This window comes from Pseudomonas sp. BMS12 (assembly GCF_001592875.1).
Taxonomy (GTDB): domain Bacteria; phylum Pseudomonadota; class Gammaproteobacteria; order Pseudomonadales; family Pseudomonadaceae; genus Aquipseudomonas.
This window is the reverse complement of sequence record NZ_LSOF01000019.1, coordinates 1-57,671: the sequence shown is the minus strand read 5'-3', so window position 1 is coordinate 57,671 and position 57,671 is coordinate 1. Positions and strand designations below refer to the sequence as shown.

General features: G+C 63.3%; 49 protein-coding genes (1 of these 49 running past the window's edge). 16 read left to right on the top strand and 33 right to left on the bottom strand.

Annotated elements, in window-relative coordinates:
- The 4 genes in view from mutL to AYB31_RS18120 are tightly spaced (at most 16 nt apart) and all read right to left on the bottom strand, a layout consistent with a single transcriptional unit that may run on beyond the window.
- Positions 1 to 1,037 carry the 5' portion of a DNA mismatch repair endonuclease MutL gene (gene mutL / locus AYB31_RS18135; protein WP_068830290.1) on the bottom strand. 850 nt of this gene lie to the left of the window's left edge, so the window shows 1,037 of its 1,887 coding nt (coding positions 1-1,037); its start codon is at positions 1,035 to 1,037; the stop codon falls past the left edge of the window.
- On the bottom strand, positions 1,034 to 2,470 hold the full coding sequence (locus tag AYB31_RS18130) for an N-acetylmuramoyl-L-alanine amidase (protein WP_201787430.1): 1,437 nt from the start codon (positions 2,468 to 2,470) through the stop codon (positions 1,034 to 1,036). The genes mutL and AYB31_RS18130 overlap by 4 nt, the downstream gene beginning before the upstream one ends.
- A 16-nt stretch (positions 2,471 to 2,486) precedes the next feature.
- The gene (gene tsaE, locus AYB31_RS18125) at positions 2,487 to 2,942 is read right to left on the bottom strand and encodes a tRNA (adenosine(37)-N6)-threonylcarbamoyltransferase complex ATPase subunit type 1 TsaE (RefSeq protein ID WP_068830286.1); all 456 of its coding nucleotides are present in this window, start codon (positions 2,940 to 2,942) and stop codon (positions 2,487 to 2,489) included.
- Complete coding sequence (locus tag AYB31_RS18120; RefSeq protein WP_068830284.1) at positions 2,930 to 4,429, bottom strand: bifunctional ADP-dependent NAD(P)H-hydrate dehydratase/NAD(P)H-hydrate epimerase; 1,500 nt, start codon at positions 4,427 to 4,429, stop codon at positions 2,930 to 2,932. Before AYB31_RS18120 ends, tsaE begins: the two co-directional genes overlap by 13 nt.
- A gap of 63 nt (positions 4,430 to 4,492) precedes the next feature.
- Between AYB31_RS18120 and queG the strand changes: the two genes are divergently transcribed.
- On the top strand, positions 4,493 to 5,566 hold the full coding sequence (gene queG / locus AYB31_RS18115) for a tRNA epoxyqueuosine(34) reductase QueG (protein WP_068830283.1): 1,074 nt from the start codon (positions 4,493 to 4,495) through the stop codon (positions 5,564 to 5,566).
- A gap of 20 nt (positions 5,567 to 5,586) precedes the next feature.
- On the opposite strand, the gene orn is transcribed toward queG, so the two are convergent.
- Positions 5,587 to 6,132 carry an oligoribonuclease gene (gene orn, locus AYB31_RS18110; RefSeq protein WP_068830282.1) on the bottom strand — a complete coding sequence of 182 codons (546 nt, stop codon included), beginning with the start codon at positions 6,130 to 6,132 and terminating at the stop codon, positions 5,587 to 5,589.
- A 38-nt stretch (positions 6,133 to 6,170) separates the two neighbouring features.
- Positions 6,171 to 6,941, bottom strand: a complete 771-nt coding sequence (locus tag AYB31_RS18105) for a class I SAM-dependent methyltransferase (RefSeq protein WP_068830280.1) — start codon at positions 6,939 to 6,941, stop codon at positions 6,171 to 6,173.
- Positions 6,942 to 7,026: 85 nt separating this feature from the next.
- Here AYB31_RS18105 and rsgA point away from each other — a divergent pair, with 85 nt between their 5' ends.
- Positions 7,027 to 8,058 (top strand): small ribosomal subunit biogenesis GTPase RsgA, encoded by a 1,032-nt coding sequence (gene rsgA, locus AYB31_RS18100; RefSeq protein WP_068830278.1) that lies wholly within the window; start codon positions 7,027 to 7,029, stop codon positions 8,056 to 8,058.
- 35 nt (positions 8,059 to 8,093) lie between these two features.
- Here the strand turns inward: rsgA and motB are convergent, their stop codons facing one another.
- Both motB and motA read right to left on the bottom strand, forming a co-directional pair.
- On the bottom strand, positions 8,094 to 9,116 hold the full coding sequence (gene motB, locus AYB31_RS18095; RefSeq protein ID WP_068830276.1) for a flagellar motor protein MotB: 1,023 nt from the start codon (positions 9,114 to 9,116) through the stop codon (positions 8,094 to 8,096).
- Between the two features lie 13 nt (positions 9,117 to 9,129).
- Positions 9,130 to 9,981 (bottom strand): flagellar motor stator protein MotA, encoded by an 852-nt coding sequence (gene motA / locus AYB31_RS18090; protein ID WP_068830274.1) that lies wholly within the window; start codon positions 9,979 to 9,981, stop codon positions 9,130 to 9,132.
- Between the two features lie 120 nt (positions 9,982 to 10,101).
- Between motA and AYB31_RS18085 the strand changes: the two genes are divergently transcribed.
- The 5 genes from AYB31_RS18085 to AYB31_RS18065 all read left to right on the top strand — a co-directional run bounded on the left by AYB31_RS18085 (position 10,102) and on the right by AYB31_RS18065 (position 17,498).
- Complete coding sequence (locus tag AYB31_RS18085) at positions 10,102 to 11,625, top strand: HDOD domain-containing protein (protein ID WP_068830272.1); 1,524 nt, start codon at positions 10,102 to 10,104, stop codon at positions 11,623 to 11,625.
- 81 nt (positions 11,626 to 11,706) lie between these two features.
- Entirely contained in the window at positions 11,707 to 12,522 is an 816-nt protein-coding gene (locus AYB31_RS18080) for a rhodanese-like domain-containing protein (RefSeq protein WP_068830270.1), read from the top strand.
- 8 nt (positions 12,523 to 12,530) lie between these two features.
- Entirely contained in the window at positions 12,531 to 13,400 is an 870-nt protein-coding gene (gene asd, locus AYB31_RS18075; protein ID WP_162493014.1) for an archaetidylserine decarboxylase, read from the top strand.
- A 150-nt stretch (positions 13,401 to 13,550) separates the two neighbouring features.
- On the top strand, positions 13,551 to 15,365 hold the full coding sequence (locus AYB31_RS18070; RefSeq protein ID WP_068830266.1) for a molecular chaperone: 1,815 nt from the start codon (positions 13,551 to 13,553) through the stop codon (positions 15,363 to 15,365).
- 66 nt (positions 15,366 to 15,431) lie between these two features.
- Positions 15,432 to 17,498, top strand: a complete 2,067-nt coding sequence (locus AYB31_RS18065; protein WP_068830264.1) for an EAL domain-containing response regulator — start codon at positions 15,432 to 15,434, stop codon at positions 17,496 to 17,498.
- 54 nt (positions 17,499 to 17,552) lie between these two features.
- On the opposite strand, the gene serB is transcribed toward AYB31_RS18065, so the two are convergent.
- Positions 17,553 to 18,767 carry a phosphoserine phosphatase SerB gene (gene serB / locus AYB31_RS18060; RefSeq protein WP_068830262.1) on the bottom strand — a complete coding sequence of 405 codons (1,215 nt, stop codon included), beginning with the start codon at positions 18,765 to 18,767 and terminating at the stop codon, positions 17,553 to 17,555.
- Between the two features lie 164 nt (positions 18,768 to 18,931).
- Here serB and AYB31_RS18055 point away from each other — a divergent pair, with 164 nt between their 5' ends.
- Together AYB31_RS18055 and AYB31_RS18050 are read left to right on the top strand one after the other, a co-directional pair.
- On the top strand, positions 18,932 to 20,467 hold the full coding sequence (locus AYB31_RS18055) for a histidine kinase (RefSeq protein WP_068830260.1): 1,536 nt from the start codon (positions 18,932 to 18,934) through the stop codon (positions 20,465 to 20,467).
- Complete coding sequence (locus AYB31_RS18050; RefSeq protein WP_068830258.1) at positions 20,464 to 21,006, top strand: metal-dependent hydrolase; 543 nt, start codon at positions 20,464 to 20,466, stop codon at positions 21,004 to 21,006. Before AYB31_RS18055 ends, AYB31_RS18050 begins: the two co-directional genes overlap by 4 nt.
- On the opposite strand, the gene waaA is transcribed toward AYB31_RS18050, so the two are convergent.
- Both waaA and AYB31_RS18040 read right to left on the bottom strand, forming a co-directional pair.
- Complete coding sequence (gene waaA, locus AYB31_RS18045; protein ID WP_068830256.1) at positions 20,980 to 22,254, bottom strand: lipid IV(A) 3-deoxy-D-manno-octulosonic acid transferase; 1,275 nt, start codon at positions 22,252 to 22,254, stop codon at positions 20,980 to 20,982. The genes AYB31_RS18050 and waaA overlap by 27 nt on opposite strands.
- A 33-nt stretch (positions 22,255 to 22,287) precedes the next feature.
- Entirely contained in the window at positions 22,288 to 23,172 is an 885-nt protein-coding gene (locus AYB31_RS18040) for a LysR family transcriptional regulator (RefSeq protein ID WP_068830254.1), read from the bottom strand.
- Between the two features lie 84 nt (positions 23,173 to 23,256).
- Here AYB31_RS18040 and AYB31_RS18035 point away from each other — a divergent pair, with 84 nt between their 5' ends.
- The 4 genes from AYB31_RS18035 to AYB31_RS18020 all read left to right on the top strand — a co-directional run bounded on the left by AYB31_RS18035 (position 23,257) and on the right by AYB31_RS18020 (position 26,644).
- Positions 23,257 to 23,589, top strand: coding sequence for a DMT family transporter (locus AYB31_RS18035; protein ID WP_068830252.1), 333 nt, complete (start codon positions 23,257 to 23,259; stop codon positions 23,587 to 23,589).
- 122 nt (positions 23,590 to 23,711) lie between these two features.
- Positions 23,712 to 24,887: an FAD-dependent oxidoreductase gene (locus tag AYB31_RS18030; protein ID WP_068830250.1), complete on the top strand. Its 1,176-nt coding sequence runs from the start codon at positions 23,712 to 23,714 to the stop codon at positions 24,885 to 24,887.
- Positions 24,884 to 25,684 (top strand): aldo/keto reductase, encoded by an 801-nt coding sequence (locus AYB31_RS18025; RefSeq protein ID WP_068830248.1) that lies wholly within the window; start codon positions 24,884 to 24,886, stop codon positions 25,682 to 25,684. The genes AYB31_RS18030 and AYB31_RS18025 overlap by 4 nt, the downstream gene beginning before the upstream one ends.
- A 54-nt stretch (positions 25,685 to 25,738) precedes the next feature.
- Positions 25,739 to 26,644 carry a metal ABC transporter ATPase gene (locus tag AYB31_RS18020; RefSeq protein ID WP_068830246.1) on the top strand — a complete coding sequence of 302 codons (906 nt, stop codon included), beginning with the start codon at positions 25,739 to 25,741 and terminating at the stop codon, positions 26,642 to 26,644.
- Positions 26,645 to 26,647: 3 nt separating this feature from the next.
- On the opposite strand, the gene hldE is transcribed toward AYB31_RS18020, so the two are convergent.
- From hldE to msbA, 4 genes are all read right to left on the bottom strand, one after another.
- Positions 26,648 to 28,069, bottom strand: coding sequence for a bifunctional D-glycero-beta-D-manno-heptose-7-phosphate kinase/D-glycero-beta-D-manno-heptose 1-phosphate adenylyltransferase HldE (gene hldE / locus AYB31_RS18015; protein ID WP_068830244.1), 1,422 nt, complete (start codon positions 28,067 to 28,069; stop codon positions 26,648 to 26,650).
- Between the two features lie 61 nt (positions 28,070 to 28,130).
- Positions 28,131 to 29,531 (bottom strand): PIG-L deacetylase family protein, encoded by a 1,401-nt coding sequence (locus tag AYB31_RS18010; RefSeq protein ID WP_068830242.1) that lies wholly within the window; start codon positions 29,529 to 29,531, stop codon positions 28,131 to 28,133.
- 3 nt (positions 29,532 to 29,534) lie between these two features.
- A complete protein-coding gene (locus AYB31_RS18005; RefSeq protein ID WP_068830240.1) occupies positions 29,535 to 30,431 on the bottom strand; it encodes a GNAT family N-acetyltransferase in 897 nt (298 codons plus the stop codon).
- Positions 30,431 to 32,260: a lipid A export permease/ATP-binding protein MsbA gene (gene msbA / locus AYB31_RS18000; RefSeq protein WP_068830238.1), complete on the bottom strand. Its 1,830-nt coding sequence runs from the start codon at positions 32,258 to 32,260 to the stop codon at positions 30,431 to 30,433. Before msbA ends, AYB31_RS18005 begins: the two co-directional genes overlap by 1 nt.
- A gap of 345 nt (positions 32,261 to 32,605) precedes the next feature.
- Between msbA and AYB31_RS17995 the strand changes: the two genes are divergently transcribed.
- Positions 32,606 to 33,205 (top strand): lipopolysaccharide kinase InaA family protein, encoded by a 600-nt coding sequence (locus AYB31_RS17995; protein ID WP_068830450.1) that lies wholly within the window; start codon positions 32,606 to 32,608, stop codon positions 33,203 to 33,205.
- Here AYB31_RS17995 and AYB31_RS17990 read toward each other — a convergent pair.
- The 18 genes from AYB31_RS17990 to glnE form a co-directional block, all read right to left on the bottom strand.
- A complete protein-coding gene (locus AYB31_RS17990; RefSeq protein ID WP_161489391.1) occupies positions 33,202 to 34,338 on the bottom strand; it encodes an O-antigen ligase family protein in 1,137 nt (378 codons plus the stop codon). The two genes, AYB31_RS17995 and AYB31_RS17990, sit on opposite strands and share 4 nt — an antisense overlap.
- A gap of 96 nt (positions 34,339 to 34,434) precedes the next feature.
- Positions 34,435 to 35,340, bottom strand: coding sequence for a glycosyltransferase family 2 protein (locus tag AYB31_RS17985; RefSeq protein ID WP_153020745.1), 906 nt, complete (start codon positions 35,338 to 35,340; stop codon positions 34,435 to 34,437).
- Positions 35,341 to 35,435: 95 nt separating this feature from the next.
- Positions 35,436 to 36,386, bottom strand: coding sequence for a glycosyltransferase family protein (locus AYB31_RS17980; RefSeq protein ID WP_068830233.1), 951 nt, complete (start codon positions 36,384 to 36,386; stop codon positions 35,436 to 35,438).
- Entirely contained in the window at positions 36,383 to 37,261 is an 879-nt protein-coding gene (locus tag AYB31_RS17975) for a hypothetical protein (RefSeq protein WP_082805352.1), read from the bottom strand. Before AYB31_RS17975 ends, AYB31_RS17980 begins: the two co-directional genes overlap by 4 nt.
- Entirely contained in the window at positions 37,258 to 37,926 is a 669-nt protein-coding gene (locus AYB31_RS21230) for an HAD family hydrolase (RefSeq protein ID WP_082805351.1), read from the bottom strand. Before AYB31_RS21230 ends, AYB31_RS17975 begins: the two co-directional genes overlap by 4 nt.
- Before the next feature lie 3 nt (positions 37,927 to 37,929).
- Entirely contained in the window at positions 37,930 to 38,667 is a 738-nt protein-coding gene (locus AYB31_RS17970; RefSeq protein WP_068830231.1) for a 3-deoxy-manno-octulosonate cytidylyltransferase, read from the bottom strand.
- Positions 38,668 to 38,681: 14 nt separating this feature from the next.
- Positions 38,682 to 40,283 carry an aldolase catalytic domain-containing protein gene (locus AYB31_RS17965; RefSeq protein ID WP_236715580.1) on the bottom strand — a complete coding sequence of 534 codons (1,602 nt, stop codon included), beginning with the start codon at positions 40,281 to 40,283 and terminating at the stop codon, positions 38,682 to 38,684.
- A 16-nt stretch (positions 40,284 to 40,299) separates the two neighbouring features.
- The gene (locus tag AYB31_RS17960; RefSeq protein WP_068830228.1) at positions 40,300 to 41,451 is read right to left on the bottom strand and encodes a glycosyltransferase; all 1,152 of its coding nucleotides are present in this window, start codon (positions 41,449 to 41,451) and stop codon (positions 40,300 to 40,302) included.
- Complete coding sequence (locus AYB31_RS17955; protein WP_068830227.1) at positions 41,438 to 43,192, bottom strand: carbamoyltransferase family protein; 1,755 nt, start codon at positions 43,190 to 43,192, stop codon at positions 41,438 to 41,440. The genes AYB31_RS17960 and AYB31_RS17955 overlap by 14 nt, the downstream gene beginning before the upstream one ends.
- 142 nt (positions 43,193 to 43,334) lie before the next feature.
- Positions 43,335 to 44,756: a lipopolysaccharide kinase InaA family protein gene (locus AYB31_RS17950; RefSeq protein ID WP_068830225.1), complete on the bottom strand. Its 1,422-nt coding sequence runs from the start codon at positions 44,754 to 44,756 to the stop codon at positions 43,335 to 43,337.
- Positions 44,756 to 45,499: a lipopolysaccharide kinase InaA family protein gene (locus tag AYB31_RS17945; protein ID WP_068830224.1), complete on the bottom strand. Its 744-nt coding sequence runs from the start codon at positions 45,497 to 45,499 to the stop codon at positions 44,756 to 44,758. The genes AYB31_RS17950 and AYB31_RS17945 overlap by 1 nt, the downstream gene beginning before the upstream one ends.
- The gene (locus AYB31_RS17940) at positions 45,496 to 46,230 is read right to left on the bottom strand and encodes a lipopolysaccharide kinase InaA family protein (protein ID WP_068830222.1); all 735 of its coding nucleotides are present in this window, start codon (positions 46,228 to 46,230) and stop codon (positions 45,496 to 45,498) included. The genes AYB31_RS17945 and AYB31_RS17940 overlap by 4 nt, the downstream gene beginning before the upstream one ends.
- On the bottom strand, positions 46,230 to 47,036 hold the full coding sequence (gene rfaP / locus AYB31_RS17935; protein ID WP_068830221.1) for a lipopolysaccharide core heptose(I) kinase RfaP: 807 nt from the start codon (positions 47,034 to 47,036) through the stop codon (positions 46,230 to 46,232). The genes AYB31_RS17940 and rfaP overlap by 1 nt, the downstream gene beginning before the upstream one ends.
- The gene (locus AYB31_RS17930) at positions 47,033 to 48,154 is read right to left on the bottom strand and encodes a glycosyltransferase family 4 protein (RefSeq protein WP_068830219.1); all 1,122 of its coding nucleotides are present in this window, start codon (positions 48,152 to 48,154) and stop codon (positions 47,033 to 47,035) included. Before AYB31_RS17930 ends, rfaP begins: the two co-directional genes overlap by 4 nt.
- Positions 48,154 to 49,158 carry a lipopolysaccharide heptosyltransferase I gene (waaC, locus tag AYB31_RS17925; protein ID WP_068830218.1) on the bottom strand — a complete coding sequence of 335 codons (1,005 nt, stop codon included), beginning with the start codon at positions 49,156 to 49,158 and terminating at the stop codon, positions 48,154 to 48,156. Before waaC ends, AYB31_RS17930 begins: the two co-directional genes overlap by 1 nt.
- 1 nt (position 49,159) lies before the next feature.
- Positions 49,160 to 50,194, bottom strand: coding sequence for a lipopolysaccharide heptosyltransferase II (gene waaF, locus AYB31_RS17920; RefSeq protein WP_068830216.1), 1,035 nt, complete (start codon positions 50,192 to 50,194; stop codon positions 49,160 to 49,162).
- A gap of 62 nt (positions 50,195 to 50,256) precedes the next feature.
- Positions 50,257 to 51,180, bottom strand: a complete 924-nt coding sequence (locus tag AYB31_RS17915; protein WP_068830215.1) for a branched-chain amino acid transaminase — start codon at positions 51,178 to 51,180, stop codon at positions 50,257 to 50,259.
- A gap of 38 nt (positions 51,181 to 51,218) precedes the next feature.
- Complete coding sequence (glnE, locus tag AYB31_RS17910) at positions 51,219 to 54,125, bottom strand: bifunctional [glutamate--ammonia ligase]-adenylyl-L-tyrosine phosphorylase/[glutamate--ammonia-ligase] adenylyltransferase (RefSeq protein WP_068830213.1); 2,907 nt, start codon at positions 54,123 to 54,125, stop codon at positions 51,219 to 51,221.
- A gap of 241 nt (positions 54,126 to 54,366) precedes the next feature.
- Here glnE and aceE point away from each other — a divergent pair, with 241 nt between their 5' ends.
- Both aceE and AYB31_RS17900 read left to right on the top strand, forming a co-directional pair.
- Positions 54,367 to 57,012: a pyruvate dehydrogenase (acetyl-transferring), homodimeric type gene (gene aceE, locus AYB31_RS17905; RefSeq protein WP_068830212.1), complete on the top strand. Its 2,646-nt coding sequence runs from the start codon at positions 54,367 to 54,369 to the stop codon at positions 57,010 to 57,012.
- 11 nt (positions 57,013 to 57,023) lie between these two features.
- Positions 57,024 to 57,671: biotin/lipoyl-containing protein (locus tag AYB31_RS17900; protein WP_330220006.1), on the top strand; the 648-nt coding region annotated here is incomplete at its 3' end.

The following is a 57,671-nucleotide window of genomic DNA, read 5'->3' as shown; positions in this document are numbered from 1 at the left end:
GCCGGCACCGCCAACTGATCCTCGGGACGCACCTCGCCCAGCGCACGGTGCAGAGTGCCGTAGAGGAAATCGTGAACCATGCGGCTCTCGCGAAAACGCACCTCATGCTTGGTCGGATGCACATTGACATCCACCACCGCCGGATCGATCTCGAGGAACAGCACGAAAGTCGGGTGACGACCGTTGAACAGCACGTCGCGATAGGCCTGGCGCACCGCGTGTGCGACCAGCTTGTCACGCACCATGCGGCCGTTGACGTAGAAGTACTGCAGGTCGGCCTGGCTACGCGAGAACGTCGGTAAACCGACCCAGCCCCACAGGTGCAGACCGTTGCGCTCCACCTCGATGGGTAAAGCCTGCTCGAGGAAAGCCGAACCGCAGACGCTGGCCACCCGCCGGGCACGGCCGATGTCGTCATGCGCCTCGTGCAGGGCGAATACCGTTTTGCCGTTGTGCCGCAGGTGGAAGGCCACATCGAAGCGAGCCAAGGCCAGCTTCTTGATCACATCCTGCAGATGGTCGAACTCGGTCTTCTCGGCACGCAGGAACTTGCGCCGCGCCGGAGTATTGAAGAACAGGTCACGCACTTCCACCGAAGTACCGACCGGATGAGCCGCGGGCTGCACCCGCGCCTGCATGTCGCGCCCCTCGGTCTCCACCTGCCAGGCCTGCTCGGCGTCGGCCGTGCGCGAGGTCATGGTCAGACGAGCTACCGAGCTGATGGAGGCCAGCGCCTCGCCACGAAAGCCGAGACTGGACACCGCCTCCAGGTCTTCCAACTCACGAATCTTGCTAGTGGCATGACGGGCCAGCGCCAGCGGCAGGTCATCGGCCGGAATACCGCCGCCGTCGTCCCGCACTCGCAACAGCTTGATACCGCCCTGCTCGACTTCCACGTCGATGCGTCTGGCGCCGGCGTCCAGGCTGTTTTCCAGCAACTCCTTGATCACCGAGGCAGGGCGCTCGACCACTTCACCGGCGGCGATCTGGTTGGCCAGCCGCGGAGTGAGCAGCTGGATACGGCGCAACTCGCTCATGGCTGGCCTGCCAGGGCCGTCGCCGGAATATGCAGGGTCTGACCGATCTTGATGACGTCACCTTTCAGCGAGTTGGCGTTGCGCAGGGAGGCCAGACTGATCTGGTAACGCTGGGCGATCAGCGCCAGGCTCTCGCCGGAGCTGACCACATGCTCGCGCGGGCCACTGGGCAGCTTGCCCTGGTCGCGCAACATGGCGATGTAGGTGCCGGGCGGCGGGTTCTGCTGGAAGAACTGCCGCACACCACTGGTGATGGAGCGCGCCAATGCCTGCTGATGGCCGAGGCTGGAGAGCTTCTTGGCCTCGTTGGGATTGGAGATGAAGCCGGTCTCGACCAGAATCGAGGGAATGTCCGGCGACTTCAGCACCATGAATCCGGCCTGTTCAACCCGCCGCTTGTGCAGCGGGGTGATGCTACCCATGTTGCTCAGTACCTTCTGCCCGACATTCAGGCTGGACGACAGTGACGCGGTCATCGACAGATCCAGCAGCACGCCAGCCAGCATGCGGTCCTTGTCGTCCAGGCTGACGTTGCCGGCACCGCCGATCAGGTCGGACTGGTTCTCCGCGTCCGCCAGCCAGCGCGCCGTCTCGGAAGTCGCGCCACGCTCGGACAAGGCATATACCGAGGCGCCAAAGGCGGCAGCGCGCGGCGCGGCATCGGCATGAATGGAAACGAACAGGTCGGCGCCCTTCTTGCGCGCGATCTCGGTACGCTTGCGCAGCGGGATGAAGTAGTCACCGGTGCGCACCAGCTCGCCACGGAAGCCCTTCTCGGCATTGATCTGGCGCTGCAACTCCTTGGCGATAGCCAGGGTCACGTTCTTCTCGAACATCTTGCGGCCTGGCCCGAGGGCACCCGGGTCCTCGCCACCATGACCGGCATCGATGGCCACCACGATATCGCGCTGCCCGCCGGCGACGGGCGGCAGCTTGGCCGGCACGCCAGGCGCCACTGCTGCCTGCACCGGGCTGCTCGGAGAGGGATTGTTCTGCGCAACCTGAGACGTGCTCGCGGCCGCCTCCTGATCGAACAGATCGACCACCAGACGATGACCATACTGCTGGTTGGGCGCCAGAGTGAAGCTCTTCGGGGTGACCACGGCGGACAGGTCCAGCACCAGGCGCAGGTCGTTGGCCGAACGCTGGGCCGAACGAATGCCGGTAATCGGGGTATTGCTCAGCGACAGCTGATCCAGCTTGGTCGAAAGCTGCGCGCCGGTGACGTCGATAACGATGCGATTGGGGGCCGCCAGGGTGAACACGCTGTGCTGCACCGGCCCGGACAAGTCGAACACCAGACGTGTGTTATCCGGCGCCCGCCACAGACGCACGCTGCGGATTTCCGAGGCGGCCAGCACGTCGACCGTGAAGGTCGCCAGCACCAGACCCAGCCCACTCAACAGCGCCCGCATGCGCATAGCCTTCCCCATTTTTGTATACAAACTCTTATAAGGCAGCACACCACGCCTCGGCCCGGGCGCTATGTGGCTGCAATTGCAGCGCCCGGCCGACTCCTTGCGGGCTAATGGTAATGTCCATGTCCGCCTTTGGCAAAACGCCGGCACCGCGCTGTGGCCACTCGATCAGGCACAGCGCATCGCCATCGAAATAATCGCGAATGCCGAGAAACTCCAGTTCTTCCGGATCGACCAGACGATACAGGTCGAAGTGATAGGCCCGCAGCTCACCCAGTTCATAGGGCTCGACCAGAGTAAAGGTCGGACTCTTCACCGCGCCGCGATGGCCTAGGCCACGCAGCAGGCCGCGCGACAGCGTGGTCTTGCCGGCGCCCAGATCGCCATGCAGGTAGATGACGCCGCGCCCGCCAGTTGCCTGGGCCAGGCGCGCGCCCAGCGCCAGCATGGCGTCTTCGTCTTCGGCATAGAGAGTTACTGCAGGCACGGTGCATGCTCCTGTAACAACTGACGGATGGTAGGAATCAGATCGCTGGCCGCCAGGCCACGCCCCTGCCGGCCGTGCTGTTGACCCGCACTGGCGTGCAGCCAGACACCCAGACAGGCGGCATCGAAGGCATCCAGCCCCTGGCCGCGCAGGGCACCGATCAACCCGGCCAACACATCACCGAGGCCGGCAGTCGCCATGGCTGGATGGCCACGATCACAGAGACGCAGACACCCGTCCGGCGCAGCAACCAGACTGCCCACACCCTTGAGCACGACCACGGCCTGATATTTGACCGCCAGCGCCAGGGCTGCCGCCGGACGATCGGCCTGAACCTCGGCCGTGCTGCACGCGAGCAGGCGCGCCGCCTCGCCCGGATGAGGCGTCAGTACGCAGTCGGCAGGCAGGACGATCTGGCCATCCGCCAGCAGGTTCAGGGCATCGGCATCCCAGACCTGCGGGCAGGCGCTGACCGCTGCCACACTGAGCAGGCTGCGCCCCCAGGGCTGCTGACCAAGCCCCGGACCGACCACCAGCACATCGGCACGCTGGCACAGGCCGGGCAGCTGATAGGTGGACTCCGTGGCCTGGCACATCACTTCGGGCAGACGCGCCAGGCTGGCACCCAGATGTTCGGGCCGCGTAGCCAGGGAGACCAGGCCGGCGCCGGCACGCAGGGCACTCTCGGCGCTGAGCAGGGCGGCACCACCGAAGCCATGGTCACCACCGATCACCAGCACATGGCCGAAGCTGCCCTTGTGCACGCTGCGTGCACGTGGCGCCAGCAGGGGCAGCGCCGTGCCGGCCAGGCGCAGGGCGCTGCAGGCCTGTTGCGCCACTGTCTGCGGATCGGCCTGCAGGTCATCGAACACCAGCTCGCCAACCCAGTCCGCAGCTGCGCCGGTAAACAGCCCGAGCTTCAGGCCGATGAAGGTAACGGTGAGGTCAGCATGCACAGCCATCTCGGCTACTCGCCCCGTATCGGCGCACAGCCCGGACGGAATATCCAGCGCCAACACCGGCAAGGCCGACGCATTGATCGCCTCGATGGCGGCCGCATAGGCCGGCCGCAGATCACCCTGAAAGCCCGTACCGAGCAACGCATCGACCAGTACGCCACGCAACTCAGCGGACTCATCCCAGGGCTGCACGCCCACCCCCGCCGCCAGCGCAGCCGCATGGGCTGCCGCCGCATCGCCGCCCAGCTTCTCCGGCGTTGCGACCGCCAGCACCCGCACCCGCCAACCGGCCTTCTGCGCCATCTCGGCGACCAGATAGCCATCGCCGGCATTGTTGCCGGAGCCCGCCAACACGGTAATTTCCCCGGCTTGCGGCCAGTGCCGACGCAAGGCTCGCCAGGCGGCATGAGCCGCGCGCTGCATCAGCTCGAAGCCGGGCGTGCCGGCGGCAATCAGCCGCGCGTCCAGCTCGCGCACCTGGGCGGCGCTATATAGATGAAGGGGAAGAGTCGTGTCGTCGGCAGGCATTTTCGGCGCTTCAGGGCGAGGTCTGGCAGAATTATACCCATCTCCCCTGCCTTGCCGCCCGCCATGTCCAGCTCCCCTCCCGATCTCGCGAACCTGGCTCAGTCCATCAAGGACTGGGGCCGCGAGCTGGGCTTTCAGCAGGTAGGCATCGCCGACGTCGATCTGGGCGAGCACGAGCACCACCTGCAACGCTGGCTGGACGCCGGCTATCAGGGCGAGATGGACTACATGGCCGCCCACGGCAGCAAGCGCTCGCATCCCGACGAACTGGTACCCGGCACCCTGCGCGTGGTCTCGCTGCGCATGGACTACCTGCCCGGCGACACGCAGATGAGCGAACGCCTGGCGCAGCCCGAGCAGGCCTATGTCTCGCGCTATGCCTTAGGTCGCGATTACCACAAGCTGATCCGCAAACGCCTGCAGCAACTGGCCGAACGCATCCAGTCCGCCATCGGCCCGTTTGGCTACCGCGCCTTCGTCGACAGCGCACCGGTGCTGGAAAAGGCCATCGCCGAAAAGGCCGGGCTCGGCTGGATCGGCAAGAACACCTTGGTGCTCAACCGCAAGGCCGGCAGCTGGTTTTTCCTCGGCGAACTGTTCGTCGACATGCCGCTACCGGTGGACGCGCCACACGCCACCGAGCATTGCGGACGCTGCAGCGCCTGCCTGGACATCTGCCCAACCCAGGCCTTCGTCGGCCCTTACGTGCTGGATGCACGGCGCTGCATTTCCTACCTGACCATCGAGCTAAAGGGGCCGATTCCCGAGGAACTGCGCGCACCGATCGGCAACCGCGTGTTCGGCTGCGACGACTGCCAGATCGTCTGCCCGTGGAACCGCTTCGCCCGCCCCACCGAGCAGGGCGACTTCCGCCCGCGGCACGGGCTGGACAACAGCAGCCTGGCCGAGCTGTTCCTGTGGAGCGAAGAGGAATTCCTCAGCCGCACCGAAGGCTCGCCGCTGCGCCGCAGCGGCTACGAGAACTGGCTGCGCAACCTGGCCATAGGCCTGGGCAACGCGCCGTCGAGCATTCCGGTGCTGCAGGCCCTGGAGGCGCGCCGCGAACACCCTTCACCCCTGGTGCGCGAACATGTGCAGTGGGCGCTGGCCCGCCACCATGAAAAAGGCCCGCGCTAGGCGGGCCATTTCGGCTCGGGTCAGACCTTGAGGAAGTGCTGACGATAGTGTTTGAGCTCGGCGATGGACTCGCGGATATCGTCCAGCGCCTGGTGGGTGCCCTGCTTCTGGAAGGAGTCCTTGACCTGCGGCGCCCACATGCCGGCCAGGATCTTCAAGGTCGACACGTCCAGATAGCGGTAGTGGAAGTAGGCTTCCAGCGCCGGCATGTACTTGTACAGGAAGCGCCGATCCTGCCCGATACTGTTGCCGCAGATCGGCGACTTGCCGATCGGCACCCACTGTTGGAGGAAGGCAATGGTCTGCGCCTCGGCCTCAGCGGTGTCGATCTTGCTTTCACGCACGCGCTGGGTCAGACCGCTTTCGCCATGGGTACGGGTATTCCACTCGTCCATGGCGGCCAGCGCGGCATCGCTATGGTGCACGGCAATCACCGGCCCTTCGGCCAGGATGTTCAGATCCGTGTCGGTGACAATGGTGGCGATCTCGATGATCACGTCCTGCTCCGGCTCCAGGCCGGTCATTTCCAGGTCGATCCAGATCAGGTTGCTGGGGTTCTGCGGCATGACGGTTGCTCCTTTGCGAATGCCCGCAGTTTAGCCGCTCACAGGCGCCACAGCAGCAGCCGCGAGCCGCGCCAGTCATTCAGCTCAATGACTTCCTGGGCCGCCACCCCTGGCACCTCGAAGCTGTTGCTGATCAGCAGGCTGCCGGGGCGCATCTCCCGCCGCACCTTGGCCCACAACTCGGCCATCGGCGCCGGCGACAGAAAGCAGTAAACCGCATCGTAGGCCGCCAGATCTTCCCGCCACAGACTGCGGTAGCGCACCTGGCAATTGCCATAAAGCAAGCAGCGCAGCCAGGCCAGGACAAACACCAGCGGCGCCGTTTCCACGCCAACCAGACGTGCCGCTGGGTAATCGCGCGCCAGCTGCACCAGCGTGCCGCCCAGGCCGCAGCCGAGGTCGACGAAAGTGAAGTTATTCGGCAATTGCGCCAGACGCCTGCTCAACTGCTGACGTGTACGCGCACCCGAGAGGTAAAGCGGCACCTGTTCGCGAAAGCTGTTCCAGTTGACCAGCAGCAGGACCAGAAACGCCGCCAGAAACCACCATGCCGGCCATTGCCGCGCCTGCACGGCCAGCAGCGCAGGCATGAACAGCAGATTGAGCAACAGCCACCAGCGCTTGAGCCCCAGCCACTGCCCCAGCGTCGCCGCGAGCACGCCCTGGGCCATGGCCGCCTGCCAGAGCGTCGGCCGCCAACTGCCGAGCCCGGCCAGCCCCCATAGCGCCAAGGCGATAGCCAGCACGGCCAGGATCTGGGCGAACAGGGCCAACAGGGCCGGGTAGCGGGTGCGCAGGAGTTCAAGCATGGCGCCTGTTTTACCAGCAGGTTGGCGCCAGGGCCAGACGGCGCCCGTGCTAAACTCGCCGCCGTTTTCTCCCTCCGGAAAGATCATGGCCAAACGCCAACTCACCCGCCGCCAGAACTGGCGCATCGACAAGGTTCAGGAAGAACGCGCCGCCCGCGCCGCCAAGCGCGAGTCGCGCATGCTCGAAGAACTGGAAGGCGGCGATCTCGGCCCGGAACAGACCGGCCTGGTGATCGCCCACTTCGGCGTCCAGGTCGAGGTCGAGGCACTGGAAGGCGAACCGGCCGGCCAGGTGCAACGCTGCCATCTGCGCGCCAACCTGCCGGCACTGGTCACCGGCGACCGCGTGGTGTGGCGCCCCGGCAATCAGGGCAACGGCGTGATCGTCGCGCAGCTGCCGCGAACCTCGGAACTGTGCCGCCCGGACATGCGCGGCCAGCTCAAACCGGTGGCCGGCAACGTCGACCTGATCGTCATCGTGTTCGCCCCGCTGCCGCACGCCCACGCCAACCTGATCGACCGCTACCTGATCGCCGCCGAGCACGCCGGCATCCAGCCGCAGTTGCTGCTGAACAAGGCCGACCTTGTCGACGAGGAAAACGCCGAGCACCTCAACGGCCTGCTCACCACCTACCGCCAGCTGGGTTACCCGCTGCTGGAAGTGTCCGCGCACCAGGGTGCCGGCATGGAGGAACTGAAGGCACGCCTGGACGGCCACGTCAGCGTGTTCGTCGGCCAGTCCGGGGTGGGCAAGTCCTCGCTGGTCAACAGCCTGCTACCAGGCGTGGATACCCGCGTCGGCCCGCTGTCGGAAGTCACCGGCAAGGGCACCCACACCACCACCACCGCACGGCTGTTCCACTTTCCCGGTGGCGGCGAACTGATCGACTCCCCTGGCATTCGCGAATTCGGCCTGGGTCATGTCAGTCGCGATGACGTCGAAGCCGGCTTCATCGAGTTCCGCGATCTGCTCGGCACCTGCCGCTTCCGCGACTGCAAGCATGACCGCGAGCCCGGCTGCGCCCTGCTCAAGGCTCTGGAAGACGGCCGCATCCAGCCACAGCGCATGGCCAGCTACCGACACATCCTGGCCAGCCTGCCGCAGGACGAGTACTGAAACGAAGAGGCCGCGATCATCGCGGCCTCTTGCATTCACTCCTGCGGTTCGTCGAACTGCAGCGCACCATCCTCGAAGATGTTCAGACGCTGACGCAGCTCGGGCGCCTGTACCGGCGCGCCAGGCGGGGCCGGCGGGATGGCCGATGCTTCGCTGGGTACCGCCGGCTCGGGCGCGGCGTCCTGTTCGCCCTCGATGGCACGCTGCGCCTTCTTGGTCAGGACGATGATGTCGATGCGCCGATTCACCGGATTGAAAGGGTCCTTGCGGTCAAACAGCGCGGAAGAGGCATAACCCACCACGCGCGCCACGTTGTCATCCGGATAGCCACCGGCGACCAGGGTGCGCCGCGCCGCATTGGCGCGATTGGCCGACAGCTCCCAGTTGCCGAACTCGCCGGTGCCGGCGAACGGCTTGGCATCGGTGTGGCCACTGACGCTGATCTTGTTCGGCACTTCCTTGATGGTTTCCGCGAGGATCAGCAGGATGTCCTCGAAATAGGGCTGCAACCGCGCGCTGCCAATATCGAACATGGGCCGATTCTCGGCATCCATGATCTGGATGCGCAGGCCGTCCTGAGTGATCTCGAAGAGGATCTGATCCTTGAACTTCTGCAGCTGCGGGTTCTCGTCGACCTTGGTCTGCAGCTCCTGCAGCAACAGCTCCAGACGCTCACGCTCGATCTGCTCGGCCAGGCTCTCGGCCTGATCCTTATTGACCGAGGCCTGCTGGTCGGACTCGGAGTCGACCGCGGAGTCGGCGGCATCCGGCGCATCCTTCAACTCGGGATTGAGAGTGCGGTCCGGTGCCGGCGTCGGCGTGCCGCCCAGGTCGATGACATAGGGGCTGGCACTCTCGGTAAAGCCGATGGGGTCCTGGAAGTAGCCGGAAATCGCCTTCTTCTGCTCCGGGGTAGCCGAAGACATCAGCCACATCACCAGGAAGAAGGCCATCATGGCCGTGGCGAAGTCGGCGAAGGCAATCTTCCAGGCGCCACCGTGATGGCCGCCGGCAACCTTCTTGACCCGCTTGACCAGTATCGGCTGATTGTTCTCCATGGCTCAGCCTTGGTCAGTTGCCACGCATGGCCTGCTCGAGCTCGCTGAAGCTCGGCCGGTGCGCAGGCAGCAGGACCTTGCGGCCGAATTCCACCGCCAGGGTTGGCGGCATGCCCGAAGCCGATGCGACCAGGGTGGCCTTGATCGCCTCGTACAGATTCAGCTCTTCCTTGGCATCGTGCTCCAGGGCACCGGCCAGCGGCGCGAAGAAACCGTAGGACGCGAGAATACCGAGGAAGGTACCCACCAGCGCAGTACCGACCTTCTCGCCAATCTGTGCGTTGTCGGCGGTGGCCAGAATCGACATGGTGATCACGATACCCAGTACCGCGGCGACAATACCCATGGCTGGCATGCCATCGGCCACCTTGGATACGGCGTGGGACGGGTGCTCCAGCTCTTCCTTCAGGCTGGCGATTTCCATGTCGAACAGATTTTCCAGCTCGTGCGGCGCCATGTTGCCGCTGGACATGATGCGCAGGTAATCGCAGATGAACTCGGTCATCCGCGTGTCCTTGAGAATGGCCGGGTACTTGCTGAAGATCGGACTGGCGTTGGGATCTTCAACATCCGCCTCGATGGCCATCATACCCTCGCGGCGACTCTTGTTAAGGATCTCGTAGAGCAGCTTCAGCACTTCCAGGTAGAAGGCATGAGTGAAGCGGCTGCTGAACATGGCCAGCGACTTCTTGAACACCGTCATGAAGGCGCTGGCCGGGTTGGCCTGAAGGAAGGCCCCCAGCGCCGCACCACCGATGATCATCACCTCGAAGGGGTGCACCAGCGCCATGAACTTGCCGCCGGAGAGAATAAATCCGCCGAAAACGCAGCCGAAAACAACCAGGATGCCGATGATCTTGACCATGAGGAGATTGCGCTTGAAGAGTCAGTCGGAAGGGTTATGCAAAACAACCCTTCTATTTATCGGAAGTATTGCGCCAGACTATAGGCAGTAAAGGCGAAAAGCCAGTTTGGCTCAACCTGCATGCCCACATCCCAAGCCTCTCCGCGCAATCTCGCCAGTTGGGTCAAACAGCTCGATGAAGTGCGCCTGCCCATCACTCGCGAGCACCATGAAGCGCTGCGCCGCACCCTGCTCGACGGACGCAAGTCGCTGCGCGATATCGCCGAGCGCATGCAGGCCAGCCCAGCCATTGTCCTGACCATGTTGCGTGAAGCCAACCGCAACTCGAGTAGCTTCGGTGAGCCGGCGGAAAGCCTGGAGATGGCCCTCAACCGCCTGGGCCTGAAGCGTGCGGAAACACTGCTCGAACAGATACCCGTACTGGATGAGGCGCAGATTCCCCTGGCACTGCGCCAACTACAATTGATCAGTCTGCATGCCTCGCAGCAGGCCAATGGACTATTCGCCGGACGTCTGGCCCGCCTGTGGCAGGAAATCCACTGGGGCAGCCTGCTGTTTCTGGCACCGCTGTGGCCACTGGTAGCCAGTCAGCCGCAGCTGTTCGAGGCCTGGGAGCGCCGCGTACTGGGTCAGGGCGAGCCCGCGCCGAAGGTCGAGCGCGAACTGCTTGGCGTGCCGCTGCTGGCACTGGCACTGGCGCTGGCTCGGCACTGGCGCCTGCCGGAGTGGATCATCCAGGGCTATCGCCTGCTGGTGGAGGACCGTCGTCTGCTGGTCAAGGCGCTGCACATCGCGCATGACAACGAACACCCACTGCACCAGCAGCAGATGCTCGACGCCGACCAGCCGCTGCGCCGCTGGCTGACCCTGCCGGGCAACAGCGTGCTGCTGGCCAATGGCCTGGCCCTGTCCAGTCACCACAACTGGAGCTGCCAGCACCACCTGCGCTGGCAGCGCCTGGCTGGCCTGTACCTGCAAACCGCCCTGCCCGACCTGCAGCAACTGGTGCACCAGCAGGCAGTACTGAGCGCCCGCCAGCACGCCGCACCCGATCTCTGGCATCCGGCCGAGGCCCTGCTCTGGCCCTGGGACAGCTGCCGCCTGCAGCGACTGCAGCCGCCCAGCTCACCACCACCCAGCGATGCGCTGAGCCAATGGAAACAGCACTGCGCCCGCCTGCTGACGCAACCCTCGCCCTTCGCCAACGTGTTACAGCTGACCGCCTGCGCCAGTCAGGCGCTGCAGAGCGGCGGTATGCAACGGGTCTTGATCCTGCTGGCCGACCGAAATCACAGCCGCCTGCTCGCCCAGCAAGCGGCCGGCCTGCCAGACGCCGCAGCGCAACTACGCCTGGATCCGGCACAGAGCCAGGTGCTGCGCCGTCTGCTGGCCGAGCCCGGACAGTTGCGCCTGAGCCCGGCCAACCTGGCACAGGTCTCTGCCCTGCTGCCTGGCACGCTCAAGGCCCTGTTCAATGGCGAGCATCTGCTGCTGCGTTCAATCGCCCACAATGGCCGGGTGGCCATGTTGCTGGTAGCCGATCAGGGCGGCGGCGAGCTTGGCGCGACTCAAGTGCAGGTATTCGGCAAGACCGTGCAGTGCATCGAAAGGGCCCTCGCCAGTTTCGCCCGGCGCGGCACCTGAGCCTGCCGTTACGTTTTGCGGCGGTTTGCAGCGCCGGCTTTCGCTACAATTCGCCCTTTCCCCTACACCTCGGAGCCTCTCATGTCTGCCTTCTCCGGCCTGCCCCTGGTGATCGAACCCGCCGACCTGGCCAGCCGCCTGCGGGCCCCCGAGCTGATCCTGGTCGATCTCAGTGGCGCCGCCCGCTATGCCGAGGGCCATATCCCCGGCGCACACTGGGTCGACAGCAAGCGCACCCAACTGGGCCAGCCGCCTGCCCCCGGCCTGTTGCCGGAAAAAGCGCAGCTGGAAAGTCTGTTCGGCGAACTTGGCCATCGCGCCGATGCGGTCTACGTGGTGTATGACGACGAAGGCGGCGGCTGGGCCGGACGCTTCATCTGGCTGCTCGACGTCATCGGCCACAAGCACTACCACTACCTCAACGGTGGCCTGCAAGCCTGGATGGGCGAAGGCCGCGAGCTGAGCCAGGCAACTCCGGAACCCGCCAGCGGCCTGGTCAGCCTGACCCTGCACGAGCAACCCACCGCCACTCGCGCCTACCTGCAGAGCCGCCTGGGCGCCGCCGACCTGGCCGTATGGGACGCCCGTGCGCCTGCCGAATTCAGCGGCGAGAAGATCCTGGCCGCACGCGGCGGCCACGTACCGGGAGCGGTCAACTTCGAGTGGACCGCCGGCATGGACCCGCAGCGCGGCCTGCGCATTCGCACCGACATTGCCGAAGTATTGGAAAGCCTCGGCATCACCAAGGACAAGGAAGTGATCACCCATTGCCAGACCCATCGCCGCTCCGGCTTCACCTACCTGGTGGCCAAGGCGCTGGGCTATCCACGGGTCAAGGCCTATGCCGGCTCCTGGTCCGAATGGGGCAACCTGCCCGACACTCCGATCGAACATTGAAGCAAGGAATACCGATGAAAGAGCGCCTGTTTATCCTCAGCCAATACCTGCTGCCGCACCACCTGCTGTCGCGCCTGATCGGCTGCGCCGCCGAGTGCCGCGCCGCCTGGTTCAAGGATCGCCTGATCGGTTGGTTCGCCAAGCAGTACCAGGTGAATATGAGTGAAGCCCAGGTCGAGGACCTGACTGCCTACGAACACTTCAACGCCTTCTTCACCCGCGCCCTGAAAGACGATGCGCGCCCGCTGGACGCAACGCCCGGCGCCATCCTCTGCCCCGCCGACGGCGCCGTCAGCCAACTCGGCCCGATCGAACAGGGCCGCTGCTTCCAGGCCAAGGGCCACAGCTTCAGCGTGGTCGAACTGCTGGGCGGCGACGCTGAGCGCGCCGCGCCCTTCATGGGCGGCGACTTCGCCACCGTGTACCTGTCGCCCAAGGACTACCATCGCGTGCACATGCCGCTGGGCGGCACGCTGAAGGAAATGGTCTACGTGCCGGGTCGGCTGTTCTCGGTCAACCAGACCACCGCCGAGAATGTCCCCGAGCTGTTCGCCCGCAATGAGCGCGTGGTCTGCCTGTTCGACACCGAACGCGGCCCGATGGCCGTGGTGCTGGTCGGTGCGATGATAGTCGCCAGCATCGAGACGGTCTGGGCCGGCCTGGTCACACCGCCCAAGCGCGAACTGAAAACCACCCGTTACGACGCGGCCGCCCGCGCCGCCATCGAGCTGGAAAAAGGTGGCGAACTGGGGCGCTTCAAGCTTGGCTCCACCGCCATCGTACTGTTCGGGCCGGAGCAGGTGAACTGGGCCGAAGGCCTGGCAGCTGGTAGCTCTGTGCGCATGGGTCAGGCCCTGGCGACGCCGCGCAACGCCTGAGTCTGACGGCGCGACGGGAACATCCGTCGCGCCACGCCTGTCGAAAGCCTTACCCAATCTCGCTGGGTTAGGGCCTGCCTATGCTGCTAGAGTTTCCCTAAAGCTCTTCACCAGAAAGGGCCGCCCACCCTCTTGGATATCGACTCCGGTATGGATAAGCAAAGCCCTCACCTGCTGCTGCGTGTCTCCACTCCCGACAGACAGGGCCTGTCCTTCTGCGATGCCACTCCGCGCGAGTTCAAGCGCTGGATCGCCGGACTCCCCAAGGCCAATATCGGCGAAACCGCCCGCCAGCTATATCAGAGTCTGGTCGAGCTGAACCAGCTGCTCACCCCCAGCGACAATCGCCTGCAACTGCTCGAACTGCTGCGTCCGGAAGTGCATTTCGTCTGCAGCCATCTGGAACGCCACTTCCTCAACCAGTCCATCGTCCTCGACGAACGCCCGCGCAAGGTCGCCAACCTTTGCCAGGCCCTGCAAAACCATCTGGCCATCGGCTACAAACTGATCGTCACCCAGGAACTGCCGCGTTTCAGCAAAGATCGCGCCCCCGTGCTGGCTATGGCCCTGCAGCGGGCCAGCCACAGCCTGTGTGGCCCATTGGTGCGCGCCAGCCAGCTGTACTGCCCGGTGCCCGAAGGCTTGTGGCTGGAGCTCCACCAGCTGCATCTCATGGCGCGCAAGCATGGCCTGCAGCAGCTACAGATCAGTGACGGGCTGGCGCGCAACGGCCGCAGCCTGAGCCTGGAGCAGGTGTATATCGGCGCCCTGCTGCTGGGCTGCGCACGCTGCAACCAGATGCGCCAGAGCGGTATCGCCCGCCTGGCCGAAGGCCTGGAAAGCTGGAGCAGCCTGGCCAGGCTACAACCCGCCGACGCACCGGGCAGCCTGTTTGCCATCGCCCCGCAGCTAGATGGCCCGCCGCGCTACAGATCACTGTTCGGGGAAGGCGAACTGCACAACATGCAGGGCCTCGATCCGACCCCACTGGTCGATGCCATCAAGGAATACCTCCTGCTGCCCCCCGACAGCCCGGAGGCCAAGCGCCTGCGCATCCCCGAAGGCATGCCGCTGGACCTGCTGCAGCATCTGAGCTCGGCCTGGGGCGACATCGCCGAACGCACCTTTCAGCGCAACCCGGGACGCGGCAGCCTGTTTCTTTGCATCGGCATGTCCGCCCTGCATTTCAACCTGGCCGGCAAACGCAGCTTCGCCGACGTACTCATGCGTCCGGAAGAAGACCGCAGCGCGCGCTTCAAGACTGTCAACACCAGTGCCACGGCAGGTCCGGATATCTGGGCCGGCGCTTTCGACGCCCAGCGTGAAAGTCATTGGGTACCGGGCATGCCGCTGGAAGAAATCCAGTACAAATCGAGCAAACCCGGCGAACAGGCGTGCGAAGAAGTTGCCGAAGGCTACCCCACCCATGAGCTGCCGATCGTCAATCACAGCCCTGGCGGTTACTGCCTGAGCTGGCCCAGGGAAGTACCGAGCCAGTTGCAGGCCGGTGAGCTGCTGGGCATACAGGACGCGCCTGGGCAGTCCTGGAGTGTGGCGGTGGTGCGCTGGATTCGCCAGGTGCGCGGCGGCGGCACGCAGATGGGCATCGAGCTGGTGGCCCCACACGCGCAACCCTGCGGCGTTCAGCTGGTGCGCAAGAGCGAGCAGAACAGCCACTTCCTGCGCGCCCTGCTGCTGCCGGAGATCCGCGTGATCTCACGAGCGGCCACGCTGATCACGCCGCGCCTGCCATTCCAGGAAAGCAACAAGGTGCTGATCAACCACAACGGCGAGGAAACCCGCGCCGTACTCAGCCGCAAGCAGACCAGCACCGGCAGCTTCAGCCAGTTCGAATATCGCCCGCTGAGCCAGCCACAGCAGCCCGACGGGACTTCCGTCACAGCCCCGAAAGAGCCTGGCAAGGGCGGGGATGAAGACTTTGACTCACTCTGGAAGTCGCTGTAGATTGCCGGAACAGACCATTTGTCGTCTTTTTTCGCCCGTTCTTCGGCGCATTCCAAGCAAATCCCCATGGCCATCGAAAAAAAAACCATACGGCTGCTGATTCTTGAAGACTCGCAGAACGAGGCCGAGCGTCTGGTCAGCCTGTTCCGCAATGCCGGCCGCGCGACGCGCGTGCATCGCATCACCTCCAGCGACAATCTCGCCGACGCCCTGCAGCAAAGCTGGGATCTGCTGATCAGCGCGCCGAGCAGCGAGCACCTCGAGCCCAGCGAAGCGATCAGCGCCATCCGCCGCCAGGCCAAGGACATTCCGGTCATCCAGCTGGTGGATGGCAACGATTCCGACTTCATCACCGAAGCCCTGATGCTCGGCGCCCAGGATGCCCTGCCCCAGGGCGAGGACGAGCGCCTGATCCTGGTCGCCAACCGCGAGCTGGCGAACCTCGAGCAACGCCGCGCACGCCGTGCCGCCGAAGTCGCCCTGCGCGAAGCGGAGAAGCGCTGCCAGCTGCTGTTGGACAGTTCGGTGGACGCCATCACCTACGTCCACGACGGCATGCATATCTATGCCAACCGTGCCTACCTCAAGCTGTTCGATTACGAGGATGCCGAGGAGCTGGAAGGCATGCCGATGATCGACCTGATCGCCTCGGCAGATCAGGGCCGCTTCAAGGACTTCCTGAAAAACTACGCCAGCGAGGACGGCAACGCCGAGCTGAGCTGCGGCGGTGTCAAGCCAAACGGCCAGCAATTCCAGGCACGCATGGGCTTCTCGCCGGCCACCTATGACGGCGAACCCTGCATCCAGGTGGTCATCCGCGCCGAAAACGACAATGCCGAGCTGGAAGAAAAGCTACGCGAAATCAGCAGCCAGGACCTGGTCACCGGCCTGTTCAACCGTTCGCACTTCCTCGAACTGATGGATGGTGCGGCGCAACGTGCGGTCAGCGACGGCCAGGTCGCCAGCCTGGCCTACATCCGCATCGACCGTTTCAGCGACGCCGTTGGCGAAGTTGGCGTGGCCGGTATCGATATCCTGCTGACCGACCTGGCCAATATCCTGCGCAGTCATTTTGGCAGCGGGGTGCAACTGGCCCGTTTCAGCGACGATGTGTTCACCGCCCTGATCAGTGGCTCAGCGCCACAACAGTGCCAGGAGCAACTGGCCAGCCTGCTGAAGAAAATCGAAGGCCACCTCTTCGACGTCAGCGGCCGCACGGTACAGACCACCCTGTCGATTGGTGTCGCCGGCCTCAGCGAGCAGACCAGCAAGCCGCAGGAAGTGATCGAGCGCGCCCACCGCTGCGCCGATGAAATCGACAGCAACGCCATCAAGATCTACAACCCGGCCGACGAACTGGCCGCCGCCGCCAGCCGCGGCAGCCTGGTGGCCATGGTGCAACAGGCCCTGGAAAACAACAGTTTCCGCCTGCTGTTCCAGCCCATCATCAGCCTGCGCGGCGACAGCGACGAGCACTATGAGGTGCTGTTGCGCCTGCTCAGCCCGCAAGGCGATGAAGTGCCGCCAACCGACTTCCTCGCCGCGGCGCGCGATGCCGGCCTGGCCGAGAAGATCGACCGCTGGGTGATCCTCAACTCGATCAAGCTGCTCGCCGAGCACCGCAGCAAGGGCCACAGCACTCGCCTGTTCGTGCACCTGTCGAGCAGCAGCGTGCAAGATCAGACCCTGCTGCCCTGGCTCAGCGTCGCCCTCAAGGCCGCCCGCCTGCCTTCGGACGCCCTGGTATTCCAGCTCAGCGAGCAGGATGCCGTGGCCTACCTCAAGCAGGCCAAGGCCCTTACCCAAGGGCTGGCCGAGCTGCATTGCAAGGTAGGACTGGGCCAGTTCGGCTGCGCCCTCAACCCCTTCAACACGCTCAAGCACCTGAATATCGATTTCGTGAAGGTCGACGGATCCTTCTCTCAGGACCTCAGCAGCGCGGAGAATCAGGAGGCCCTGAAAACCCTGCTGGCCAGCCTGCATGCCCAGGCCAAGCTGACCATAGTGCCCTACGTCGAGAGCGCCAGCGTGCTGGCCACCCTCTGGCAGGCCGGGGTCAACTACATTCAGGGCCATTATCTGCAGGGCCCGAGCCAGTCGATGGACTACGACTTCTCAGCTGGCGACGAATAAGCACCGCGTAAAAGAAAAGCCCCGCAGATGCGGGGCTTTTTCTGTCCTGGCCGACTACTCCAGGCCGTCGCGATCGCGGAAGCCCAGCAGATAGAGGATGCCGTCCAGGCCCAGGGTGGAAATCGCCTGCTTGGCCGACTGCTTGACCAGCGGCTTGGCACGGAAGGCCACACCCAAACCGGCCAGGCCGAGCATCGGCAGATCGTTGGCGCCATCGCCCACGGCGATGGTCTGCTCCAGGCGCAGGCCCTCCTTCTCCGCCAGCTCGCGTAACAGATCGGCCTTGCGCTGGGCATCGACGATGGGTTCCACCGCAACACCAGTGACCTTGCCATCGACTATCTGCAGCTCGTTGGCGAACACATAGTCGATGCCCAGCTTGGCTTGCAGCTGCTTGGCGAAATAGGTGAAGCCGCCGGAGAGGATGGCGGTCTTGTAGCCCAGGCGTTTGAGTTCGGCGAACAACACTTCGGCGCCTTCGGTCAGGCGCAGCGAGGCGCCGATCTCTTCCAGCACGTCCTCGGACAAGCCCTGCAGCAGCGCCAGACGCTCCTTGAAGCTGGCGGCAAAATCCAGCTCGCCGCGCATGGCCCGCTCGGTGATTTCCGAAACCTGCTCGCCAACCCCGGCGGCCTTGGCCAGCTCGTCGATGACTTCGGCCTCGATCAGCGTCGAATCCATGTCGAACACCGCCAGGCGGCGATTACGACGGAACACCGAGTCGCGCTGGAAGGCGATGTCGACGTTGAGTTCCTGGGCCACGCTGAGGAATTCGGCACGCAGGGCGGCGGCATCGGCCGGCTCGCCGCGCACGGAGAACTCGATGCAGCCCTTGCCCTGATCCGCCGGCATATCCAGGGCCATGCGCCCGGAGAGGCGATCGATATGATCGATATTGAGACCGTACTTGGCGGTGATGGCGCTGACCCGCTGCAGCTGCTCGGCCGTCACCTTGCGCGTCAGCAGGGTGACGATATAGCGCGGCTTGCCCTGGCCGCCGACCCACTGCTGGTAGTCCGCCTCGGACACGGGCGTGAAACGCACTTGCTGGTCAAGTTTGTAGGCGGTGAACAGCACGTCCTTGAGTACCGAGGAGGCCTGCTCGGTGCCGGGGATCTCCACCAGGATGCCGAACGACAGGGTGTCGTGAATCACCGCCTGGCCGATGTCGAGGATATTCACCCCGCCCTGGGCGAGGACACCGGTGATGGCCGCAGTCAGGCCCGGACGATCTTCCCCGGTGATATTGATCAGGACGATTTCGCGCAAAACCTTGACTCCCACGGCAGGCAGGTCGGGCGGAGCCAGGGCCCGCCATGAAAAGGTGCACATTCTAACCAGTTTCGACCGGCCGAGGGCACGGGCGGCGCTTTGCCGGCCCCTGGGCGCTGGGTATACTGCGCGGCAATTCCCGTCGAGAAGAGCCGCGCTCTGTGAACCGGCCCGCCCAGGTCAAGCCTGACAATTTCTTCCTGTTGCTGTTCAACGCCCTGCGCCAACGCCGCGTGCCGCTGGCGTTGCGCATTGCCAGCCACAGCCTGCTGCTGGTCGCCCTGGCTCTGGTGATCTACGCCTGGGTGATGGGCATGCAGTTCAAACAGGCCATGCAGCAGCAGGCCGACGCCCTGGGGCAGAGCCTCATCGTGCAGACTGCCGCCTCGGCCACCGAGCTGCTGGTGTCCAACGACATCCTCAGCCTCAACGTGCTGCTCAGCAACCTGGCGAAGAACCCGCTAGTGGCCCACGCGGCTATCTACAGCGTGGACAACCGCATCCTGGCCGAAGCTGGCTCACGCCCTGCGCAGAGCCTGCTAGGTGAGAATGACGGACTGTACTCGACGGTCATCAACTTCCAGGAAGTGATGGCCGGGCAGCTGAGCATCAGCCTGGACATGCAGCAGTTCCAGCAGCCGATGACCATCAGCCTGCAGAGCATGGGCCTGCTCAGCCTGATTCTGCTGGCCCTGACCCTGTCGCTCAGCCTGCGCCTGGGCCGCCACCTGTCGACCCCGCTGCTGCAGCTGCGCCTGTGGCTGCGCGACCCGGACGACCCCGCGCCGGGCGCCGGGCGCCAGGACGAGATCGGTGACCTGGCGCGCCAGCTGCAGGCGCGTCTGGTGCCGGAAAAGCCGGAGGCCGAGCTGCACTTCGACGAGCATGAGCATGACTTCGAGGCGGAGCCGGACTTCGACGAGGAGGAGCCCCAGGAACAGGGCTTCGCCATGCCCGACCTGCAGACCGAAGCCGACGCCTTCGACGAGGACTTCGGCGAAGTCCACGAGGCTCATATCCCGCTCGTGCAGGCCGAGGCGGACGACCCCTTCGCCGATCTGCACGACCTGCAGCCCCCACAAGAACCGGAAATGCCCGTCGCCCCGGCACCAGCCGAGCCCGAGCAGCCCGTCAGCAGCGCCGTACTGGCCGTCCAGCTCGGTGCCCAGGAACAGCTGCGCCACCTGCCACGCGCACGCCTGCTGGAGTTGTTGCAACGCTACCGCGACTGTCTGGAGCGTGCTGCAGCGCTGTACCAGGGCAAGCTATTCACCCTCACCGATGGCAGCAGCCTGATCCTGTTCAGCAGCGCCAACAGTGACGAGGACTACCTGACCCATGCGCTGTGCTGCGGCGAGCTGCTGCGCGCCCTCGGCCACGCCCTGCAGATCGAGGTGGCGGACAGCGGCATCACCCTACAGCTGCAACTGGGCCTGACGCGCAGCGACGAGGAAATTATCCCCAGCCAGGCCGAACTGCTGCTCAGCGAAGCGGCCCAGGCCGCGCTGGCCCTGACCCAGCACAGCCGCAACCTGTTGTTGGTGCAGCGCGCCGTGGCCGAAGACCCCCTGCTGCGCCAACGCGCACGCATTCGCGCGATCGCCAGCCCGGAAGGCGCCAGCTGCGTCGAACGCCTGCTGGAGCCCTACCCGTCGCTGCTCGAGCGGCAACTGGCGCGCATGCACGAACACTCGTGACCACCCTGATCAGCCACCCGCTGCCCCTGCTGGCACTGGGTGTCGCCCTCGGTCCACGCGTCATACCGCCGCGCCTGCTCCTGGCAGGGCTCCTGTTCACCCTGCTGCCCGATGCCGACGTGCTGGCCTTCAAGTTCGGCATCCCCTACGCCGACGCCTTTGGCCATCGCGGCTTCAGTCACTCGCTGTTATTCGCCGGTATCTGCGGGGCGCTCGCGGCTCTGGGCTGCCGCCTACTGGGTTGCGGCCCGCTCAAGGCATTTCTCTGGATCGGCCTGGCCACGGCCTCGCACAGCCTGCTGGATGCAGCTACCGATGGCGGCCTGGGCGTGGCCTGGCTATGGCCTTGGAGCGAGCAGCGCTTCTTCCTGCCCTGGCGACCCATTGAAGTGTCGCCCTTCGTCAACGGCTTCTTCAGCCAGCGCGGCCTGCAGGTGCTGGCGTCCGAGGCGCGCTGGGTCTGGCTGCCGTGCCTGGCCCTGGCGCTTTTCGGCCTGGCCTGGCGCCATCTGTCAGGTCGGCGGCAGCAGGCGTTCTAGCCCCGCCAGCAGACGGACCAGCGCGCCCTGATTGGCGCGCAGCACCCCCAACCCGGACTCAGCCATGTGCGCCGCAGCCTGTGGCTCGTCGAACAGATGGCGCAGAGCCGCGTGCAACTGCTCGGCGTCCGCCACTTGCAACAGATCACCGGCACTGCGCAGCTGGTTGGCGATTTCCAGAAAGTTGAACAGGTGCGGCCCGCTCAGCAACGGCTTGCCCAGTGCGGCTGGCTCCAGCAGGTTGTGCCCACCATTGGCGACCAGACTGCCACCGACGAAGGCCAGGTCGGCCAGGGCATAGAGGAACAGCAGCTCGCCAAGGGTATCGCCCAGCAGCACCTGAGTATTGGCAGCAACAGGTGCACCTGCGGAGCGGCGTACCGTGGCGAAGCCTTCACGCCGGCAGAGCTCATAAACGTCGGCGAAACGCTCCGGGTGACGCGGCACCAGGATCAGCAGCGCATCACCGTGCTCGGCCAGCAGCTGGCGATGGGCAGCCAGGATGACCTCATCCTCGCCGGCGTGGGTGCTGGCGGCAATCCACACCGGCCGCGCCGTCGCTGTCCAACTTTCGCGCAGCTCGCCGGCACGTTGCGCCAGCTCGGGATCGACGTGCAGGTCGAACTTGATCGAGCCGGTCACCTCGACGCACTCGCTGCGCGCACCCAGCTGGCGGAAGCGTTCGGCCTCGGCCGCCGTCTGCACCGCGATCAGGCTCAGTTCGGCGAGCATCGGCGCGGTCAGCCCGGCGAAGCGCGCGTATCCGCGCGCCGAACGTTCGGACAACCGCGCATTGGCCAGCACCACCGGAATGCCGCGGCGGTGACAGGCATGGATGTGGTTGGGCCACAGCTCGGTTTCCATCACCACCGCCAGGCGCGGTTGCAGACGCGCCTGGAAGCGCTGGCAGGCCCAGGGCAGGTCGTACGGCAGGTAGCAGTGCTGAATGCGCTCGCCGAACAGCGCCTGGATGCGCTCCGAACCGGTCGGGGTCATGCAGGTCACGGTGATCGGCAATTGCGGATACCGAGCCAGTAGTTCGCGGATCAGTGGCGCCGCGGCGATGCTCTCGCCCAGCGACACGGCGTGAATCCAGATACCGCCCGGCCTGAAGGCCGGCAGGCCGATGGCAAAGCGCTCGCCGATACGCCGCCCGTAGGCCGGCGCGCGCCAGGCGCGCCACAACAGGCGCAGGAAGATCAGCGGCAGGAGCAGATGCAGGAGCAGGCTATAGAGGGTTCTATTCATGGGCGCGCAGCTTAGCAGAGCGCCCCCGGTCGATCAGCCCATCGCCTGCAGACGCTCGGCAAAGGCGGCGGCCAACCACAGCGCGGCAGGCCCCAGCGCCTCGTCGCGGCGGCAGACCAGCTCCACCACCAACGGCGGCGGCGTCCAGTCGCAGCGCAGCTCGACCAACTGGCTCTGATAAGTCGGGTACTGCACCACATGCCGCGGCAGCCAGGCCCAACCAAGGTTGCGCATGAGCAACTCGGCCATGGCATAGAAGCTGTCGGCCCGCCAGATACTCGGGCTGATCTGCTCGCCACCCGGGTAGTGGCTGTCCTGCGGCGCCATCAGCAACTGCCGGTGGCGGGCCAGCTCGCGACGGTCGATCTGCCCGGCATCGGCCAGGGGATGTCCGGCGCCACACACGGTGACCATTTCGATGGTCCCCAGCCGGCGCCGCTCCAGGGCATCAGGCATCTGCTCATGGTGAAACAACAGGCCGAGATCGGCGCGGCGCTCCAGCAGCTTGCGCGCCACATCGCCCTGGGCACCGCTGGCCAGCTGCACCTCCAGCAGGGGAAAGGCCTGAGCCAGGGCTTCGAGACTGTCCAGTACCGGCTGATAAGGCATCGCCTCGTCCTGAGCCAGACGCAGGCGGACTTCCTCGCCGCGCACCAGCCCCAGCGCTCGCCCTTCGAGGCGCTCGCACTGGCGCAGCACCTCGCGAGCCTCCTCCAACAGGGCCACGCCGGCGGCGGTCAAGCGCGGCTGGCGACCGCTGCTGCGCTCGAACAGCAACACGCCGAGATCGGCTTCGAGCAGGGCGATGGCATTACTCACCGCCGACTGCGCCCGTTGCAGGCGCCGTGCTGTCGAGGAGAACGACTGCCCTTCGGCAACACTGACGAACACCCGGATCTGTTCCAGACTCCACTGCATAACCTATCTCCAATACAGATAGGAAATGACTTTATCCCATCCAGCCGACACCTAGAATGGGCGGACCTCAACAGGAGTCCCGCCATGACCGGCTATCTCTACCTGGCCATCGCCATTACCGCCGAAGTGATCGCCACCACCTCGATGAAAGCCCTCGACGGCTTCAACAAGCCGCTGCCACTGCTGCTGGTCGTGGTCGGTTATGCGATCTCGTTCTGGATGCTCAGCCTCGTGGTAAAGACCATCCCGGTCGGCGTTGCCTACGCCGTATGGGCCGGTCTGGGCATCGTCCTGGTCAGCGTCGCCGCCACCTTTCTCTACCAGCAACGCCTGGATCTGCCGGCCATGCTCGGCATGGGCCTGATCGTCGCCGGCGTGGTGGTGATCCAGCTGTTTTCGCAGACCGTCGGTCACTGAGAGCCCCTGCACCCTCCCGCAGCCAGAGCCGCAGACCGGCAGGCAGTAGTGCGTGCACGGGTCGGCCGAGTCGCAAGCCGGGCGCGTTATACTGCGCGCCTGTTCAGTTGCGAGCCTCCTTCATGTCCCAAGCCCTCAGCACCGATGTCCTGATCGTCGGCGGCGGTATCGCCGGCCTCTGGCTCAACGCCCGCCTGCGCAAGCTGGGCTATGCCACCGTACTGGTGGAAAGCGCCAGCCTCGGCGGCGGGCAGAGCATGAAATCCCAGGGCATCATCCATGGCGGCGCCAAGTACGCCCTGCATGGCGCGCTGACCGGCGCCTCCGAGGCCATCGCCGACATGCCGCGGCGCTGGCGCGAGGCCCTGACCGGCAGCGGCGAGCTGGACCTGTCCGGCGTGCGCCTGCTCTCCGAAGCCCACTACCTGTGGTCGCCGGGCAGCCTGACCGGCAACCTCACCAGCTTCTTCGCCAGCAAGGCCGTGCGCGGCCGGGTCGATCAGGTCAAGGGCGAACAACTGCCGCCGGCGCTGCAACATCCCAAGTTCAAGGGCAAGGTCTACCGTTTGGCCGAACTGGTGCTCGACGTGCCCAGCCTGATCGAACGCCTGGCCGAACTGGCCGGCGATAGCCTGCTGCAGGGCCGCGAGATCGGCGCGTTGCGCGAAAGTGGCGAGCTGCAAGGCCTGGTGGTGGACGGCCGTGAAATCCGCGCCCAGCGCGTCGTGCTCGGCGCCGGCGCCGGCAACGCCGCCCTGCTCGCTGCGCTGGACATCGCACAACCGCAGCAGCAGCTACGCCCGCTGCACATGGTGCTGGTCAAAGGCTCAGGCCTGAAACCGCTGTATGCCCACTGCCTGGGCGGCGGCCCCAAGCCGCGCGTGACCGTCACCAGCCACCCGGCCGCCAATGGCCAGTGGGTCTGGTATCTCGGTGGCGACATCGCCGAAGCCGACGGCGTTTCCCGCGACGAGGCCGCGCAGATTAGCGCCGCGCAAAAGGAGCTGGGCCAGTTGCTGCCCTGGATCGACCTGTCCACCGCGCACTGGGCCACTCTGCGTGTTGACCGCGCCGAGCCGGCGCAATCCGGCCTGGTCCGCCCGGACAACGCCTTCCTCGCCGAGCAGGGCCGCTTGCTGGTCGGTTGGCCGACCAAACTGGCGCTTTCGCCTGACTTCAGCGACCGGGTCATCGCCGCCCTGCAGCGCGACGCCATCCAACCCGCCGCCAGCGCAGCGCTGCCCGAGCTACCGCGCCCGCCCATGGCCCGCCCGGTGTGGGAGGAGCTGCTGCCATGAGCCTGCACGACCTGCACCGGCCACTGGGTGATAGCGGCCTGATCGTCTCGCCACTGGGCCTGGGCACGGTCAAGCTGGGCCGCGACCAGGGCGTGAAATACCCCAACGGCTTCACCATCCCCGACGATGCCGCCGCCCGCGCCCTACTCGACCAGGCCCGCGCGCTCGGCATCAACCTGATCGACACCGCGCCGGCCTACGGCGTCAGCGAGGAGCGCCTCGGCCCGCTGCTGCGCAGCCAGCGCGAGGAATGGGTGATCGTCAGCAAGGTCGGCGAGGAATTCGTGGACGGCCAATCCAGCTTCGACTTCTCGCCGCGTCACGCCCGCCTCTCTCTGGAGCGCAGCCTCAAGCGCCTGGAAACCGACCGCATCGACCTGCTGCTGGTGCACTCGGACGGCAACGACGTGGCGATCCTGCGCGATAGCGGCATCTACGAAACCCTCGCCGAGCTCAAGCGCGAAGGCAAGATCCGCGCCTTCGGCCTGTCCGGCAAGACGGTCGAGGGGGGACTGCTGGCGCTGCAGCGCGGCGACTGCGCCATGGTCACCTACAACCTCGCCGAACAGGGCGAGAAGCCGGTGCTCGACTATGCCGCCAACCACGGCAAGGGCATTCTGATCAAGAAAGCCCTGGCCAGCGGCCACGTCGTGCTGCGCGAAGGCCAGGACCCGATCCAGGCCAGCTTCGAACTGCTGTTCGGCCACCCAGGCGTGGGGGCTGCCATCGTCGGCACCATCAACCCGCAACATCTTGCGGTAAACGCCGCCGCCGCCGCTGCCGCGATCCGCGGCTAAACTGCACAGCTCCGACCCGCCGCCCCCTAGGGCGGCCCCGACCGAGGAGCTGACATGTCGAGACTGCTGGCGCGTAAGGACCCTGCTGCATTCAAGACCCTGCCACTCTATGTGGAGGCCGATCGCGAGCGCCTCCACTACCGCAGCCTTGGCCTGCCACTGAACTTCGCCCAGATGCTCGAACGCCGCCGCACGATCAGCGTGGCCGACCCGCAGCACTTCGCCGTGGAGCTGGCCAACCTTGGCGTATCGGTACGCCTGACGCTGAACTGGCAAGACCGCGACTACTGGTTGGTGGTACGCCAGCGCCGCCCCGATCGTGGCGATGTGGTGCTCAAATTGATCTCAGGTTATGTGCCGGCGCACGAGCTGAACCTGCCCTTGCTGACCGCCATTCAGGAAGTGGCCGAGGAATGCCTGATCGAGAGCGAGGGCAGCTGGCTGGCCGGACGTTTTGCCGACACCTGGCTGCCCACGCCCTACCAGGGGCCGTTGCACTACCGCGACAGCAGCCATTTCCGCCTCAGCCCCTTGTCGGGTGCCGCGCGCCCGGTGCAGTGCGGCAACCTCACCCTGCTGGAGCGGCCCCGAGCCTACGTGCATCTACCGACGGCCTCACTGCAGCTGATCTATGACATGCGCCTGGAGCTGCCCGGCGATTGCCGCCAGCCGAGCCTGTTCCATGTCGACGAGCGCCTGGAAGAAAATCAGTTGGTAGCGCGCCTGGAGCGCCGCCGCCCCGATCTCTACCTGCTGCCACTCAACAGCGGCCTGCCCAGCGGCGAGCTGCTCAGCCTGCAACACGGCGAAACGCAGCCGGCAAGCACCCGGGGGCTATGGCTGTCGGAGAGTTTCGCCAACCAGGACGGCTGGCTGGTGCGGGACGAGCGTATCCGCTGGAAGGACTGGCTGGCCGGCCTGGACCGCCCGCAAGCCAAGCCCGGGCGGCGCACCGGCTGAGGCTTACTTGCTGCGGATCTTCTCGACGATGGCGGTGGTCGAGCTGTTTTCCACCAGGCCCAGCACTCGCACTTCGCCGCCATAGGAGCGGACGATCTCGGCGCCGACCACCTGGTCGATGCCGTAGTCGCCGCCCTTGACCAGCACGTCCGGCTGGATGGCACGCAACAGGTTTTCCGGAGTGTCTTCGGCGAAGCTCACCACCCAGTCCACCGCGCCAAGCCCGGCGAGCACAGCCATGCGCCGATCCACCGAGTTGATCGGCCGGCCCGGCCCCTTGAGGCGCGACACCGAAGCATCGTCGTTGACCGCCAGCACCAGGCGGTCGCCCTGAGCGCGCGCCTGCTCCAGATAGGTCACATGACCGGCATGCAGGATGTCGAAGCAGCCATTGGTGAACACGATCTTCTCGCCATGGGCGCGGGCGTCCTCGATGGCCACCTGCAGCTGCTCCAGGCCCAGCACGCCACGCTCGGAGCCCTGCTCACGCTGCACCGCACGACGCAACTCGGGCGCACTGATGGCGGCGGTCCCCAGTTTGCCGACGACGATGCCGGCGGCCAGGTTGGCCAGGGCCACGGCCTGCGGCAGCTCTTCGCCGGCCGCGATGGACGCGGCCAGGGTGGAAATCACAGTGTCGCCGGCGCCGGTCACATCGAACACTTCGCGGGCCCGGGCAGGCAGGTGCAGCGGCGCATGATCCGGACGCAGCAGGGTCATGCCGTGCTCGCCACGGGTGACCAATAGCGCGCCCAGTTCCAGTTCGCGCATCAATTCAGCACCCTTGGCCACCAGCTCGGCCTCATCGGCACAGTGACCGACGATGGTTTCGAACTCGTTGAGGTTGGGGGTGATCAGGCTGGCGCCACGGTAGATGGAAAAGTCCTTGCCCTTGGGATCGGCCAGCACCGGAATGCCCTTGGCGCGCGCCAGTTGCACCAGCGCCTGATGGTTCTTCAGCGCGCCCTTGCCGTAGTCCGACAGCACCAGCACCTTGACCCCGTCGAGCAGGCGTTCGACGTCCACGGCCAGAGCCGCAGCGTCGGTATCGAAAGGTTCCTCGAAATCCATGCGTAGCAGTTGCTGGTGACGGCTCATCACCCGCAGCTTGACGATGGTCGGCTGCGTGTCGATGCGCTGGAAGTGCGCGCTGACGCCCGCCGCGGCCAGGCTGTCGGTGAGGCTGTCGGCTGCTTCGTCCTCACCGGTCACGCCCACCAGCAAGGCCGGGGCGCCGAGTGCCGCGATGTTCAGCGCGACGTTGGCCGCGCCACCCGGGCGATCCTCGATCTGCTCGACCTTGACCACCGGAACAGGAGCCTCGGGAGAAATCCGCGAAGTCCCGCCATGCCAGTAACGGTCGAGCATGACATCGCCCACCACCAGAACGGGGGCTTGGTCGTAACGGGGCATGGACAGCTTCATGGAGACTCCGGGGTGGAAAAATCGGGGCGGATCATAGCATGTCGAGACAGTAAGGCCGGGCTCACTCGCCCAGCGGCCGCACCCAGAAAAGCTCATGGCGCCGCACTGCCTTACGCATGAACTCGTCCTCGCCGCTGGTCGGCCAGCGGCGGCCGGCCAGCAGGCGCTGGATCAGCCGGCGCACTCGCTTCTTGGCGGGCAGCGGCTGCTGCAGGTCGTGCTGCATGGCCAGGGCCATGGCCTTGTCCAGCTGCGCCTCGGTCGACAGCAGCGGACTCCAAATACCATCGGCCGGCAACGCAGTCATGGCCGGTGGCAGGGCGATTCCATAGCCCGCCGGCCCCATTGGCCAGCGGTCGTTATCGTGCAGGTGATTGGCATAGAGCAGCAGGGTCTGCGGCTGCCAGGCGCTGAGCTGGATCGCCTCCAGGAGCGCGCGGGTGGCGGCGACATGATCGCTGTGCGGGTCCAGCTCAGGGTGCGGGGTGACGAGCACCTCGGGGCGAAAGTGTTCGAGCAGCGCGGCGAGGTCGGCCACCAGGTTGTTCCAGCTCGGCACGCCATCGGCTTCGCCCGGCAGGGGTAGCGGGTTGTGCCGACGCACGCTGCGCACGTCGCACTCTCCCGATTCGCGCGAGGCGAAGGGCTGCTCCGGCGCCTCGGCCATCGCTGGCAGCTGCAGGCAGTAGTAACCGAGCTGCACGCAGCGAGTCTGCGGCACTCCGCCCCAGAGCGGGATGGCCAGGCTGTCCCAGGCACGCAGGCGACCCTTGAGGCGGGCCGCCTCGGGCAAATCCAGGCCCAGGCGCTGGTAATACCCGGCCTCGATCTCGCCTTGCGTCAGGGTGACGATGCTGGCCTCCTCGCAGCGGCTGTAAAGGCCAAAGGCGGCCAGCTCGGCGTCGTCGGCATGCGGCGCGATCACCATCAAGCGGCGCGCGGCGTAATCCGGGTTGCGCAGGGCATAGAGCCGGCCCTCACCGACCAGCCGGCAGAAGCGGCCGCGCAACCGCAGTTCGCCACGACGCAACGCCTCGCCCTGGCCGGACAGATTCAGGTAACGCAGGCCGGCCACGCCCCGCTCGAAGTCCTGGCGATCGTCGCAGATCCATAGCTGCGGATCGAATAGCCTCCCCAACCAGCCGGCTTCGATACGCCATGCGAGGATCAGGGTTTCCGCCTCGCCAATCTCGCCCTCGACCTGTAGGCACCCATCCTGTAGGCGCGCCGACAGGCAGAGCGTGCCCTCTGGGAAGTCGTAGCGATAATCGTCGCGCGGTGAATAGAACAGGTGGTCGGCGAACCAGGCCTCATGGCCGACCCAGCCCAATAGCAGAAGCAGCGGCACCCACCACCAGGCAGCGAAAATGCCAAGCACTATCAGCAGCACCAGCCCCAACAGCAGGGCGAGGCGTTTGTTTCGGCGATGACGCTTGAGCAGTTGTTGCTTGCGACCCTGCATTTTTTACACCTGGTAAACAGGAACCCGGTGACACCAGCGATCCTTGTACTCGCGGTCCGCCCGGCCGAAGGAATAGCGCAGCGGCTTGCCAATGGCTCGCGCCTCGGCCCAGGCACTTTGCGTATTGACGAAGCTGAGCACGCTGCCGGGACTGAACTCGCGCTGCTGCGGATCGACCCCGCCGTTGATGTACTCCAGACTGACCCACTGGGGGGCCTCGACACGATAGAGCACCTGGATGGCCACCGGCTCGTCGTTCAGGTAGATCAGAGAGCCGATCATGAACTCGCGCAGCAAGGTGAAGACTTCCGCCAGATGCGCCTTACCGGTGGCCTCGAAGCCCCAGCGGCGCTGGAACAGCTCGGCATAGATACGCGCCTGTTCCTCAGCTGTCAGCTCCAGCATCGGCCGGATCACGCCACCCGCCTCTTCCAGCAGACGCTGCTCGCGGCGCTGGTTGTAGCGGAACTTCTTGCTGTAATCCTCGGGCTCGCGGGCCAGGGCCAGGCCTTCCGGCTGTTCGCGCAGAGTGGTGATCTGCTCGGCATTGAGCGCCGAGACATAGCGCATGCGGTGCTGCACAGGCACCTGTACGCCATGGGCCAGCGGCAGGATGATCTCGGCATTGCCCAGGTCGAACAGACCTCGCTTGCCCTGCTTCTTCAACACATCCTTGGCCAGGGCGATATGCCGTCCCCAGGTCGGCATGGCGCCCTGTAGCTGTCCATCGTCGATCCAGCCGAGGTAGCGCACCGGGATGCCGGCGAGATCGGCCAGGCGCGCCACCACTTCGGGATGGGTGGCGACGCTGCCACCGAAATTGGTCCAGGCATCGGCGTAGTCGGCCGCGTCTATGGGGGCCCAGCCGCGTTCGCGCCAGAAGCGCAGGTAACTGAGCATCAGTCGTCGTGCTCGCTAACGGCGACAACATCGCCCTCTTCAAACTGCTTGGCATGCAAACGCGCGTAATAGCCGTTCTGCGCCAGCAGTTCAGCGTGACTGCCCCGCTCAACGATCTGCCCCTGGTCCATCACCAGGATCAAGTCGGCCTTCTCGATGGTGGTCAGGCGGTGGGCGATGACCAGTGTGGTGCGCCCTCGCATAACCTGATCCAGTGCAGCCTGAATATGCCTCTCAGACTCTGTATCCAGCGCCGAAGTCGCCTCGTCGAGTATCAACAACGGCGCATCCTTGAGCAGGGCACGAGCGATTGCCAGGCGCTGACGCTGGCCACCAGAGAGCAGCACGCCGTTCTCACCGACCAGAGTGTCGTACCCCTGCGGCATCTTCTCGATGAACTCGGCAGCATAGGCATCGCCTGCTGCCTGACGTACAGACTCCAGCGGCGCACCGGCCAGGTCGCCATAAGCGATATTGTTGCGCACGGTATCGTTGAACAGGGTGACATGCTGGGTCACCAGCGCGATGTGCCGACGCAGATTACGCAAGGTGTAGTCCTCAACATCCACACCGTCGAGCAGAATCTGTCCTTGGTCATGGTGATAGAAGCGCGGAATCAGGCTAGCCAGGGTTGACTTACCGCTGCCTGAACGGCCGACCAGCGCCACCATCTGGCCGGGCTCGGCCACAAAAGAGATGTTGTTCAGCACTGGTTTCTCGGCTCCCGGATAGCTGAAGCTGAGATCACACACTTCAAGTCGACCGCTAACGCGCTCGCGCGACTGAGTGCCATGATCAACTTCCGGCTCCTCGTCGAGTTGCTCGAAAATACTTTCGGCGCCAGCTATACCCTTCTGAATATTCGAGCTAACTTCAGATAACTGTCTAATTGGTTTGGGTAGCAAACCGGCCAGAGTGATGTAGGCCACCAGATCACCCGCCGACGAATCCCCACGCAACCACAGAACTAGGAACATAAGTATGGACATGGCGCTGTATATCACCAGCTGCAGCGACGGCGTGTAAACCGCCCCTGTTCGGACCATTTTCAACTGTTTGTTCCTGTTCTCCTCGCTAGCCTCGAAAAAACGTTGTCTTTCGTAGTCCTCACCACCGAAGCTGCGCACCACGCGATAACCCTGAATGCTTTCAGACGCCACGTGAGTGACATCGCCCATACTGGTCTGAATTTTCTTGCTCTGCTTGCGAAATTTCTTACTGGTACTGGCCACCATCAGGCCGATGATCGGTAGGATCGCCACCATCACCAGAGTCAGCTTCCAATTCATCCACAACAGTGTGGCGAACAGGAAAATGACCGTCATCCCTTCGCGCACCACGACCTTGATCGCATCGGTGGCCGCACCAGTGACCATGGTGACGTTATAGGTGATACGTGAAATCAGATGTCCAGAGTTGTGGCTATCGAAATAACGATTGGGCAGGGTCAACAGGTTGTTGAACAGCGCGATCCGTAGATCCTGTACCAACCCCATCGAAACCTTGGCCAAATAGTAGTTGCCCAGAAAAGAGCCAACGCCCTGCCACAACGCGATCAGCACGATCAGAAGAGGTACTGCCTGCAGCAATTTGAGATGTGCCAGCCAAGGGGCATGCTCCAGCAGCCAAGGTACACCAGAGAACAGACTGGCCTCCGGGTTGGACAAACCATCGACGAAGTATTTGAGTATGTATCCCAGCATCGGCTGGGTAGAGGCAAAGATCAAAAAACCGATGATACTAATGGTGAATAGGCCCCAATAAGGAACCACGTAGCGCAGCAGTCTCAGGTACACCTTCATGCTGGATTGCTGGTTGGAATAGGCCATTCGGCTTGCCTCGCGCACTGGCAGGATTAGCAAGGGGCGGATTGTACCAGCCCAACCTCCTCATGAGCCCATGCATTTGGGAAGCCTCCCCCCTCACAAACACCTTTCGATGGAGCTCGGAAGCGGAATGCGCTGAGCAACACTGGGATCCGGCAGGGGCACTGGTTCAGTCCGCACCCATTAAACGGGTGGCCGAACTATCCGGTTTTGCGTAATCTGACAGGCTGCTCCACCAAGATTTAGCTCAACATCGCTGCAAGCTGCCTGTCAAAAGCAGTGTCCCTTGAAAGCGCCTATCCTGCGCAGAATTGAAATATCCTCCGTACCCATATGACCATGCCATCCATGCAACCCCTGTCGCACGATGCCTTTGAGCAACTGGTAGCCAACGCCCAGAGTGTTGAGAAAGATAGCTATGGCCCCAAGGTCTACCTGTTCGACAATGGCGACTACCTGAAGCTATTCAGGCGTAAACGTCTCCTTTCCTCTGCATTGCTAGCCCCGTACTCGGTGCGTTTCTGGCGCAACGCAGAGCAGCTCCAGAGCCTAAGTATCCCGACGATTACTCCGCTGGAACTGTTCAAACTCCCCAACCCCGGATGGACTGCTGTTCGCTACAGAGCACTAGCCGGAACTACGCTGAAATCGATCTATGCCCAAGAGCAGGGAATAGATGCCGTATTGCTTGAAAAGCTCGGCGAATTCTTCAGAAATTTACACCGCAAAGGCATCTACTTTCGCTCGATGCACTTGGGCAACATCGTCTTGACACCCAGCGGCGCACTGGGCGTCATCGATATCGCGGACCTGACATTCCAGTCACGCGCTCTGTCACGAAATAAAGCACAACGAAACTTGGCTCATTTCGAGCGTTACCTAAGACACAACGGCCTTATCGCAGGATTCCCATTCGAGGCGCTATGCGAAAGAGTTCTAGCGCCCTAGGTGCCAGCTATCACCTCTAGACTAGTGACCTTACGTGCTGTCGAGATCTTGCGCAGCACGGCCATATTAATGGCGATAGGAATCCATATCAGGAACCAATGCTCCTTGGGCCTCGACATGAAAGAGCCCCCCTCGGTCATCCCAGCCACAAAACCGTAGACCAGCAGGGTCGAGCTAATCAACACTAAACCGGATCCTCGCATACGCCAGGCACTGACCAGACTGTACATGTACATAGCAAGCCAAAGTGCCCCCCCAACCAAACCTGTTCGGTATATGACTCCCAATGTTAGGTTGTGAGGATCCGCCAACAGTCTATTAAGACCTTCTACAGTAATATCGATACCTGCGCCGTAACCATGGCCGAACCATAGAGCGTTCATTATTTGCCGCCAGGCATCTGTCCAAATCAATGGACGATAGGACAAACCTCGCGCGAGCAAGTCCGCACCAAAAAACCACAATCCAACAACGCTAACTATCCCCGCCACCAACGCAAGCCAGAGCACTCGTCGGTCTGCGACCATTATCAGCAACCAAGTGAAACATGCGAACAAAGCCATAAAAGGTGTGCGCGACCCTGTCAGGAACAACAGCAGGAGCAACGGAACCAGCATCATGAGCTTTATGGGCCATAATTTTGCAGAGCTCATGAGCGCTCCCAACCAAAGGGCCGCAAAAAATCCGTACACATGCGACGTCAATAACGGGTTGTACAATGCACCATAGCCTTCCAGCCGCGGTTGCCGACTCTCACCCCAGAGATAGATAGTCATGCTGACCAGCGCGGCGAGAGCAGCTACACCGCCAGCCACGCCTACGGATAGAACCAAGCGTCGCATATCGATATCGCCTAACGCAGCAAACGCCAGAAGCAACATGCAGATATAAAGCGGATGCTTGAGCTTTGAATAGTCCGTGCCCCCCGGAGACCAGGCCAATGAAAGCGCAACGTACGCTGCAAAAGCGACGAACAGCCAGAACAGAGGGACCTGCTGCAAGAAAAGGAATTTACGCCAACAAACGAGCACGACAATGAGCGTCGGCAAAGCAAGGGTTAGATAATACAACCTGTGATAAAGCGAGCGATCTCCAATCCAGAACATCCCAGTCAAAAGCAATACCAACGCCACAGGCAGCCAGTACCGGGTATATCTCTCATACAACGTCTCACACCGCATACGTGAAAATCCAACCTACGAAATTTTTCTAGCGCACCCGAAAGCCAACTAGGAGAACAATAAGCGCCAGATACCACGAGTCACCTTGGCGTTCCAGTTGCACAACGGCAACTCTCTCAGCAATTCACGCGCAAGAGCCTTATCACGACTAGAAGCCTTAAGAAACATGGATGTCATATACTTTAATCTGACACTCGTGTAGGCCGGATGATCGGAAAACAGTGCGTAGGTCTTCAGCATATTCTCCACCATAAAACGCAAGTGCTTATACGTATTGCTTTCATGCTTGCGATAATCCGCCAATACATCCGGCAGAATATCGATAAAGTATCCAGCCTTGAGAATACTCAGACAGATGTATACATCCTCTAGGCGAATGTCTGGATCGAACCCCCCTACAGCTTCCAGAGCCTCACGCCTGAACATCAGAGTAGCAGCCTGCGGTCCTGGCTTAAGGTCGAGAAAAAGGTCATCGAAGTCCAAACGCCGAAAAGGTAGATGACGCTGTTTCTGCTCTTTATCCGGCAACGACACGCCATTGGCGTCAATGATATCGATATTAGCCGAGCAGATACCTACTTCTGGCTTGCCTAGCATGTACGCCACCTGAACAGCCAAACGCTGAGGGCGCATGACATCATCAGAACCAAAAGGCACGATGAGACTGCCCTTGCTTTGGGCAATGGCTGCATTGAGCGTCCTGCTCAATCCACAGTTTTGCTGGGCCCGAAAGTCGAAGCCATATTCAGCCTGTAGACGAGTGATTAGCTCGACACTGTCATCACTGGAGCCATCGTCAACCACCAGCAGTTCAAAGTTAGAATAGGTCTGCCCCATCGCACTACGAATGCTGGCCTCAATATAAGGCGCGTGATTATAGGAAGCGATAATTACCGAAACCAGAGGCAAATCCCGTTCCTCGGAACTATCGGAAAACTGACCTGATTCACTCACCTGTAACTTCCCTTAACATACTCAAGAACACGATCATCACCACTCCCCGCCAAGCAAGAAAATGAAAACGGGTAAAAAGCATCAGGAAACATCACCTAAAAACCTAGCCATGCCAACCAGCCGGTTCGGCGATCAGGGATTCTGAGTGCAGGCTGCATTACGTCAACTATTTTGCGGCCAACATTATTGAAACTATATTGTTCTTCAGCCGTTAAGCGCCCGGCTTGCGCAATACGCTGCGCCAGCTCTGGATCCGCCCGTAGCTGCGAAAGTTTTTCCCTCAACTGATCCACTGTCCGGTACAGAACCACATTCTGCATATCGACGAACCCAAGGGTCGAACTCTCCAGTTCACCATGATCATAGGCGAGCAGCACACAGCCACAGGCCATCGCCTCGAAATTCTTGATCATGTATTCTCCCATTCCCACATCTGCACTGACGAAGAAACGGATGCGGTTCAAGGTATCGCAATACTCTTCGCCGGATTTGGTCTTGGTCACGAGCAGATCCTCGTGCCACCCCAATTCATCAAGCAACGCCTTGCGACCGCTATACGCTACGCTCTTGGTACTCCCAACAAACCCCAATTCAATATCGCGCTCTCGGCCTTGATAAGAGAGCAAGACTTGATCATATCCCTTAGGAACGAAGCAGGCATCGAAGCCTTCTTCGCGCAAACGCTGACTCACTTGGGCACCGGAGCTGATGATGCGCACCCACGGCATACGTCGATAGTGAGCACTGAATTTCCCCGTGTATTTGCACGGGATATAATTCTGATAGGCATCATGCTCCAGTATCACCACGTTGGGCAGCGTACGAATAAAGCGCCATTGGCGTATTTCTTTCTTGAACCGCAGAAAGAAAAGAATTCTGTCGTATTTAGAAACATCGACCTGCTGATGAAAATATCGCTTCAGATTGGCTTGTTCATCGCTCGTCAACCAGCGGATATCACAGCTATCACAAGCGCCTGCAATACCTTCGTATAGGCGATCCAATATTGCCCGCTGCTCGGCCTGCACCAAAAAAAGAACTTTCAAATGCTAAGCCCCTCTACTTCCGTTAACCCCAGAATCCCATCGAGCTCGGAAAAACCGATCTTGGGCAGCACATCCGACGGCAATCGACTGTTGGGCGATAAATTGAAAACCTGAAAGTCACGACCCAAAACCTGACTGGACATCAACTTGAAATGCGGCAGGATAAGGTCCTCATAGTCTTCGTCTAGGCGACTGGGTATACGCATACCCTTAGGGTCGTAAAAGTGCCCAAGCGATGCCTGCAGATCCATTCCAACCATGAATACCTGGTTGAAGCCCAAATAGCAGGCCAACTGGATCGCTGCGTAGGCAATGGTTCGGCACGAGAAGTAGCCGGCCGAAAAGTTACGACTGAATCCCACCCTGCTACGTTTCTGGCTAAACAACGAACGCTGGATGACATAGTCGGGATTGTTGCGCTCCTGCCACGCAAAACGCCAATCACTGAGACGGGCAACACCCCTCCAGCGATTGACTCTCTCGGCCACAAACATTCGACTGAGCCAGACGGCTTCGGCCTCTTTTTCCGCCAGACTCTCCAAGGCATCGGGCCCCATGACGGAGAACTCGGATCGCCGCACCCCCTCTGCGACAAGATCACTTTTTCCAGCTGCAACACTGCTGTCATCACAAAGAAAGAACACGGGGTTGATACCCATTGGAAAACAGGCAATCGATCCGTTGACCGCCATCATGGGTACAGCGCGATAGCGCTCGATGGGAAAGTTCTTTACCGAAGGTCCAGAGGCCACGATAAAAACTGGCCCGGCATACTTATTCTTGAGAGCAGTCAGATCGCCAAGCGATCTACATCCAAACGCCTCGAGTTCTATTTCCGCATGCTTGTCACGCTGACGTATGTGCAGCCTGCTCATAGTGAACTCCATGCACGCGACAAGGCAGCAACATCTTCAAAACTAGCTAACGACTCACGCTGGCAATAATCCCGCCATTCCGGAAACTCGCTCCAGCGAGAGAGAAAAACGAAATCCAAACCTGCCTGCTTGGCGCATACATGGTCGAAACGACTATCACCAATGAATAACGCAGGCAGTTGAATTTCCCCCAAAGAAAGTGCATTCAACAGAATCCGATCCTTGGGTGTCGGACTGCCATATATTCCTTGGTCGAAATAATCTGATAGCCCACGCACTTGGAACACTGCCCGAAGTTCCTGCTGGTCGCCACCGGAGGCTACAAGCCACCGGCTTGAACGAGTTGCTTGACGAAGCTGGGCCAACCCATCTGCAACAGCACAATTCAGCAAGCCCTCTCGGACCTTGCTCGCATAGTTCTGCAAAAGCTGCTCAATTTCCTGAGGATAAGCCTCACGCCTCAGAATAGCGCTGAATAGGTGGCTGAACTTCTGGTAGCGAGAAACCCCACCGTTGCTCACATGGTAGTCGACGAACCTAGCTGAAATCTCCGCCCCGTAGCACTCGGTTACCGCGCCAAATGCTTGAGTTTTGACCGCATTGGAATCCAATAGAACACCATCACAATCAAAAACCAACGAGGCATATTGAGTCAGTGATGGCATGAGCTAAAGACCTCGCTTACGAATTGCCAACTCTGCACGCTCAACATCCTCAGGATTATCGACGGCAATCGATTCGCGAGACATCTCCAGCATGCGAACTTCCCAACCCAGCTCCAGAAACCTCAGTATCTCAATGTCCTCGATAGACTCCAGTGGAGTCTTGACACTCGACATAGAAAATGCCTGCAGCGCTGCTCGCGGGAAGGCATAGATGCACACCTGACGGTACCCCCCTACAAACTCGCCCTGTTTGTTGCCCGGTATGGGCGCCCGCGACATATAAAGGAGGCGGCCATCCGGGCGTAACACCACCTTTGGCGTACTGCTGCTGAAAAACTGCTCACTCTCGTCGATCCCACAGTAGCCATTTAAGACTTCCCCTGGAAACCTAGATGCTGCCTCGACAATGCTGCGCAAATCGTCCGGATTCATTACAGGCTCATCACCCTGTACATTGATCAAGACATCCGCCTCCAACTGTTCTGCACATTCAGCGACTCGGTCAGTCCCGGTCAGGCATGCCGAAGACGTCATCAATACCTGCATACCCCACTGCTTACAGGTTTCCCGAATACGCACATCATCAGTAGCCACATAGATCCGTTCAGCCGGGCAGACCTGAAGGCAGCGCTGCCAGGTACGAACGATCATGGGCACGCCATCAAGCAGCACCAGAGGCTTGCCAGGCAACCGACTGGAAGCGTAGCGAGCAGGGATAATCACCGCATAGTTGGCCGTCATGACATGCCCTTTGCTTACAGCGCGTATACAGAAGAAATGGGGAGCTGCAGTCGCGTCGGGGTAATCGCGAGCAGCTCAGGAACCCCAGGCTGCGCTTGAAACAGCTCCAGAGTCTGATCAAGTTCATGATTGCGCGGATCCTCACTGGCGTATCCGTCGAAGCCGGCAAGCAGAATTCGAGAAACCCCGCCGCTCGCTAATAGCGCCAGCGCGTAGCTGAGCGCCAGCGTGTTAGGTACGGTGCAATGAGACTCTGCAAACTCGAAAGTACCTGGGCAAACGCTAATGCCGAAGTCCAGTAGCGTGAGATCTCCCAGCGCGTCGCGCAGACCTGACGGCAGCATGGAAGCAGGTGTAATCAGGGGTTGGCGCAACCCAGCATAATCACGCAAATCAGCCATCAAACGTAAAGGGTGGCAGGCAATGCGCAAGTCAACGACAGCATCGTCCAGCCTTGACTGGGTGTTGAGCGCTACGACGACTGGATTGCGCTGGCGAATATAGCGTTCCAGCGCCCGCCGATGACGCACGACTCCAGGACCAGCACCGATCAGGAGCGCTTCACGCCCGCTCAATGTATCTCGCGGCGCCCAGGAACCACTTATCTCGCCATAGTAGAAATGCCGCGCAGCCTCAAGCGTATCCGAACTGAACGTTCTGGCTCCTTGATCCTTAAGTGCTTCCAGCGTAGTGGCCAGATCAGCTCCGCTGTAGCGCGAGTCCCCCAACATTTCCTGAACATAGGTAGGGTGAATGCCGTACTTGCCGGCAATATAGTAGTAGCTATTAGTTCCCCAACCGAAGACTTGCTGCATCGGCAAAAAGTCCTGACTGACAAGCTTCAACAGTGGCGCAGTATTGGCGTCGACTCGTTGCTCGGCGAACTCGAGCACTAGGTATTCGGTTTTAGCATTACCCGGCCCACGCCCCATCCCCGTAACCGTAGAGTCAACCCAGGTCACGCCATCGGAAATAGCCTGCAAGGTATTGGCATGAGCCAGCGCACGATTATCATGCGCATGAATACCCAGGGCACCAGCCCAGTGCTGACGCAGCGATGCAACGACCGTGCTGACCTGAGCGGGGCTCATCCCCCCGGTGCTGTCGGCAAAATACAAGACCTCCACGACATCGACCGGAATTACCGAGACATGGGAAACCAGATCATCAACGGAACACTCAGCGATCTGCATGATATTCAGGCCAATACGATAGCCTTGAGTTTTCAACCAACGGCATGCTTCGAGCACACCGGAAACCTCACGCAAGTGACAAGCGACCCGCACCAGCTCAATTGGCGACTCAGCAGCGGGACCGAAGAGCAGCTTAACCGCTGCATTAGGGCCATCAGCATGTTTGAGCAACTCAGCAGCGTTGACCATAACCCCATAACGCAGCTCTTTAGGGAGCCCTAGGTCCTTGAGATGATCGTCACGAGAAAACGCATAAGGCCCGAAAAAGCCGGGGCGTGCGAAGCCTCTGAGTCCTAGCTCGACATAATCGACCCTGGCCGCGGCCATGGCATGCAAGTACCGCTGCACTAGGTCCTGCTCAAAGTCCCAACTGTTGTAGTAGCCACCATCTCGGAGTGTGCAATCAAGCATAACGACAGACATATTTCGCTCCCGAGAATCAGCCATCTGCCATCGTGGCAGATGGGCCGATCAATTGACTCACAGTCGCCAACCGCCAAAAACACTCCCTAGCTGCGGCATCGGAAAAAAAGCGGCATAGCCGCTTGGCCATTACATCGGAATTTTGATGAGAGCCGGCCTGCGTCACCAGGCATTGACACAGACCCGCAACATTCTGCATCGCAAACAGACCCTCCGGGTCTCCCACAACTTCCGGGGCACCTCCGCAATCTGTTGCCAGAACTTGAATGCCTGCCGCCATAGCCTCCAACAGCACCATGCCAAACGGCTCGTGGTCGGAGGTCAGTGCGAACACATCGAACGCCTTGAAATAACGCCGGCCGTTGGCCACCTGACCGAGGAAGCGCACAGCATCGCTGGCACCCAGCTCGGCCGCGAGGGCCTTGAGCTGGGCCTCCAGCCGGCCACTGCCCATGATCGCCAGCAGACTGCCGCCAGGCAGCTGCGGCAGCGCCTGAGCGAAGCCGCGGATCAATGTGGCCTGGTCCTTGTCCGGATGCAGACGGCCGACGTTGCCGACCACCCAGGCGTCCTGGGGCAAGCCCAGATGCTCGCGAGCCTGCTCGCGAGAAACCTGTTCGGCCTGCACGGCCTCGATGTCGATGCGGTTGTACAGGGTCTCGATACGTTCGGCGGGCCAGGATGGCAGGCAGGCGCGCATGTCGTCGCGTACGGCATTGGACACGCCGAGCAGGCTCAGACGCTTGCGGAAAACGTTGGCGAACAGCTGCCGGGAGCGCCGTTTGTAGTCGCCGAATGCATGGTGCACGCCGATCACCGGCAGGCCGCTGCCGAGCAGGGCAACGTAAATTGGCTTGAAGCGGTGCGCGATGCACAGGGCGAAGTCGCGCGAGGCGGCGATTCGGCGAAAATCGCGAATCGCGCCCAGCTTGAGACCACGCACCTGACGACTGGAATAGTCGAGAAAGATCACCTCGTCGGAAGCCGAGCCGCGCTCGACTTCTGCCGAAGGCGCGCCGGTCAGGTAGACGGTGCAGACCTTGTATGGCGTGCCCTTGAACAGCACTGCGTATTGCCGCGCACAATCCAGGAACGGGCCGTCATAGCCGTGGCAGAACTGCAGAATCCAGCGCTGCGCCTGGCCCGAGGCCTGCTCAGACGCCGTCATACCAGTCCTTGCCGTCCTTGACCACGAGGATGTCTTCCATGATCAGGTACTGCAGATCAGAGCCGTAGAACATGTTCAGGGCATCGGTCGGCGAGCAGATCATCGGCTCGCCGCGGCGATTGAGCGAAGTGTTCAACGACACGCCGTTGCCGGTCAGCTTCTCCAGCTCGACCATCAGGTCATACCAGCGCGGGTTGTACTCACGCTTGAGCACCTGGGCGCGCGAGGTGCCGTCCTCGTGCACCACTTCGCCGACCCGGTTTTTCCACTCCTCGTTGACCTCGAAGGTGAAGGTCATGAAGGGGCTCGGGTGGTCGACCTTGAGCATCTGCGGCGCCACGGTGTCGAGCATCGACGGGCAGAAGGGCCTCCAGCGCTCGCGGAACTTGATCTGCTCGTTGATGCGGTCGGCCACGCCCGGCACGCTCGGACAGCCGATGATCGAGCGGCCACCGAGGGCGCGCGGGCCGAACTCCATGCGGCCCTGGAACCAGGCCACCGGGTTGGCGTCGACCATGATCTTGGCAATGCGCTGCTCGACGTTGTCGATCTGCTTGAACTTGGGCGCATTCGGGTGTTTGGCACAGGCGGCGATGACGTCTTCGTTGGAGTAGGACGGGCCGAGGTAGACGTGCTCCATCTTCTCCACCGGCACGCCACGCGCCACCGACACATAGGCGGCGGCACCAACCGCAGTGCCGGCGTCGCCGGAAGCCGGCTGCACGAACAGTTCCTTCACGTCATCGCGAGCGATGATCTTCTGGTTCAGCTTGACGTTCAGCGCGCAGCCGCCGGCGAAGGCGATTTTGCCGGTCTCCTTGAGCACGTCGCCCAGGTAGTACTCCATCATCTCCAGCGCCAGCTTCTCGAACAGCGCCTGCATGCTGGCGGCGTAGTGGATGTAGGGGTCGTCGGCGATGTCGCCCTGGCGTTTCGGCCCCAGCCAATCGATCAGCTTGGGCGAGAAGTAGTAACCCTTGCCGTTTTCCTTGTAGCGACGGAAGCCGATGACGTTGGCGTAGTCGGTGTTGATCACCAGCTCGCCGTTCTCGAACTTGGCCAGACGCGAGAAGTCATACTTGGCGGCGTCGCCGTAGGGCGCCATGCCCATGACCTTGAACTCGCCGTCGAGCATCTCGAAGCCCAGGTATTCGGTGATCGCGCCATACAGACCGCCCAGCGAATCCGGATCGTAGAACTCCTTGATCTTGTGGATCTTGCCGTTCTCGCCGTAGCCGAAGAAGGTGGTGGCGTACTCGCCCTTGCCGTCGATGCCGAGAATCGCGGTCTTCTCGGTGAAGCCCGAGCAATGGTAGGCGCTGGAGGCGTGGGCCAGGTGATGTTCGACCGGCTCGATCTTGACCTTTTTCAGGTCGAAGCCCAGCTGCTCCAGGCACCACTGGATTTTCTTGTGGTAGCGCTTGTAGCGGCGATTGCCCATGAGGATCGCATCGAGGGCGCGATCCGGTGCGTACCAGTAGCGCTTGGCGTATTGCCAGCGGGCCTTGCCGAACAGACTGATGGGGGCGAAGGGGATGGCCACTACGTCGACATCCGACGGCTTGATCCCGGCCTGTTCCAGGCAGAACTTGGCGGACTCGTAGGGCATGCGGTTTTTCGCATGCTTGTCGCGCACGAAGCGCTCTTCCTCGACCGCCGCGATCAGTTTGCCGTCGATGTACAGGGCAGCGGACGGGTCATGGCTGAGCGCGCCGGACAGGCCGAGAATGGTCAATGCCACGGGAAAGCCTCTTTACAGCTACGGGCGGACAACGCCGCCGGGACAGATGGAAGGGCGAAACTGCTTTCGCCCGAACAAAGCCGGGGATTATAGCGACAGACACCCGTGACGGGTATCGCCGAGCGCCGACCGCGCGGTCGCGTCAGAGACGCGGCAGGCGGGCGTCCAGCAGACGATGCAACGCCGACTCGGCCGGCCAGTTGCGCAGGAAGCGCGCACGATCACGGGCATAGGCGCGGGCGAAGCCGCTCCGCCCGGCGTGCTGGCGCATGGCGTCCAGATCGATCAGGCTCCAGCGGCCGGCATCCCAGAACAGGTTGTGACCTTTGAAGTCGCCGTGACTGATGCGCTCGCGGATCAGTGCGGCGAACAACCGGTCCAGCGCCGCCAGCTCGGCCTGCGGCGGACAACCATCGACATGCGGCGCGAAACGCGCGATCAGGTCCTCGCCACCGCAGTACTCGGTCACCAGGTAGGCACGACCGCGCAGCCCGCACCAGCGCCGTTCGATTACCGCCAGCGGGCGCGGCGTGGCGATGCCCAGCAGCGTCAGGCGATTGCCCTCGACCCAGCTGTGCCAGGCCCGGCTGGGGCGCCAGAAGCGCTTGAGCCAGTGCAACCAGTTCTTGATGTTGTAGCGCTTGACCACCAGCGGCCGGCCGTTCAGCTCGACGCGGGCGACGGTGGCGGCGCCTCCGGTCTTGTAGAGATGGCCGGCGTCGATGCACGCATCGATCTCACCCAGCAGCGGCGTCAGCTCGGCGTCCTGCTCGCGGCGCACCACGCGCAAGCCAAAGGCACCGATCTTCGCCGCGAACAGGCTGCAATCGCGACCGACCTTCTTCAGGTAGTCGCGCAGGCGCCAGCGCCGCACCTTTTCCACTTCCTTGAGCAGGGCCTCCAGCGGCAGGGCATGTTCGCCGTTGGCCAGCAGGTAGTGCACCAGCAACTCCTCGGTGAAAGGCTCCAGCTCGGCCGGCAGCTGGGCGAAGAACACTCCGAGGTTTTCCAGCACGCGCTGGCGCGACAGCGGCTGGCCGGCCATTTCGACCTGTACGCCGCCGCCATCGATGACGAACAGACTTCCCTCATGCCGCAGCAGGTTGTCCAGGTGCAGATCGGCCTGCCACAGACCCTTGGCATGCAGCTGGCCAATGGCACTCAAGGCCTCGCCCAGCACCGCCTGCTGTGCGTCCGACAGCCACGGTTCGCGCTCGACGGCGCGCCAGGCGTCCCACAGGCTCTCGGCCCCCTCCAGATAGTCGAACAGCAACCAGCCGCCCTGCCCGGCCGCGAAGCCTTCGGCCAGCAGCGCCGGCGTGAGCAGCCCCTGTTCGGCCAGCAGGCGCGCACCGGTGAGTTCGCGCTGGAAGTGCCGCTCGGCCTTGCCGCCGACCAGCAGCTTGGCCAGCACCGCGCGGCCTTGCCAGCGGGCCAGACCGACATAGCGCTGCCCCGGCAGCACCCGCAGCAGACGCTCCACAACCAGCGCCTCGCCACCCAGCTGCAGCTGTAGCGGCAGTGCAGGCGTGCGCCCGGCGTGCAGTAGCTCGGCCAGCTGCATCAGCGCGATTCCTTGTGCCGGCGCCGCGCCCCGAGGCGCTGGCCCCAGCGCTCGAGATCCCCCGCCTGGCCCAGGTAGGCGGCCAGCAGCTGGCGCACCTCGTCCTCGCTCCAGACGCTGGCGCGGCGCAGCAGCGGCTCCAGATCCTTGATCCGATCGCGCTCACCGAGCAGCAGCGGACGGGTCTTCTCCAGGTCGATCAGCTGCGCCGCGAAGCCCTCACCGTCCTCTTTCAGGAAGATGTGCTTGGGGTAGAAGCAGCCGTGCACCTGGCCGGCGGCGTGCAGACGCTGCGCCAGCGCACCACAGGCGCGCAGGATGGCGCGGCGACGGACATCATCCAGTTGCGCCCAGACCTGCAGCCAATGGTCCAGATCCTGCCAGCCATCCAGCGCACGAGTAAGGAGAATGGCGCGGCGCTCGCCGGGCAGCCGCCGCTCGGCGAAGAAGGCCGCCCGCAGCGCGGGAATGCCCAGCTCGGCATAGCGGCGGATATTGCGGAATTCGCGGGCGAAGGTCGGCTCGCCCAGCGGGCGCAGCAGGCTACGGGTCAGGTGGTTGCTCTGGCGCTTGAGGTAATAGGCAGCCTCTCCCAGGTCCAGGCGGTAGACACTGCTCCAGCCACCGCGCTCGGTGTTGGGCTCGTCCACCGCTTCCAGCTGCAGCGCCCACAGTGCGTCGTAATCGGCCAGTCCGTGGCTTTCGAGGATGGCGCGATCCTCCGCGGCGATAAAGTCGCTCATTCCCTGCCCTCGAAGAATTGCAGAATCTTGCGGATAAGGCGTTTGTCGGTGCCGTCCAGGCGCGAGCCACCGCTGTATTGCAGGTAGAAGCGCAGACGCTGGGTGCGTGACAGCTGGTATTTGGCCACCTTGTCCAGGCAGGCCAGGTCCTTGACGATGCGGTAATCGAGCAGCGGTCCCCACCAGAAACCGCCGGTGGGGCAGTCGATGAAGAACAGCTCGGCGCGATCATTGACCAGCAGGTTGCGCCACTTCAGGTCGTTATGAACGAAGCGATGAGCGTGCAGCGTGCGTGTCGCCGCGGCCAGCTGCTGACTGATTCGCCGCACCCACACGCCGTCCTTGAGACGTGCATCGCCACACTTGGCCAATAAGGCCATATCCTGGGTGTTCTTCAGCTCTCGGGTGATCAACGCGCCGCGCACGAACGCCCCTAGGCGCCGCTCCAGGCCGTAGCCGACGATCTCGGCGGTAGGAATACCCCACTTCGCAAAGCGCTTGAGGTTCTGCCACTCGGCCTTGACTCGCGGCCGACCGAGATAACGACGCAACCCCTTGCCGGCGCCCCAGTAGCGCTTGACGTAGTAGCGCACACCATCCCGCTCGATCAGGATCACCTCGGACAGCGGGTCCTTGGTCAGCCGCTTGCCTTCAAGGGCAAAAACCCGCTGCAGATCACCAAAATCATCCGCCAGCTGCGCATAGGCCGAGGCCAGGTTCCAACCAGCCATCAGAGCGCATCCCCGTAGCGCTGCTTGCGCGCGTAGAGCTTGTCCGCCTTGCGCTCCAGCCAGGCCAGCAGCCGCGCCTCGTCGCGCAGGATGTCGCGCAGCGGGCGCTGAAAATAGGTGCGCAGGAAGCGCAGCTTGTCGCGGCGGGTCAGGCCGATGTCCAGGGCAGAGAAATACAATGCAGCCAGGTCCTTGTTGCGCCAGCGGGTCGGCGTGGCAGCGCGCACCTGGGCACGGTGCAGGTCGATCACCGACAGGCGGAAATCGTCCGCCGTCACCGGCTTGTCGGTATGCAGCAGGAAGTGACAGATATAGCAGTCGCGATGGTTGACCCCGGCGCGATGCATGGCGCCGGTCATCCGCGCCACCTCGGCGATCAACGCGCGCTTGAGGCGTGGCTCGGGCGGCTGCTGCAACCAGTTCAGGCTCAGCTGCTCCAGATCGGTGGTTGGTGCCAGTTCCTCGGTGACGATAAAGGAGTGCTGTGCCGCCGGGCTACCACCACGCTCGCCATAGGCCACGGCGGTCATGGTCGCCACGCCGGCCTCGGTCAGGCGCTGGATTGCCCGCCACTCCTGGCCGGCACCGAGTACCGGCAACTTGGCGCTGAGCAGGTTCTTGACGATCTCGCCCCAGCCGATGCCGCGGTGGATCTTGACGAAATAGCCGCGCCCCTCGACCTCGGTGCGCAGGGTGCGGCGCCCTTCCAGCTCGCGATAGACCTTGCCCTGCAGCGCCTCGACGGCGACGAAGGGGTCCTTTGCGGCCCACAGGCTCTTGAAGGGTTCGGCGAGGATCAGCTTCATGCCCGCTCCGCCAGGATCACATCGGCCGCGTGCTGCGGCATGGAGTACAGGTCGGCAGTATCGGCAAAGGCCAGCGCATTGCGGCTCCAGCGCTGGCGAGCCGCATCGTCGGCCAGCATCTCGGCCAGCAGGCGGTTGAGTTCGTCCTGAGCGAACGGGCTGGACAGCACGCGGCCGGCATCCGCTTCGGCGATGTAGTGGGCGTAGCCGCACACCGCACTGACCAGCACCGGCAGGCCGGAGACCACGGCCTCCAGCAGCACGGTACCGGTGTTCTCGTTGTAGGCCGGGTGGACCAACAGGTCGGCACCGAGCAGGAAGCGCGGGATGTCGCTGCGCCCCTTGAGGATCTGCACCTGATCGGACAGCCCCAACGCCTTGACCTGCAGCAGGAAGGGCTTGGGATCGTCCTGGCCGATGGCGATCAGTCGGGTACGTTTTTTAAGCTCGCGTGGCAGGGCGGCGAGCGCCTTGAGGCTGCGATCCAGGCCCTTGGTCTTGAAGCCCGAACCGATCTGCACCAGCAGCAGGTCGTCGTCGGCCAGCTTGAACTCACGGCGGAACTCGGCGCGAATCTCGCCGGCATTGGCCGGGGCGCGGCGATCCTGGGCGATACCAGGCGGCAGCAGATGAAAACGCGCCTCTGGGGTCTGGTAATGCTTGATGAACAGCGGCTGCTGCACCTCGGAGATCATCAGGATCTCGGTCTTCGACTCGGGCGCAAACACCGCGCGCTCGTAGTCGGCGAAGTGCTTGTAGCGCCCCCAGCGCTTGTAGATCGGCGCGCGCAAGGTCTGCGCCTTGTCTTCGTAGCAGCCGTCGGCGGCGTAGTAGACATCCAGGCCCGGCATCTTGTTGAAACCCACCACCCGGTCCACCGGGTCGCGCGCCAGGTCCGCCGCCAGCCAGGCGCTGAACTTCTCGTTGCGATGGTGATTGAAGAAGGCCTTGATCGGCGCCACTCGCACATCGAAACCCGGCGGCACCTCGCCTTCCCAGATCGGTGTGTAGACGCGGATGGCGTGGCCGCGCGCCTGGCATTCCAGGGCGATGCGCATGAAGTCACGCTGCAGGCCACCAAAGGGGAAATACTTGTACAGCACGAAGGCCAGTTGCATCACACGGCCTCCTGCAGGTTCAGCAGCAGGGCATTCAGTTCGTGCCCGACACGCTCGGCGCCCAGCCCGTCGAAACAGGGCTTGTTGCGATCACCCAGGCCGGCATCGGGACCGGTCGCACACAGGTGCACCTGGCCACGGCCATAGGCGCCGACCTTGCCCGGCAGGGTCGGGCCGTAGAGGGAAATGGTTGGTACGTCGAGCGCCGCCGCCAGGTGACCGAGACCAGTGTCGACGGCCACGCAGGCGGTGGCTCCCGCGATCACCTTGGCCACACCGGCCAGGTTGAGCCTGGGCAGCACGGCGGCACCGGGGATGCCGGCGACTATGCGCTCGGCGCGAGCGCGCTCGCTGTCGTTGCCCCAGGGCAGGCGAATCGCCCAGCCCTGCCCGGCCATGCGCTCGGCCAGGGCGCGCCAGTCGGCCTCCGGCCAGTGCTTGCTAGCCCAGGTGGTGCCGTGCAGGAACAACAGATACGGCGCCTGGGAGACGTCGGCCATCGCCGCGCGATCCAGACCGTAGTCGCCGATGCCCTCGGGCAGGGCATAGCCCAGCGCCTGGGCGAACAACTGACGGGTGCGCTCCAGAGCGTGCTGATCCTTGGCCACCGCATAAAGGTGATCATAGAAGCGACAGGCGATCGGCTCGCGCGCCGAGTCGCGATCCAGGCCGACCACCGGCGCCTTGCTGTAGCGGGTGAGAAAGGCGCTCTTGAACAGGCCCTGGGCATCGATGACCAGGTCGTAGTCGGTTTCGCCGAGGCGCTGCTTGAAACGCCGCCACTCGCCGCTCTTCCAGGTCTGCAGCAGGTGCTTGCGCCAGCGGCGGATGGCCACCGGAATCACCTGGGCCACGGCCGGATGCCAGGCCGGAATCTCGGCGAAGCCCTCTTCCACCACCCAGTCGAACTGGATGCCGGGAATCGCCCGCGCCGCGTCGGTCAACGCCGGTAGGGTATGAATCACGTCGCCGAGCGATGACGTTTTTATCAACAGAACCCGCAAGCTATTGCACCTCGACTGGGTCGGCAACCAGGCGCTGCAGCGCCTCGATCACCGGGCGCGGCTTGAGCTCGCGCAGGCAGTTGTAGTGGCCGAAGCGACAGGTACGGTCGAAGCAGGGACTGCAGTCCAGGCCCAGGCGCACGATCTCCACCTGGTCCGCCAGCGGCGGGGTGAACTGTGGCGAGGTGGAGCCGTACACCGCCACCAGTGGGCGGTTCAACGCGGCGGCCACATGCATCAGGCCGGAGTCGTTGGCAACCACGGCGCCAGCGGCGGACATCAGGTCGATGGCTTCGGCCAGCGACGTTTCGCCGGCCAGGTTGACCACCTCCTCGCGCAGGCCGGGAATCAGGCGCTGGCGGATATCCTCGCAACCAGGATGATCATTCTTCGAGCCAAACAGCCACACCTGCCAGCCGGCGCGAATCTTCAGCTCGGCGACTTTGGCGTAGTGCTCGGCCGGCCAGCGCTTGGCCTCGCCAAACTCGGCACCGGGGCACAGCGCCAGCACCGGACGATCCAGACTCAGGCCGAACTTGGCCAGGGCGGCGGCACGGCTGGATTCGTCGATGACCAGCCGTGGCTGTGGATAAGGTTTGGGCAGCTCGGCATCGGGCTCGTAGGCCAGGGCCATGAAGCGCTCGATCATCAGCGGCAAACGCTCTTTATCCAGCGTGCGGATGTCGTTGAGCAGGCCGTAGCGCATCTCGCCCTTCCAGCCGGTGCGCTGGGGAATACCGGCAAAGAACGGCACCAGGGCCGACTTCAGCGAGTTGGGCAGCAGGATCGCCTGGTCGTACTGACCGGCCAGCGACTTGCCGATCTTGCGCCGGGTGGCGATATCCAGCACACCGTGGCCAAGCGGGAAGCTCAGCGCCGCGCGCACCTCAGGCATGCGCTCGAGGATCGGCCGGCTCCACTCGGGCGCCAGCACGTCGATCTCGCAACCGGGATGGCGCTGTTTGAGGCAGACGAACAGGGTCTGCGCCATCACCATGTCACCGACCCAGCTGGGCCCAACGATCAGTATTTTCATGCTCTTTCCAGAAACGATCGGGGAGGCTCAGAGCCTCCCCGTCATGTCCCTTGACGACTGTCTTACTTAACCAGAGTGCGCCATTCGGCATGGGCACTGGTCTGGCCGGTAACCAGATCGAAGTAGGCCTTCTGCAGCTTCTCGGTAACCGGGCCACGGCTGCCGATGCCAATGGCGCGACCGTCCACCTCGCGGATCGGCGTGACTTCGGCGGCGGTGCCAGTGAAGAAGGCCTCGTCGGCGATATACACCTCATCGCGAGTGATGCGCTTCTCGACCACCTTGATGCCCAGCTCTTCGGCCAGGGTCAGGATGGTGCTGCGGGTGATGCCGTTGAGGCAGGAGGTCACTTCCGGGGTGTACACCACACCATCCTTGACCAGGAAGATGTTCTCGCCCGAACCCTCGGCCACGTAGCCCTCCGGGTCCAGCAGCATGGCCTCGTCGGCACCACCGGAAATGGCCTCCTGCAGGGCCAGCATCGAGTTGATGTAGTTGCCGTTGGCCTTGGCGCGGGTCATGGAGATGTTGACGTGGTGACGGGTGAAGGAGCTGGTGCGCACCTTGATGCCCTTCTGCAGGGCTTCTTCGCCCATGTAGGCACCCCAGTGCCAGGCAGCCACGATCACCTGTACTTTCAGGCCGCTGGCGCGCAGGCCCATGGCTTCAGATCCGTAGAACACCATCGGGCGGATGTAGGCCGTTTCCAGGTTGTTCTCACGCACGGCAGCACGGGTGGCTTCGTTGATCTCTTCCTTGGTGAAGGGGATCTTCATGCCCATGATGTGGGCCGAGTCGAACAGGCGATCGGTATGCGCCTGCAGGCGGAAGATGGCGGTGCCCTGCGGAGTGTTGTAGGCACGCACACCTTCGAACACACCCATGCCGTAGTGCAGGGTATGGGTCAGCACGTGGGTGGTGGCTTCGCGCCACTGCACCAGTTCGCCGTCATACCAGATCACGCCATCGCGGTCGGCCATCGACATCTTTGCCACTCCTCAGTGTTCATCAGTTCAGGGGTCGGTCAGTTCAGGCCCAGCTCGCGCCACAGGCGCATCACGCTGCGCCGCTCGGACTCGAACTGGTCTCCCGCGACCTTGCCCGGTTGTTTCTGCAACGCCTGCCGGTGGGCAGCGGAGCGATAGGCCTTGTAGGCCTCCTGCAACAGTTCGACGTCGGCGGCGGGCAGCAGGCCCACGTCGCGCAAACCGTCGAGAATGCGGATGTTGTCGGTGTAGCGATGCAGCTCGGGATGCTGCCCCGACCACGCCAGGGCCGCGTATTGCACCATAAATTCGATATCGACGATACCACCGGCATCCTGCTTCAGATCGAAGGAAACCGCCGCTTCGAAGGCATTTTCCGCCGTGCCGGCAGCCGTTTCCCGGGTGCCCAGGTTGTCGCGCATCTTCGCCCGCATCTCGCTGACTTCGGCCCGCAACTTGGGTAGGTCGCGCGCCCGGCCGAGCACCTTGGCGCGCACCTGCTCGAAGGCCGTAGCGACCCGCGCACAGCCGACCAGCACTCGGGCGCGCACAAGAGCCTGGTGCTCCCAGGTCCAGGCTTCGTTTTCCTGATAGCGCTGGAAGGCCCCCAACGAGCTGACCAGCAGCCCCGCCGCGCCGGACGGGCGCAGGCGCATGTCCACCTCATAGAGCTGGCCGGAGTTGGTCTGCGCAGTTAATAGATGAATGATGCGCTGGCCCAGGCGGGCGAAGAACTGCGCACCATCAATGGGCTTGGCGCCGTCGGTCTCGGCCTGGGAGTCGCCGTCATGAATGAACACCAGATCCAGGTCCGAGCCGTGACCCAGCTCCAGGCCACCCATCTTGCCGTAGCCGACGATGATGAAATCCGGATCGCACTGACTGCCATCGGCGCGAAGCGGCGCGCCATGCTTGGCCACGCACTGACGCCAGGCCAGGGCCAGTACCTGGTCGAGAATCGCCTCGGCCAGCCAGGTCAGATAGTCGGAGACCTTCATCAACGGCAGCGTGCCGGCGATTTCCGAGGCGGCCACGCGCAGGCCGTGGGCCAGCTTGAAGTGGCGCAGGGCTTCCATCTGCTGTTCCAGGTCATCCTCGGGAATCCGCGTCAGCCGCTCGCGCAGCTCGGCAGCCAGCTCCGGCGCCAGCGGCGGACTGAACAGCCGTCCTTCATTCAGCAGTTCGTCGAGCAACAGCGGGAAGCGGGTGATCTGCTCGGCAATCCACGGGCTGGCCGCGCACAGGGTCATCAGCCGTTGCAAGGCACCGGGATTCTCGGTCAGCAGCACCAGGTAGGCAGAGCGCCGCGCCACCGCCTCGACCAGTGGCAGCACCCGCTCCAGCACCAGGTCCGGATTGTCGTGCTCCACTGCCTGCGCCAGCAGGCGTGGCACGAAAGCATCCAGGCGTTCGCGCCCCAGGCGCTGCATGGTGCGCACCTGAGAGCCAGCGCGCAGATCGGTCAGGCGCTTGAGCGCCGCCGCTGGCTCGGTAAAACCCGCCTCGGCCAGTTGCCGCTCGGCCATTTCCTCATCCAGCGCGTCTTCCCATAGCGGCAGCCATTCGCTGCCGACGCACAGTTCGACTTCGCCCTCTTCATCCTCGTCAGGGTCGGCAATGACCTGGCGGAAGTGCCACTCGATACGCCCGCGCCAATGCATCAGGCGCTCATGGAAGGCGGCCCAGGAGGCGAAGCCCATGATGCACGCCACCCGCGCACGATCCTGCTCGTTGTCCGGCAGCATCTGCGTCTGCCGGTCATCGATGGCCTGCAGGGCATGTTCGACGTAGCGCAGAAACTCGTAGCCCTGGCGCATCTCGTCGATGATCGCTGCCGGCAGGTAGCCCTGGCCTTCCAGCGTCGCCAGCACCTTGAGCAGCGGTCGTTGCTGCAGGCTGAGATCGCGTCCACCGTGGATCAACTGGTAGGCCTGGGCGATGAACTCGATCTCGCGAATGCCGCCGGAACCCAGCTTTATATTGTCGGCCATGCCCTTGCGCCGCACTTCCTGCTGGATCAGCAGCTTCATCGCCCGCAGCGCCTCGATGGCGGAGAAGTCCAGATAACGCCGATAGACGAAGGGCCGCAGCATTTCCAGCAACTGCTTGCCGGCAGCCTGATCGCCACCGACCACGCGCGCCTTGATCATGGCGTAGCGCTCCCAGTCGCGCCCCTGGTCCTGGTAGTACTGCTCAAGCGCATTGAAGCTGAGCACCAGGGCGCCGGACGAGCCATAAGGGCGCAGGCGCATGTCAACGCGGAAGACGAAGCCGTCGGCGGTGATCGGGTCCAGCGCCTTGATCAGCCGCTGCCCCAGACGAATGAAGAACTCCTGGTTATCCAGCGAGCGCTTGACGCCCTCGGTCTCGCCGCCCTCCGGGTAACCGAAGATCAGGTCGATGTCGGAAGACAGGTTCAGCTCGTGAGCACCGAGCTTGCCCATGCCGAGGATGACCATGTGCTGCGCCTCGCCGCTACGGCGGCCAATGGGCGTGCCGAACTGCTCGCAGTGTCGCGGGTAGAGCCAGTGGTAGGCCAGGTCAATGCAGGCATCGGCGAGGTCGGACAGATCGCGACAGGTCTCGGCCAGATTGGCCTGGCGACTGATGTCGCGCCAGATGATGCGCACCTGCTGGCGGTTGCGGAAGCGGCGCAGGCGCCGACCCAGCTCGTCCTCGTCGGCACAGTCGGCCAGCAGCGCCTGCAGTTGCGCGCGCAGTTCGCCGACGGCAAAGGCGCGTTCCAGGTCGCCACTGGCGGCCAGGCTTGGTAGCAGCTCTCTATCACGCGCTGCCTGCTCATAGACGAAGTCGCTGGTGGCGCACAGCCGCGCCAGGATTTCACGCCGCGCAAGCGGCCAGTCCGCCGGCACAGGCAGAGCAGCAGCACGTTCGGCAAGAGGTTGCAGAGAGGTCGGCAGGGCGGCCAGTGGCGGCAGGCTCATGGTCTATCCTTGAGGGCGGAAAGGCGCCACGTGCCACTGGCAGGAGCGCTTTCCAGCGTTCACTTTGTGTAGTTTTACTACTAAAGATTGTGTCCCGGGCGCTGCATTAGCCATCGAAATGTAGTAAAACTACAGGCCGGCCAATCAACTCCGGCCAATAACGACTTCACGTAGCCCGCCCAGAAAGCGTGCACGAGCCCAGGCCTCCGATTCTGGAAGCCTTTCCGCCCTGGAGCAAGCCATGCAAGACCTCGATCCCGTCGAAACCCAGGAATGGCTGGACGCCCTCGAGTCCGTCCTCGACAAGGAAGGCGAAGACCGCGCCCATTATCTGCTGACCCGCATGGGTGAACTGGCCACCCGCAGTGGTACCCAGCTGCCCTATGCGATCACCACGCCCTACCGCAACAGCATCCCGGTCGGCCACGAGGCGCGCATGCCCGGCGACCTGTTCATGGAGCGGCGCATCCGCTCGCTGGTACGCTGGAACGCCTTGGCGATGGTGATGCGGACCAACCTGAAAGATCCGGATCTGGGCGGCCACATCTCCAGTTTCGCCTCCTCGGCGACCCTCTACGACATCGGCTTCAACTACTTCTTCCAGGCTCCTACTGCGGAGCATGGTGGCGACCTGATCTTCTATCAGGGCCACGCCAGCCCCGGCATCTACGCCCGCGCCTTCCTCGAAGGGCGCATCAGCGAAGACCAGATGAACAACTTCCGTCAGGAAGTGGACGGCAACGGTCTGTCCTCCTACCCGCACCCCTGGTTGATGCCGGACTTCTGGCAGTTCCCCACCGTGTCCATGGGCCTTGGCCCGATCCAGGCCATCTACCAGGCGCGCTTCATGAAGTACCTGGAAAGCCGCGGCTTCATCCCCGCCGGCAAACAGAAGGTCTGGTGCTTCATGGGCGACGGCGAGTGCGACGAGCCGGAATCCCTCGGCGCCATCTCCCTGGCCGGCCGCGAGAAGCTGGACAACCTGATTTTCGTCATCAACTGCAACCTGCAGCGCCTCGACGGCCCGGTTCGCGGCAACGGCAAAATCATCCAGGAGCTGGAAGGCAACTTCCGCGGCGCCCAGTGGAACGTCAACAAGGTGGTCTGGGGCCGCTTCTGGGACCCGCTGTTCGCCAAGGACAAGGACGGCCTGCTGCAGCGCCGCATGGACGAAGTGGTCGACGGCGAGTACCAGAACTACAAGGCCAAAGATGGCGCCTATGTGCGTGAGCACTTCTTCAACAGCCCCGAGCTGAAGGAGATGGTCAAGGACCTCTCCGACCAGGAGATCTGGAACCTCAACCGCGGCGGCCACGACCCGTACAAGGTCTATGCAGCCTACCACCAGGCGGTCAACCACAAGGGCCAGCCGACCGTGATTCTGGCCAAGACCATCAAGGGTTATGGCACCGGCGCCGGTGAAGCGAAGAACACCGCGCACAACACCAAGAAGGTCGATATCGAGAGCCTCAAGCAGTTCCGCGACCGCTTCGACATCCCGGTCAACGACGCCGACCTGGAGAACCTGCCGTTCTACAAACCGGCCGAAGGCAGCGCCGAGGCCAAGTACCTGCACTCGCGCCGCGAAGCCCTCGGCGGCTACGTGCCGCAGCGCCGCGCCAACAGCTTCAGCATCCCGACGCCACCGCTGGAAACCCTCAAGGCCATCCTCGACGGCTCGGGCGACCGCGACATCTCCACCACCATGGCCTTCGTGCGCATCCTCGCGCAGCTGGTCAAGGACAAGGATCTCGGCCAGCGCATCGTGCCGATCATCCCGGACGAGGCGCGCACCTTCGGCATGGAAGGCATGTTCCGCCAGCTGGGCATCTACTCCTCGGTCGGCCAGCTCTACGAGCCGGTGGATAAAGACCAGGTGATGTTCTACAAGGAGGACAAGAAGGGCCAGATCCTCGAAGAGGGCATCAACGAAGCGGGCGCCATGAGCTCGTTCATTGCCGCCGGCACCTCGTACTCCAACCACAACCAGCCGATGCTGCCGTTCTACATCTTCTATTCGATGTTCGGCTTCCAACGCATCGGTGACCTGGCCTGGGCCGCCGGCGACAGCCGCTGCCGCGGCTTCCTGATCGGCGGCACCGCCGGGCGCACCACGCTCAACGGCGAAGGCCTGCAGCACGAGGACGGTCACAGCCACATCATGGCCGCGACCATCCCCAACTGCCGCACCTACGACCCGACCTACGGTTATGAACTGGCGGTGATCATCCGCGAGGGCATCCGCCAGATGACCGAGGAGCAGCAGAACGTCTTCTACTACATCACCGTGATGAACGAGTCCTACGTCCAGCCGGCCCTGCCGCAGGGCGCCGAGGAAGGCATCATCAAGGGTATGTACCTGCTCGAAGAGGACACCAAGGAAGCCGCCCATCATGTGCAGCTCCTCGGCTCCGGCACCATCCTGCGCGAGGTGCGCGAGGCGGCGAAGATCCTGCGCGAGGAGTTCAACATCGGCTCCGACGTCTGGAGCGTCACCAGCTTCAACGAACTGCGCCGCGAAGGCCTGGCCGTGGAGCGCAAGAACCGCCTGCACCCGGAACAGAAGCCGCAGCAAACCTATGTCGAGCAGTGCCTGTCCGGCCGCAAGGGCCCGGTGGTGGCCAGCACCGATTACATGAAGCTGTTCGCCGAACAGATTCGCCAGTGGGTTCCGGTCAAGGAATACAAGGTGCTCGGCACCGACGGCTTCGGCCGCAGCGACAGCCGCAAGAAGCTGCGCCACTTCTTCGAGGTGGACCGCTACTGGGTAGTGCTGGCCGCGCTGGAGGCACTGGTCGACCGTGGCGAAATCGAAGCCAAGGTGCTGGCCGACGCCATCGCCAAGTTCGGCATCGATCCCAATAAAGCCAACCCCCTGGACTGCTAAGGAGCGTAGCGATGAGTGAGTTGATTCGCGTACCCGACCTCGGCGGCGAAGGCGAGGTCATTGAACTGCTGGTCAAGGTCGGCGACCGCGTCGAAGCCGACCAGAGCATCCTCACCCTGGAGTCCGACAAGGCCTCCATGGAGATCCCTGCGCCCAAGGCCGGTGTGATCAAGGAGCTGAAAGTCAAAATCGGTGATCGCCTCAAGGAAGGCGACGAGCTGCTGGTGCTGGAAGTCGAAGGCGCCGCCGCTGAGGCCGCACCCGCTGCCGAAGCTCCGGCTGCCACCGAAGCGCCCAAGGCCGCCGAGCCGGCTCCTGCGCCAGCCGCCGCACCTGCAGCGGCCCCAGCTACGGCCAGCGTGCAGGACGTGCATGTGCCGGATATCGGCACGGACGGCAAGGTCAAGGTCATCGAGGTGATGGTCAAGGTCGGCGACAGCATCGAAGCCGACCAGTCGCTGATCACCCTGGAGTCGGACAAGGCCAGCATGGAGATCCCCTCGCCGGCCGCCGGCGTGGTGGAGGAAGTGCTGGTCAAGCTGGATTCCGAAGTCAGCACCGGCGACCTGATTCTCAAGCTCAAGGTTGCCGGCGCCGCACCAGCGGCAGCTCCTGCGCCGGCCGCTGCCCCTGCTCCCGCGGCCGCGGCCGCACCGACG

What these genes read in the sequence shown, in the direction of transcription:
- msbA (WP_068830238.1), bottom strand. Translation starts at nt 32,260, where the DNA reads ATGGCCTATTCCAACCAGCAATCCAGCATGAAGGTGTACCTGAGACTG.
- AYB31_RS17960 (WP_068830228.1), bottom strand. Translation starts at nt 41,451, where the DNA reads ATGACGGCGTCTGAGCAGGCCTCGGGCCAGGCGCAGCGCTGGATTCTG.
- AYB31_RS17915 (WP_068830215.1), bottom strand. Translation starts at nt 51,180, where the DNA reads ATGTCGATGGCCGACCGCGATGGCGTGATCTGGTATGACGGCGAACTG.
- motA (WP_068830274.1), bottom strand. Translation starts at nt 9,981, where the DNA reads ATGGTCAAGATCATCGGCATCCTGGTTGTTTTCGGCTGCGTTTTCGGC.
- orn (WP_068830282.1), bottom strand. Translation starts at nt 6,132, where the DNA reads ATGCCGCAGAACCCCAGCAACCTGATCTGGATCGACCTGGAAATGACC.
- AYB31_RS18065 (WP_068830264.1), top strand. Translation starts at nt 15,432, where the DNA reads ATGGCCATCGAAAAAAAAACCATACGGCTGCTGATTCTTGAAGACTCG.
- AYB31_RS18035 (WP_068830252.1), top strand. Translation starts at nt 23,257, where the DNA reads ATGACCGGCTATCTCTACCTGGCCATCGCCATTACCGCCGAAGTGATC.
- AYB31_RS17975 (WP_082805352.1), bottom strand. Translation starts at nt 37,261, where the DNA reads ATGAGCAGGCTGCACATACGTCAGCGTGACAAGCATGCGGAAATAGAA.
- AYB31_RS18025 (WP_068830248.1), top strand. Translation starts at nt 24,884, where the DNA reads ATGAGCCTGCACGACCTGCACCGGCCACTGGGTGATAGCGGCCTGATC.
- AYB31_RS18010 (WP_068830242.1), bottom strand. Translation starts at nt 29,531, where the DNA reads ATGCAGGGTCGCAAGCAACAACTGCTCAAGCGTCATCGCCGAAACAAA.
- AYB31_RS18085 (WP_068830272.1), top strand. Translation starts at nt 10,102, where the DNA reads ATGCCCACATCCCAAGCCTCTCCGCGCAATCTCGCCAGTTGGGTCAAA.
- AYB31_RS17930 (WP_068830219.1), bottom strand. Translation starts at nt 48,154, where the DNA reads ATGCAACTGGCCTTCGTGCTGTACAAGTATTTCCCCTTTGGTGGCCTG.
- AYB31_RS21230 (WP_082805351.1), bottom strand. Translation starts at nt 37,926, where the DNA reads ATGCCATCACTGACTCAATATGCCTCGTTGGTTTTTGATTGTGATGGT.
- AYB31_RS17965 (WP_236715580.1), bottom strand. Translation starts at nt 40,283, where the DNA reads ATGTCTGTCGTTATGCTTGATTGCACACTCCGAGATGGTGGCTACTAC.
- AYB31_RS18120 (WP_068830284.1), bottom strand. Translation starts at nt 4,429, where the DNA reads ATGCCTGCCGACGACACGACTCTTCCCCTTCATCTATATAGCGCCGCC.
- rfaP (WP_068830221.1), bottom strand. Translation starts at nt 47,036, where the DNA reads ATGAAGCTGATCCTCGCCGAACCCTTCAAGAGCCTGTGGGCCGCAAAG.
- AYB31_RS17945 (WP_068830224.1), bottom strand. Translation starts at nt 45,499, where the DNA reads ATGAGCGACTTTATCGCCGCGGAGGATCGCGCCATCCTCGAAAGCCAC.
- AYB31_RS18080 (WP_068830270.1), top strand. Translation starts at nt 11,707, where the DNA reads ATGTCTGCCTTCTCCGGCCTGCCCCTGGTGATCGAACCCGCCGACCTG.
- AYB31_RS18030 (WP_068830250.1), top strand. Translation starts at nt 23,712, where the DNA reads ATGTCCCAAGCCCTCAGCACCGATGTCCTGATCGTCGGCGGCGGTATC.
- AYB31_RS17950 (WP_068830225.1), bottom strand. Translation starts at nt 44,756, where the DNA reads ATGCAGCTGGCCGAGCTACTGCACGCCGGGCGCACGCCTGCACTGCCG.
- AYB31_RS18130 (WP_201787430.1), bottom strand. Translation starts at nt 2,470, where the DNA reads ATGGGGAAGGCTATGCGCATGCGGGCGCTGTTGAGTGGGCTGGGTCTG.
- AYB31_RS18005 (WP_068830240.1), bottom strand. Translation starts at nt 30,431, where the DNA reads ATGCTCAGTTACCTGCGCTTCTGGCGCGAACGCGGCTGGGCCCCCATA.
- AYB31_RS18040 (WP_068830254.1), bottom strand. Translation starts at nt 23,172, where the DNA reads ATGCAGTGGAGTCTGGAACAGATCCGGGTGTTCGTCAGTGTTGCCGAA.
- AYB31_RS18070 (WP_068830266.1), top strand. Translation starts at nt 13,551, where the DNA reads ATGGATAAGCAAAGCCCTCACCTGCTGCTGCGTGTCTCCACTCCCGAC.
- glnE (WP_068830213.1), bottom strand. Translation starts at nt 54,125, where the DNA reads ATGAGCCTGCCGCCACTGGCCGCCCTGCCGACCTCTCTGCAACCTCTT.
- AYB31_RS18020 (WP_068830246.1), top strand. Translation starts at nt 25,739, where the DNA reads ATGTCGAGACTGCTGGCGCGTAAGGACCCTGCTGCATTCAAGACCCTG.
- motB (WP_068830276.1), bottom strand. Translation starts at nt 9,116, where the DNA reads ATGGAGAACAATCAGCCGATACTGGTCAAGCGGGTCAAGAAGGTTGCC.
- AYB31_RS17940 (WP_068830222.1), bottom strand. Translation starts at nt 46,230, where the DNA reads ATGGCTGGTTGGAACCTGGCCTCGGCCTATGCGCAGCTGGCGGATGAT.
- aceE (WP_068830212.1), top strand. Translation starts at nt 54,367, where the DNA reads ATGCAAGACCTCGATCCCGTCGAAACCCAGGAATGGCTGGACGCCCTC.
- AYB31_RS18105 (WP_068830280.1), bottom strand. Translation starts at nt 6,941, where the DNA reads ATGCTTGAACTCCTGCGCACCCGCTACCCGGCCCTGTTGGCCCTGTTC.
- waaA (WP_068830256.1), bottom strand. Translation starts at nt 22,254, where the DNA reads ATGAATAGAACCCTCTATAGCCTGCTCCTGCATCTGCTCCTGCCGCTG.
- rsgA (WP_068830278.1), top strand. Translation starts at nt 7,027, where the DNA reads ATGGCCAAACGCCAACTCACCCGCCGCCAGAACTGGCGCATCGACAAG.
- queG (WP_068830283.1), top strand. Translation starts at nt 4,493, where the DNA reads ATGTCCAGCTCCCCTCCCGATCTCGCGAACCTGGCTCAGTCCATCAAG.
- AYB31_RS17995 (WP_068830450.1), top strand. Translation starts at nt 32,606, where the DNA reads ATGCAACCCCTGTCGCACGATGCCTTTGAGCAACTGGTAGCCAACGCC.
- waaF (WP_068830216.1), bottom strand. Translation starts at nt 50,194, where the DNA reads ATGAAAATACTGATCGTTGGGCCCAGCTGGGTCGGTGACATGGTGATG.
- AYB31_RS17970 (WP_068830231.1), bottom strand. Translation starts at nt 38,667, where the DNA reads ATGACGGCCAACTATGCGGTGATTATCCCTGCTCGCTACGCTTCCAGT.
- hldE (WP_068830244.1), bottom strand. Translation starts at nt 28,069, where the DNA reads ATGAAGCTGTCCATGCCCCGTTACGACCAAGCCCCCGTTCTGGTGGTG.